A 57,671-nucleotide genomic window follows, 5' to 3' on the forward strand; every position below is an offset into this window, starting at 1 on the left:
GGTGGATGCCCGACGACGTCGCCACGGTCCTCGAGATGTGCCGGCTGACGGCCGCCGGGATTCCACCCGCGGAAGCCGCGAGGGCGGCGCAGGCCGCGGAAGCCGCGAGGGGCGCGAAGTCCGCGAAGAGCGCGAGGAAACGAGCCCACGGGAACGGCACCCGGAACATGCCGTCCCAGCTCCCACGGCCCGCGGACGGTTCCGCCGCCGCTCCGCCAGCCCTACCCGCGCCCCTGCCCGTGCCCGCCCATGTCTCGCGGTCCGGCAGCGGCCTGCCCCTGGGCCATGTGCGCCAGGAGTGCAGAGGCCTCGCACGGGCCGCCGTCCGGCTGGACGCAGTCGCCGTCCAGGAACTTCTCACGGCGGCGGTCCGCACCCATGGGATGGTCGTCACGTGGGAGGAGATCGTGGCTCCGGCCCTCCAGGCCGTCGGGCGCAAGTGGCGGTCGGCGGGTGAGCGCTACGTGGAGGTGGAGCACCTTCTGTCGTGGCACGTCTCGGCGACGATCCGTCATGTCTACGTCTGTGCCGCCTCCGCCCGGACGGCGTCGCCTTCGGCGCCGGTCATCCTGGCGTGTGTGCCGGGCGAGCAGCACACGCTCCCGCTCGAGGCGCTCAACGCGGCGCTCGCGGAGCGCGCTGTGACGACCCTCATGCTGGGCAGCGCCGTCCCGGCCGAAGCCCTGGTGGCAGCGGTGCAGCGGGTGGGTCCGCGTGCCGTGGTCCTGTGGTCGCAGTCGGCCGCCACGGCCAACATCCCGTTGGCGCACCATGTCGCCTCGACCCGCTGGGGCATCCGGGGGGCGCGGACACAGAGCCGCGTTCTTCTCACCGGTCCCGGCTGGCGGCGCACACAGCCCTCCGGACTGCCGCGCCCGCGTGACCTGCGAGAAGCCCTGAGCATGCTCGACGCGCAGGACCTCGGGCATCCTCTGGCCCTGGACGCCTGAGCCGGGGCCTCGTCCGGCTCGGGCCTCGTCCGGCTCGGGTGGCAGGCGTACGTCGTCCCCGCCCCGGCATGGGGGCGGGGACGACGTACCGGCCGAGTCCCCTCGCCCTACTCCACGGGCTGCGCGTTCGCCGTGGTGAGCGGCTGCGGAGGAGCCGAGCCGCCCGCGGGCAGCGGATGTCCCTCGCCCCGCTCCCTGCGCCGGGCCGCGAGGGATTCGCGGGCCGCCTCACGGGCGTGACGGCGACGCCAGTACGGGTTGTCGTGCGGCAGCTTGCCGGACACGCGCCCGTACATGCCGAAGGTCAGAATGATCAGCCCCATGACGAAGCTGAACATGACGTTGGTCATCCCGAAGTCCAGGATGTTGGCCGGCCGGTCGAGGACGAAGATGTGCGCGAATCCGCTCAGCAGGAACAGGGCGCCGACGGTCATGTTGAGCGTCGACGCGAAGTTTCCGCCCACGATGCCGCCGACGACGAGGGACAGGCCCACGACGACGGAGATCAGGCTCAGCACACCGTTGGTCGACATGCCCGCGAGGTGCTCCCCGTCGGTGCTGAACGGGCTGAGCTCGTCGGCGAAACCGAGGGCGCCGAAGACGAGCAGGGTCAGACCGCAGAAGGCGGCGCCGTACCGGTAGACCGTGGCGAGCCTGTGATCCACGGGGAGTTCGTCGCTGAGTTTCATGGCGAATCCTTTCCCGATGCGTGAACGCGTCGCCGCGTTCCGCGGAGCAGCGCCGGGGGTCGGCCACTCAGCAGACCATTCACCACAAAAGCACCGTTCGGTTGCACTCGGTGCTCAGGTCTGACCGGGTGGCGGTCGGCTACGGGCGGGATCTGCCGAGGCTTGATCACTCCTTGCCGCGGACCACGGTGACGGGGCAGTGCGCGTGGTGCAGCACGGCCTGGCTGACCGAGCCGAGCAGCAGACCGGCGAAGCCACCCCGCCCGCGGGCACCGACCACGACCAGCTGTGCCTCCCGGCTGGCGTCGATCAGGGCCGGGCGGATGCGGGAACGCAGCAGTCGCCGTTCCACGGCGACGTCCGGGAAGACCTCCTGCCAGGAGGCCACGGCCTCGTCCAGCAGGTGCTGCTCGGCCGCGCGCAGATGCTCCTCATCGGTCACCACGGCGGTCAGAGGGTCGCCCGGACCTTCGTAGGCCCGCTCGCTCCAGGTGTTCCACACGTGCACGGCCACCAGGGGTGCCTTGCGCATCGCGGCCTCGGCGAACGCGAACTCCACCGCCGCCTCGCCGGCCGGGGAACCGTCCACCGCCAGCACCACCGCACCGGCCGGATCGGGGCGCCCGCGCACCACCATCAACGGGCAGTGGCCGTGGGCGGCCAGCTGCACCGCCGTCGAACCGAGCAGCAGCCCCGCGAAGCTGCCCACTCCCCGGCTGCCGACCACCGCCAGCGCCGCCGAACGCGACTCGATCTCCAGCACCTCGAGCGCCTCCCCGGCCACCACCGACCGGGTGATCTCGATGCCCGGCGCCACCGCCTGCGCCCGTTCCTCGGCGCGGACCAGCGCCCCGTGCACCATCGGCTCCAGACCGTGGTCGGCCGGGCTCCACGGCGGGGCCCCCGCCGGCAGGTGTCCGGGCGCATGCCCGAAAGCGTGCACGATCCGCAGCTCCGTCCCGCGCAGGTGCGCCTCCCGGGCCGCGACCTCGACCGCGGCCAGGCTGGACGCGGAACCGTCCACACCCACGATCACCGGATCACTCACTGCGTTCTCCCATCCCACAGCGCCGCCGGGGCGCGTCCGTTTCCGTTCCCAGCATCAGGGCCGCCGCTCCGCGGGGCCACAGGCCGTCCGGCCGTACGAGGGACCGCTCGGCCCTGCCGCCCCGCACGCCGCGCGTGACCGGGACGCCGGCCGTCGCCCCCGTACGGGCCGGGCGACGCGCTGTCCGACTCGGACACCCCCTGCCGCTCCCGCACACGGGCGGCGCCCGGACCCGGCGGCGGGCTCCGGCGTACGGCCCGGCGGAGGGGGCCGTTCGTCCCCTGGCGTGAGGGCCGAACAGTGCGATGTGCTGGACAGGAGAGAAGCGAAGGTCGTCGCAACCGGACGGACCGAGGTGCGCCATGGACAACCCCACCGGAATCACCGTCACGGCACGGCTGCGCCGTCTGACCGGCGCGATCGTGTCCCCACGGCTGGAACCCGCGCTCCTGGCCGTCACGGCGGCTGCTCTGACGGCCGGCGGCGTCGCCTGGCTCGTCGGGGCAGGCGGCCTCGCGGACCTGTTCTGGGCCCTGGGCACGATATCCGCCGTCGTACCCGCGATGGGGTGGGTGGTGGACGCGCTGCGGCACGGGCGTGCGGGCGTGGACCTGATCGCCGTGCTGGCCCTCGGCGGCACCCTGGCCGTGGGCGAGTACCTGGCCGGGGCCCTGATCGCGCTGATGCTCGCCACCGGCCGCACCCTGGAGGCCGCCGCGCAGCGGCGTGCCTCCCACGATCTGCGCGCCCTGCTGGAACACGCACCGCGCTCCGCCCGCCGCCGCACGGACGCGGGGGTGGACACCGTGCCGCTGGCCGAGGTCGGGGTCGGCGATCTGCTCGTCGTGGGTCCGGGCGAAGTCGTCCCCGTCGACGGCCGGGTGGAGAGCACCGCCGCCGTCCTCGACGAATCGGTGCTGACCGGTGAGCCTCTCCAGGTGGAGCGGCCACGGGGCGAAACGGTCCGCAGCGGTGTGGTCAACGCGGGCAGCGCCTTCGAACTGCGCGCGACCGCGACCGAGCAGGACAGCACCTACGCGGGCATCGTCCGCCTCGCCCGGCAGGCCGGGGCGGAGTCCGCGCCCGTGGTGCGGCTGGCCGACCGTTACGCGGCCTGGTTCCTTCCCCTGTCGCTCGTGGTGGCGGGACTCGCCTGGCTGATCAGTGGATCCGCGGTACGGGCCGTCGCGGTCCTGGTGGTCGCGACGCCGTGCCCCCTGCTGCTGGCCGCGCCGGTCGCGATCGTCTCCGGACTCTCGCGGGCCTCCCGGCTCGGCGTGGTCATCCGCGACGGCGGCGCCCTGGAGAACCTCGGCCGGGCCCGCACCCTGCTGCTGGACAAGACCGGCACCCTCACCGGCGGCCGTCCCCGCGTCCTGGACGTGACCGCCGCGCCCGGCGGCAGGCCCGCGGAGGTGCTCCGCCTGGCGGCGTCCCTCGACCAGTACTCGCCGCACGTCCTCGCCCACGCCATCGTCGACACCGCCCGGGAACGCAAGCTGGAGCTGTCGGTTCCGTCGGACGTCACCGAGGAACCCGGACGGGGCGCCTCGGGCACGGTGGACGGGCACCGGGTCTACGTCGGCCGTCTCGACCCCTCGGACGTCCGGCCTTCCTGGGCCCGCGCCGCCGACAACCGGGCCCTGCTCGACGGCGCCGCCGTCGCCTGGCTGACCGTCGACGGACAGCCGGCCGGCGCCGTCCTGCTGCGCGACCCGGTACGGCCCGACGCGCCCCGCACCCTGCGTCATCTGCGGGCCGCGGGCATCGAACGGCTGATGATGCTCACCGGCGACCGCGCCGAACCCGCCCACGAGGTCGCCGCCGTCCTCGGTCTCGACGACGTGCGCGCCGAGCTCAGCCCGGCCGGCAAGGTCGCCGTCGTGCGCGCCGAGCGTGACCGCGCGGTCACCGTGATGGTCGGCGACGGCGTCAACGACGCACCCGCGCTCGCCGCCGCCGACATCGGCGTGGCCATGGGGGCGCGGGGCTCGACCGCCTCCTCCGAGGCCGCCGACATCGTCCTGACCACCGACCGCGTCGAGCGTCTGGCCGACGCCGTCTCCATCGCCGTACGGGCCCGGCGCATCGCCGTGCAGAGCGCGCTCGGCGGCATGCTGATGTCGCTCGCCGCCATGGCCGTGGCCGCCTTCGGCCTTCTGCCGCCCGCCGCCGGCGCGTTGCTCCAGGAGGGCATCGACGTCGCGGTCATCCTCAACGCCCTGCGCGCCCTGCGCGTCGACCAGGCCGCGCGGCCGGCCCTCACGCCCGGTGCCGAGGCGCTCATCCACCGATTCGCGGCGGAGCACGACGACCTCCAGGACGTCCTGGAAGCCGTACGGGACGCCGCCGACCTGCTGTCCGACGGCCCCGGCCCCAAGGCGCTCTCGGCGGTCGAGGAGACCCACCGGCTGCTCACCGAACGGCTGCTGCCGCACGAGTACGCCGAAGAGCATCAGCTCTACCCCGCCCTGGCCCCCGCCCTCGGCGGCCCCGAGGCCACCGCCACCATGAGCCGCGCCCACGCCGAGATCGAACGCCTCTCGCGGCGCATCGCCACCCACCTGCAACTGGCCCACGCCGACGGCGGTCTCACCCCCGGCCAGCTCGACGATCTGCGCTCCAGCCTCTACGGCCTGAACACCGTGCTGCGCCTGCACTTCACCCAGGAGGAGGAGAACTACTTCTCGCTGGCCCCGTGAGCACGGCCGCGTCCCGGGACGCGGGGCGGGAGTCAACGGGCCGCGCGTTCGGCGCGGGCGCGCCGCCCTGCCGGGGTTCCCGTCGCCCGGCACCACCTCACGGGAGGCGGCGCCGGGCGACGGGGTCAGGGGGTGCGGGAGGAAGTCCCGACGTGGCGTCAGTCGGCCGAGGGGGTGAGCCGTACGGGCAGTTCGAAGAGGTCGTTCTGGGTGACCACGGGCTTGTTGCGCAGAGCCGAAGGCGGCACCGCGAGGTCGAGTCCGGGGAAGCGGGCGTACAGCGCGGGCAGCGCCACACCCGCTTCCAGGCGGGACAGGGCCGCGCCGGGGCAGACGTGCGGGCCGTGGCCGAAGGAGATGTGGCGGGTCCGGGTCTCGCGGGTGATGTCGAAGTCACCGGCGGTGGGGCCGTGCGCCTCTTCGTCGCGGCCTATCGCCCCGTAGGAGACGATGAGCGCGTCGCCCGCCGGGAGAACCCGGTCGCCGACCGGCACGTCCTCGGTGGCGAACCGGATCAGCACGTGCGAGGTCGGGGTCGACCAGCGCAGGGTCTCCTCGATCACCGCCGACCAGTCCGCCTCTCCCGAGAGGACCAGCGCGCGCTGCTCGGGGTGGGTGGAGAGGTTGACCACGGCGTTGACGATCAGGGAGATGGTCGTCTCGTGGCCGGCGGCGACCATGAGCTGGAGGGTGGAGACGATCTCCTCGTCGGTGAGCCGGTCGCCGTCCTCCGAGGCCTGGATGAGCGCGCTGGTCAGGTCGTCACCGGGCGCGGCCTTCTTCGCGGCGACCGTCTCGGCCATGATCCCCGCCAGTTCGACGAGGGTGGCGACGACCTCCTCGGGCGGGGTCTGGGTGGAGAAGAACTTCTCGAACAGTTCCTTCAGCCGCGGCAGCCGGCTCTCCTCGATGCCCATGAGGTCGGCGACGACGTACATGGGCAGCGGGTAGGCGAACTCCGCCTTGAGGTCGACCACGTCGGCGTCGGCGGGCAGCCGGTCCAGCAGCTGCTCGGTGAGCTCGGTGATCCGCTTGCGCAGGGTCTCCACCCGGCGCGGGGTGAGGGCCTGGGCGACGAGGCCGCGGAGTCTGCGGTGGTCGGCGCCGTCCACGGTCAGCATGGAGCGGCCGGGGTTGGCCAGACCGATCAGGGGCCAGTCGGGCGGGATCTCGCCGCGCTGCCAGGCGCCCCACACCTCGATGTCCTTGACCAGGCGGGGGTCCGTCAGCAGCGCCTTGGCCTCGGCGTGCCGGGTGACGGCCCAGACGGGCACTCCCCCGGGCAGCTCGACCGCGGCCAGCGGCCCGGCCGCGCGCAGCCTCGCACTCTCACCGTCCAGGTCGGTGACGAACGGATCCAGGGCGATGCGCAGCTCTTCGGTGCCGGACGTCATGATCAGTTGCCTCCCAGGGCAGGGGTCGGGGTGAACCGCACGGGCAGTTCCGTCAGCCCGCGCAGCCAGGGCGAGGGGCGGCGGGTCAGGGAGTCGGCGGGGACGTCGAGGTCGATGTCGGGCAACCGGTCCAGGACGACCTCGATGGCGGTCCGGGCGGTCACCTCGGCGATCTCCTGGGCCGGGAACGGGCAGCGGTGCTCGCCGTGCCCGAAGGAGAAGTGGGCGTTGTTGCCGCCGGTGAGGTCGCCGCCGACAGGACGCACCTGGGGGTCGGAGTTGGCCGCCTGGAGGCCGAGGAGGAGCAGGTCTCCGGCGCGGATGTGCTGTCCGCCGAGGTGGGTGTCGCGGGAGGCCCAGCGGCCGGCGACGTTCTGGGTGGGCGTGTCCTCCCACAGGACCTCGTTCATCGCCTCCGCGACGCTGTTGCGGCCGCCGAACAGGGAGGCGGCGAACCGGGAGTCGGTGAGCATCAGCCGCAGGGAGTTGCCGATCCAGTCGGCGGTGGGCTGGTGCCCGGCCGCCATCATCACCATCAGGTCCTGGACGATCTCCTCGTCGCTGAAGCCGCTGGGGTCGGCCAGCATGCGGGAGACCACGTCGTCGGCGGGCGCGGCGCGGCGGGCGGCGAGCAACTCGCCCATGGAGGTGGCGAGATGGCTCTGGCCGGCCAGGGCGCGCTCACGGCCGTCGATCATGTCGTTCAGCGCGGTGACCAGGCCAGGCCCCTCCTCGTCGGAGAAGCCGTACAGCCGTGCCAGCACGCGGACGGGCAGCAGCATGGCGTACTGGCCGATGAGGTCGGCCGTTCCCCTTGCGCAGACCGCGTCGATCAGTTCGTCGGCGAACCGCTCGGCGTGGCGGCGCAGTTGGGTGGGGTCGCTCGCCTCCAGCGCGTTGCTGATCATGGCGGCGCGTTGGCGGTGGCGGTCGCCGACCGTGTACAGGATGGACGGCTGCTTGCGGCCGATCATCGGCAGCAGGGGCCAGTCGCCGGGGATGGTGTCCCACTGGTTCCACAGGTCGGAGTCGCGGCTGAACAGGACGGGGTCACCCGTGACCTGGTGCAGTTCGCGGTAGCCGAGGACGAGCCAGGCGGGGACTCCGCCGTCCAGCAGGACGGGGGTGACGGCACCGTGCTCGGCGCGCATCTCCCGGTACAGCCGGGCCGGTTCGGTCTGGAAGCGCGGTCCGCTGAGCGGAACGGCGTCGGTGCTCACGCGAACTCCCGTGGTGATGCGGCGGCGTGGGCCGTCTGTCCGGCGTACCGGCTCTGGATGTGCTGGACGAGCGTGATGAGGACCTGCTTGCTGGACTCCCGGGAGCGGGCGTCGCAGTCGACCAGCGGCACCTGCGGGTCGAGGTCCAGGGCCGCGCGGACGTCGTCGTGGGAGTGGCGGGGGCCGCCGAAGTCGTTGCAGGCCACGATGAACGGCGTACCGTGACGCTCCAGCCGGTCGATCGCGTACCAGGAGTCGTCGATCCGGCGGATGTCGACGAGGACGACCGCGCCGAGGGTGCCGGAGAACAGCCGGTCCCACAGGAACCAGAAGCGTTCCTGTCCGGGCGCGCCGAAGAGGTACAGCACGTTGCGGGCGTCGAGGGTGATCCGGCCGAAGTCGAAGGCCACGGTGGTCGACGTCTTCCCGCGGATCTCGCTGATGTCGTCGACCGTCTCGCCGGCCCTGGTCATCGTCTCCTCGGTGTTGAGGGGACGGATCTCGCTGACCGAACGGACCATGGTCGTCTTTCCGACACCGAAGCCGCCCACGACGACGATCTTCAGACCGTTGTCGGCGGAGGCGCCGAGGGGCGTACGCGCCTCAGAGGTTGCGGAGTCCAACGAGCACCTGCTCCAGGATGTCGGGGTCGGGAAGGACCGAGCTGCGGGGGTGGCGGGCGCTGACCCGGCCCGCGGCGAGCAGGTCGGACAGCAGGATCTTGGTGATGCTCACGGGAAGCCCCAGTTCGGCGGCGACCTCCACCACGGCGGTGGGCGCCTTCACCAGGGTGAGGATCGCCGCGTGCTCGGACTGCATGCCGGGGGCGGCGTCGCTCTCGGCCACCACCAGCGTCACCAGGTCGAAGGGACTGTCGGGCCCGGACCGGCTGCGTCCCCCGGTGAGGGTGTAGAGCCGGTCGGGGGCGTCGTCCCTGCCCGGCCGCTTCATGCCGTGCGGGGCTGGGCCGTCAGATGTTCCCCGAGCTGTTCGACCAGCTCGCTCATGTTGTGCCCGACGAGACCGGGTTCGGCCTCCTCGGTGGTGACCACGGCCAGGTGGGCGCCCTCGCCGGCCTCCACGATGAACAGGGTGCCGCCGTAGAACTCGGTCATCGAGGAGCGCACGCCTCCGCTGCCGTCCCCGAACTCGACCGAGGCGCCGTGCGAGAGCGACTGGATCCCGGCGGCGATGGCGGCGAGCTGGTCGGCCTGGTCGACGGTCAGTTCCGGGGTCCGGCACAGCTTCAGCCCGTCGCGGGAGAGCACGAGGGCGTGCCGGGCGCCGGGGGTGCGCTCCAGGAGCCCTTCGATGAGCCAGGTGAGCTTCTCGTCGACGGTCGTCGTGCCGGTCATGAGGTGGTGTCGCCTTCCGGGTGCGAGGGGGTGGGTCTGTCGGGGGTCGTCTCGGTGCGGGGGGACGGCGTGGTGTGCGGGTCGTCGGTACCGGCCGGCAGCGGGTGGCCGCCGGTGCGCTCCGCCGGGTCGGTGGCGCGGACCGCCTGGCGGAAGGCGCCGAAGCGGCTGGCGCGGGCGCGGATGTCCTCGGGTGTGGTGGTGGGGCGCCGGGTGGCCTGGGCGGCCCGTGCGCTCTCGGCGGCGGCCAGGGTGCGGCCGCGCCGGCGCTTGGGCAGGCCGCCCGCCTCCGGGGTGGTGCCGGTCTCCTCGTGGGGCTGGGCGCGGTCCGGGGACGGGGCGGCTTCGGCGGGTGCCGGGGTGCCGCGGTCCGGGTCCGGGACGCGGGTCGGGGCGCTGTGCGGGCGGGGGTCCGCGGGCAGCTGTACCGGGCTCGGCGCCGGGGTGAGGATGTCCTGGGGAATGAGCATGAGCACCCCGGTGCCGCCCCGGGCGGAGGGCCGGAAGGACACCTTCATGCCGTGCTTGCGCGAGAGCCGTCCGACGACGGCCAGGCCGAGCCGGGTGCCGGTGAGTCCGCCGAGCCCGGTCACGTCGCCGGCCACGGCCTGTTCGGCGCGGCGCAGCTGGACGTCGCTCATGACGAGCCCGCTGTCCTCCACCGAGACGATGGCGCCGGCGGGCACTTCCTCGACGTAGACGTGCACTTCGGCGTTGGGGGGCGAGAAGTTCGCTGCGTTGTCGAGCAGTTCGGCGAGGGCGTGCATCACGCCCTCGGCCGCGTGCCCGGCGACGGCGACGTCGCTGACGGAGTGCAGGCGGATGCGCTGGTAGCCGCTGATCCGGCCCATGGCGCCGCGCAGGATGGACTCCATGGAGATGGGGCGCGCCCAACGGCGTCCCGATCGCGCGCCGGTGAGCACGGCGATGGAGTCGGCGAGACGGCCGGCCTGTGCCGTGCGGTGGTCCAGGTGCAGCAGGTCGGCGAGGACGTCCTCGTCGCTGTGCCGCTCCTCCATGGCGCGCAGGTCGGCCAGGGTGCCGGTGGCCAGGGCCTGCATCCGGGCGGCGGCGTTGGCGGTGGCCGCGACGGCGGTGTCGCGTTCGCCGACGGCGCGGGCGAGTTGCTCGGACAGGCTGCGCACCTCCGCCGCGAGCCGGGCCCGTTCGACCTCCGCCTCCTTGGCGCGCAGGGCCCGCTCGCGGGTGAACTCCTCGGCGAGCCGGGCTCGTTCGTGTGCGGCGGCGTCGGTGTGCCGCTGGTGTTCACGGCGCCACTGCTCGGCCTGGAGGTCGCGCTCGCGGGTGACCCGCTCGGCGTCGGCGGTCATCGTCCGCAGCGCGGCACTCACGGCTCGCACGGACCGCCGGGCCCGTACGGCGACGGTGACGGCCGTGCAGAGCAGGACCCCGGCGATCGCGCCGCCCCCGCCCACGATCGTCCGTGCCGACGCGGGTACGGAGGTGACGGCCCATAGGACGGCGAGGGCGGCGAGGGCCGCGGTCAGCAGCGGGAGGGGAAGCAGCGAGCGAACGGTGGATCGTTCGCCGGAAGGGGCGGGCGCGGTCATCGCTCAGGTCCTTGGGAGGCCGTTCGGGAGCACGGCCCTTGTGTGATCCTAGGGGGCGGATTGTGCACAGAAAGCTGTAGTCATTGATCAACCGGGCGTCACTATACGAGAGTTTTGATCACTCTCAACAGGGTTGAGCCTTTTCACAGGAACCGCTTCGGCGGAGTGGCGCCGGAACGGCGCGGGAGGCGGGGCCGGTCCGGCCCGGCCTCGGGCCGGACCGGACACCGTGTGCTACCCCCCGCTGGACCGCCCGGCCGCCGGACGGAAGTTGATGCGCTCGCCGCTGACGGGGAAGCCGGCCTTGGCGAAGTTCGCGGCCATGGGGAAGTTGCCCTGGTCGGTCGCTCCGCCGACGAACTCCGCGCCCCGCTCGACGAGGAAGTGGGTGCACTCCGCGAGGAGGTCGTAGGCGTAGCCGCGACCGCGCTGTTCCGGGACGACTCCGATGAAGCCGATGGTCGGGCCGGAGGGGTTGTGGGCCGGGATGTGGATGCCGGCCAGGTCGCCCTCCGGCGTGTGCGCGACCTGCCACCACTCCCGTGGGGAGGGGCACCAGTGGAAGAAGTCGAGTTCCTCCTGGGCGGCCCGGTCGAGGCCGCCCTCCTCGATGGCCCTGAGCGCGTGGACGTCCAGGGTGACGGAGTGGATGCGGCGCAACACGTCGAAGAACACGGTGTCGTCGGGTTCGGCGCTGAAGCGCAGGCGTCCGGGCCGCTCGGGCAGACCTCGCTCCGGTGTCCAGCGGTACAGGAAGCGTTCCACCAGGAGTTCGTACCCGGCGGCTCGTGCGGCGCCGAAGCGTGCCTCGGCGGCGGCGCGCAGATCGGGCCTGTCCCGCCGGCCGCCCGGCAGGTTGATCTCGAGTTCGACCTGCCAGGGAGCGGAGCGCAGGAGTTCGGCCCCGGCCTCCTCCTCGCCCTCGGCCACGTCGAACCAGTTGATGTTGACGGGCTCCGAGTCGTCGGGGCCGCCCCACCACGCGCCGCGGGCGACGACCTCGCCGTCGCGCAGGGCGACGCGCTTCCAGTCGGGGCGGAACCGGGTACGCCGATGGCCCTCACGGGCGCCCAGTGGGTCGGGGAGTGCGTCGAAGAGATGAGCATCGCTCGTGGAGAGCGTGCGGATGACCGGATCGGTCATGAATCCTCCGGGATACCGACTGATGGGAGCGCTCCCGGTCACGACTCACGAACCACGCCGGGACAGGGGAGGAGGGAGCGCTGGAAAGGTGTGCACCGCACGGCACTCGCCTCCTTCCGTCCGTCTCAGGGCGTGGAGCCACACAGTAACCGATCCGTGGACGGACTTCCCCATCTCCTTTGCCTGGGCACCTTGGTGACGACACGTCAGAGAAAATGGCGGCCCTCGCCGCGGTAGGTGGGCACGGTCTCGACCACCCGGCCGCCCTGGACCAGGTGCAGTTCGCCCACGCGCTCGCACATCTCACCGGCCTTGGCGTGCCGGAACCACACCCGGTCACCGAGGCGCAGGGTGTGCGCGGCTTTGCCGAGGACCGGCGTCTGCACCTCGCCGGCTCCTTCCGTGGCGGTCACACGCAGCCCCGGAGGCCAGGCCAGGCTGGGCAGACGGTCCTTGCCCACGGGTCCGGACGCCACCCAGCCGCCGCCCAGGACCGTCGCGATCGACGACGACGGCCGGCGTACGACGGGGAGCACGAAGAAGGCCGCCGGCGCGGGACGGAAGGACCGGTAGAAGTCGAACAGCCCTGGGCCGTAGAGGCCGGAGCCCGCGGCGAGTTCGGTGACGGCGGCCTCCCGGGTGGTGGTCTCCAGGCTGCCCGTGCCGCCGGCGTTGACGAATCGGATCGGTGCGAGGGCCCTGACGGCGTCGACCACCGCCGCGCGCCGCCGGAGCAGGTCCGCGGCGGAGGAACCCTGCATGCGGCGGATCGCGGCCCGCCTGAGCCAGGAGCCGGGCTGGTTGTCTCCGACACCGGCGATCTGCCCTTCGTAGGCCATGATCCCGGACAGTTCGAAACCGCGACGGGACGTCACCTCGCGTGCGAACTCGGCCGCCTGGCGAGGCGTGCGGAGAGGGGATCTGCGCGGGCCCAGGTGCACACGGCCGCCGGCCAGGCGCAGGCCGCAGTCCAGTTCCACGCAGACCCGGATGGGTGCGCGGCGGGAGCCGGCCACCTCGTCGATCAGGTCGAGATGGTCGACGGAGTCCACCATCAGGGTGATCCGCGAGGCGAGGCGCTCGTCACCGGCCAGCGTCCGCAGCGCCGGGCGGTCGGTGGTGGGGTAGCCGAGCACGACGTCGTCGAACTCCTCGGCCAGCCACAGCGCCTCCGGCAGGGTGAAACCGAGGACGCCGTCGAATCCTGGGCGGGCCAGCGCGCGCCGGATGAGCGCACGGGAGCGCAGGGACTTGCTGGCCAGCCGGATCGGCTTGCCGTCCGCGCGGCGTTCGAGATCCGCGGCATTGGTGTCGAAGGCGTCCAGGTCGACGACGCCGAACGGGGGTTCCAGCCCGGCGGTCGCGCGCTGCAGGCGGTCGAGCTGCTCCCGGTCCGCGCGCGGGGAGCGGGCGGGGCGGAAGGGCCCCCGTGCGCCCGCGGTCACTTCGGCGCGAGGCCGGTCGGTCTTGAGATGCACTCCGGCTCCCGGGGGGCTCAGGGGGTGGTGCCGTCACGATCGCCCACCGCCCGGAGTAAGTCAACCGTCTTGGACACTTGACTCACTTCTCCCGGAGGTCCGCCCGCCCGCCGGGACCGCCCTCGGCGGTTGACTATCCTGGCGGCGAACTCACAGGCAGAAGGAGGAGACGACGTGCCCCGCATGGCGGCGAGCGACCGCAGGGCCGAGCTCCTGGAGGCGGCGATCCGGGTGATGGCGCGCGACGGGGTGGCCAAGGCCACGACCCGTGCGATCGTCAACGAGGCCGGCATGACCCTCGGGGCGTTCCACTACTGCTTCGCGTCACGGGCGCACATGCTCGAGCTGGTCACCGAAACGCTCACCGAGCGGTACGTCGCGGACGTCCGCAACCTGTTCGCGCCCCAGAGGGACATCCGCGACAGCGTCCTGGACAGTCTGCGCGCCTTCTGGAAGGGGTTCGAAGCGAACCCCGGCGAACACCAGATCAGCTACGAACTCACCCAGTACGCCCTGCGCAACCCCGGCTTCGAGAACGTCGCGAAACGGCAGTACGAGATCTTCCTGCGGGCCTTCGGCTCCCTCCTCGACCTCGCGGCCCGCAACGCCGGCATCGAATGGACGCGGCCCGTACCGGTTCTCGCGCGGTACGTCCTCTCCGTGATCGACGGCCTCAACCTGGTCTGGCTCGTCGATCGCAACACCGATCACAGCCAAGCGGTCCTCGACATGCTCGCCGATCACCTGCTCCAGCACGCCCGGCCGCTGGAGGCATGACCTCCGCGCTCGTCTTCCACCGTCGGCCGGCCCACGGTCGGGCGGTCGACGCGCACCGTCCCGCCCCGGCCCGCCCCGGCGCGCCCCGTCAGGGGCGAAGGAGCGGCGCCCAGCGCCTCTCCGACTCGTCGTACACGGAACCGCTGTCCGCTCTGATGTCCGCCAGCGGCACCCACTCGTCGTCCGGCTCCCACGCGGCGCCGCTCGTAGGCGGCGGCTCTGCTTCGTCATGAGGACGACCACCTCTCAGGGCCCCGCCCTCGGGGGCTCTCGCCCCCCTGCCGCAGAAGTCGCCGGTCCGAGACCCGCTCCCCTGGTTGCCGAAGCAGGGCGACTCGTATGCGCGTCGCGGCCCGGTCCGAAGAACGAGAGCCGCTGACGCATGATCCGGAGCCGCGAAGAACCCGACGACGATGCTCACCCGGGCATCGTGCCGGACCGCTCACGGCCGTGAGCGGGAGCCCGGGGAAGGCCCGTTTCTCGGACGTCGTCGTGGTCGCCGAGGTCAGGAGGCTGTCGCCCTGCCCCCGGCCCCGGTCGGCCGGGAATCACCGGACGCGCCGCAGGGCCCACTCCAGTGACGTACGGAAGACGTCCTCCACCTCGGCCTCGGGCAGCCCGTGCCACACATGGTCCGCTCCGGGGACGGTCCGCAGCCGCGTCGGGGCGCCCACCTCTGTGAGGCGGGCGGCCAGGCGGCGGCTGTGGTCGCAGTCGACCAGCGTGTCGCTCTCGCCGTGCATCAGGAGGAAGGGCGGCGCGCCGGGGTGCACGCGGTGGAGCGGGCTGGCCTGGGCGGCGCGTTCCGCGAGCGTGGCGGGGGCGCCTCCCAGCAGCAGTGCCTCGGGACTGTGCGGGTTGTCGCCGTCCAGGGTGAGATCGCTGGGCGCGTACCAGACGACGGCTCCGCTCACGGCGGGTGTGTCGTCGGCGAGCGCCAGCAGGGCGGCGAGGTGTCCGCCCGCCGACTCGCCCCACACCACGGTGCGGGCGGTGTCGATCCCGAGTTCGCCGGAGCGTCGGGCGATCCAGGCCAGGGCGTCACGCAGATCGTCGAGCGGGGCGGGGAACACCGCTTCGCCGCTGAGCCGGTAGTCGGCCGACGCCACGGCGAAGCCGGACGCCGCGATGCGGGCGAACGGGCCGGGGGTCCAGCCGCGCGTGCGGTAGCCCATGTCCTCCCGGCGGCCCCTGCGCCAGGCGCCGCCGTGCACGAAGAACAGCAGGGGGAGGGGGTCGGCGCCGGCGTTCTCGGGGAGCCACAGGTCGAGTTCGAGGGGGCGCACCCCCGGCAGCTCCGCGTAGGGCACGCCCCGCAGGAGACGGACACCGGGGCCGGCCGGGGCCGCCGGGGGCAGGGGCGCCCGGTCCGGGTGGGGCGCGGCGATGAGCGGGCGCAGGTCAGGCGTGCCGGTCACCTCGTCCGCCACTGGTGGCCGGGCAGGAACCGCACGTCGTGTTCGGTGGGCACGGTCGCGAACTTCTGCGGCTCGGGGACGTAGGGCGTCTCGGGCATGCCGAACGCCTCGACGGGCGTCCCCAGCCGCTCGAAGAACCGCTCGAACGTGCCGCCGGGGCCGGCGGCGACGCCGATGATGCGGCTGCCGTGCCGCTCGATGCGGTAGGCGTGGGGGCAGTTCTTGGGTACGAAGCCGAAGTCGCCGCTGGTGAGCAGCTTCTCGTACTGTTCGCCGGCCGTGTCCTCCACGAAGAGGCGTACGGCCCCGTCCGTCACGAAGAAGACCTCGTAGGTGTCGGCGTGCAGATGCGCCGGGATCGTGTCGCCCTTGGGTCCCTCGCAGGTGAAGAAGTTGAAGGTGTTCTCGGTCTGCTCGCCGCCCGCGTACACGGTGAAGAGGTCGGTGAAGAGATGGGCCCGGTCTCCCATGCCCTTCTCGATGAAGTAGGGCTTGCCCTGCTCGGGAGGGATCCGGGAGGCACGGCGGTAGCGGGTGGCGTACTCGATGGTCACGGGTTCTCCAGCGGTCGGCTCCGGGGGAATGTCAGGTAGCCTGACATAGCGGGTGCGGAGGGAGCAAGGCCTATGCTCGTTCCCGCCTTCGAGAGCTGAGGAGCGCATGGACGCCGGACGACGCAATCTGCCGCAGTTGCTGGGCGATGCCCGCCGGTGGTTCGAGGAGGGGCTGCTCGCCGCCCTGGAGGAGAGGCGGTCCGAGCAGGTCTCGATGACGCAGTTGCAGCTCTTCGCGGTCCTCGACGACCAGGGCACGACCGTCTCCGAGCTGGCCCGGCGCATGGGCGTCACCCGGCAGACGGCACATCAGGCTGCGCACAGCCTGGTCGCGGACGGACTGCTCGAACAGGTCCCCCATCCCGGGTCCGCCCGCCAGAAGCTCATCCGGCGCACGGCGGCCGGCCGTCGCGCGCACGAGGAGGCGACCGCGATGCTCGAGGAACTGGAGCGCGTTCTGGCCTCCCGCATCGGACCGGACGGCGTGCTGGCGCTGCGGGAGATCCTCGAGAAGCCCTGGGGACGACCGCCGGGGCGGACCACGACCGGCGGACAGGCGACGTGAAGCGGGCGGGCTGAGGGCCGAGCGGATTCCCCCGACCGCCGCGACTCCCTGACCCCCGCAACTCCCCGGCCCCGGCGGCTTCCCAGCCGCGGCGGCTTCCCAGCCGCGGCGGCTTCCCAGCCGCGGCGGCTTCCCAATCCCAACAACGCCCCAGCCCCGGCGGCTCCCTGACCCCGGCAACCACTCAGCCCCGGCGGCTCCCCCGCCCCCGCGGCCTCCCCGCCCCCTCCGCCCTACAACCCCCGCCCATCGGGCGTGACGGTGCGCGCGATGCGGTCGGCGTGCAGGTGCACGGCGCCCGCCAGGTCGAGCGCGCCCCGCGAGATGACCCACTGGAGTTGCAGCCCGTCGCTGACGGCGATGCACTCGCGGGCGACGGCCGCGCAGTCGGTGTCCGCCCGCAGGGTTCCGCCGTCCACGCCCAGTTGGAGGTGGTGGGCGAGTTCGTCGACGGCGCGCTGGTAGCGCTCCGCGAAGAGGGCGTGGGCGGCGCTGGTGGGGTCGGCGGCCTCGGCCGAGGTGAGGACGAACAGTTCGATGAGGCCCGGCTCGGCGAGATGGCGCTCCGTCGCGGCGACCATGGCACGCAGCACGTCCGGGCCGCTCGCCTCGCGCGGCAGCCGCGCCCACCACTCCGCCTCGGTGGTGAAGCGGTGTTCCATCACGGCCAGGAGCAGATGCTTCTTGCTGCGGAAGTGATGCAGCAGGCCACCCTCGGTGATGCCCACGTCCTCCGCGACGCGGCTCAGGGCGGTGCGGTGATAGCCCTCCTGCGCGAACCGCCGGGCGGCGGCCTCGACGATCTTCTGGCGCCGGGCGATGCCGACCGAGTAGCTGCCGCGCGGGCCTCGGGTGCTGCTGGTCATGGTCTTCACCGTAGTCATGGGCCGTCGCCCGGAGCCCGGGAGGGCGGCCACCCGGAGCGAATGTGACCTGCGCCACACCCCAAAAACCTAGTGCACTCGGTTTTAGGCCCGCATCATCGTCCGGAAACCTCGGCGTAACGATGCGCCGGCCTTCCCTCGGAGCGATCATGAACCTCTCGCCCGACTCTGCCCCGACGCCCCTCGCCCCCGTCGGGACGGACGACTCCCCCGCCGCCGGCCGCGAACGGCCCGACCCGCACTCCCCCCGCTGGAGCGCCCGCGAGCTGCGGCTGCTGCTCGCACTGATCTGGCCCGGCCAGCTCCTGGTGGTGGCCGGCATCGTCGCGGCCAACGCCCAGCCCCAGATCGCCCAGCACTTCCACACCACGCAGATCGCCTGGTTCGGCCTGGCGTTCACCCTCGCGACGATCCTGGCCACGCCCTTCGCCGTCCGCCTCGGGGACGTGCACGGCAAGCGCCGCGTCATGCTGGCCCTCGCCGCCGCCGGTCTGGTGGGCGACGTGATCACCGTCCTCGCCCCGAACTATCCGGTGATGGTCGCCGGCCGTGTCGTGGGCGGCCTCTACGGCCCGGTCGCCGTGCTCGTACTGGCCGCGGTCCGCGACCTCTTCCCTCCGCGCAGGGTGGCCGTCGCCCTGGGCACCGTGGCCGGATCGGTCGGCGTCCTCAGCCTCGTCACACCACTGCTGTCCGGATGGCTCCTGGACGAGTTCGGCTGGCGCGGCGCGCTGTGGTTCCTCGTCGTCTCGACCGTGGTGGCCCTGCTGACGCTGCTGTGCGTGCCCGAGACCCCGCGCCGGGCGGCGCCGGGCAGGCTCGACTGGCCGGGAGCGGTGCTGCTCGGCGGAGGCCTGGCCCTCGTGGTGTTCGCCGCCGGTCAGGGCCGGGCGTGGGGATGGACCTCCCCGGGCGTCTCCCTCGCGTTCGCCGCCGGAGCCGCCACCCTCGTCGCCTTCACCGTCCGCGAGCTGAGGGTGGACCGGCCGATCCTGGACCTGCGCATGCTCCGGCGCCGTCCGGTGGCCACCGTGCTCGTCGGATCGTCGATCCCGCAGGCCGCCTTCTTCGCCTCCCAGACGATCCTGATCTTCCTCGCCCTGTTCCCCGCGATCCCGCACGTCTCCGACGGGCTGGGCTGGACCACGACCCGCGTCGCGGTCGTCGGCATCCCCGCCGGACTCGTCACCTTCGCCGCCGGTGTCGCCGTCGGCGCGATGGTCCGCAGGGTCAGCCCCCGCGCGGTCTGGTACGCCGGACTCGTCCTGCTCGCCTCGGGCATGGTCCTGGCGGCCTTCTACCACCGCGACACCGCGCAGATCATCTGGACCGGCGTGGTCATGGGGCTCGGCGGCGGCATCCTGATGGCCGGCCAGCAGACCATGATCGTGTCCGTGGTCTCCGCCGAGGAACAGGCCGCCGCGAACGGCATGTCGTCCCTGCTGACCCAGGTCTGCCTCACCCTGACCAGCCAGTTCCTGTACACGGTCCTGGCCGGCGAGTCGACGGTGCTCGACGGCACCGCCTTCTACCGGGACCAGGCCTTCACCCACGCCTACCTCGCCATGGGCGCGGTCGTCGCGCTGGGCCTGCTGGTCTCCCTCGCCATCCCCGCGCTGCGGCATCCCCAGGAAGCGGACTCCGGCGCCGCCGGCCACCCCGCCCCGGACACCCGAGCCGCATCCGACGCCTGAGCGTCCCCGCCGTAGGAAGGACCCTTCATGCCCTCCGCCCGCCCCACCCGTCTGCGCGTGGAACACCTGGACCGTCCGCTCGGCACCGACGTGCGCGCGCCACGCCTGTCGTGGCGTCTGCCCGGCGGCGCCACGCGCCAGCTCGCCCACCGGATCGAGGCCGACACCTGGGACTCGGGGCGGCGGAGTTCGTCCGCCAACACCTTCGTCCGCTACGAAGGGCCCGCGCCGGCCTCGTCGACGCGCATCCACTGGCGGGTGAAGGTGTGGACCGACCTGGGCGAGAGCGACTGGTCCGAACCCTCCTGGTGGGAGACCGGACTCCTGCACCGCTCCGACTGGCAGGCGCGCTGGATCGAGCCCGCCGAGACGGCCCCGGCGGCGCCCGGCCACCGCCCCGCCCATCTGCTGCGCCACGCCTTCACCCTCGGCCGGCCGGTCAGCCGGGCCCGCCTGTACATCACCGCACACGGCCTGTACGAGGTGTTCTGCAACGGTGAGCGCGTCGGCGACCTGGAGCTCACCCCCGGCTTCACCGCGTACCGCTCCCGCCTCCAGACGCAGACCTACGACCTGACCGGGCTGCTCACCGCCCGCGACAACGCGCTGGGCGCCGTCCTGTCCGACGGATGGTTCCGCGGCCGGCACGGCTTCGTCCGCGAGGCCGACGGCTTCGGCACCCGGACCGCGCTGCTCGCCCAGCTCAGCGTCGACCATCCCGACGGCACCACGACCGTCCTGGGCACCGGGCCCGACTGGCGGAGCTCGCCGGGCGCGATCACCGCGGCCGACCTGATGGACGGTCAGCGCAGCGACCTGCGGCTCCACGAGGAGCGCTGGTCCGCGCCCTCCTTCGACGACCGTCGCTGGGACAGGGCGCGCGCGGTCGACGGCGGCCTCTACGACGACTTCGCCCGCCTCACCACGACGCCGGCACCCCCCGTGCGCCGGGTCCAGGAGCTGCGCCCGACGGCGGTGACCCGGCTCGCCCCCGGCCGTCACGTCGTGGACCTGGGACAGAACATCAACGGGTGGATACGCCTGGCCGACCCGGGCCCGGCGGGCACGGAACTCACGCTCGTCCACGGTGAGGTCCTCGACGCGCGCGGCGACGTCACCACCGACAACATCCGCGCCTTCGACTGGGCCACGCACCGTCCCCTCCCCGCGGGCCAGGTCGACACGGTCGTCTCCGCGGGCCGCCCCGGCGAGACCTTCGAACCCCGGCACACCACGCACGGCTTCCGCTACGTCCGGGTCGAGGGCCATCCGGGCCCGCTGACCCCCGACGACGTCACGGGCGTGGTCGTCCACACCGACCTGCCCCGCACCGGCTGGTTCAGCAGCAGCGACCCGCGCGTCGACCGTCTGCACGAGGCCGCCGTGTGGAGTCTGCGGGGGAATGTCTGCGACGTGCCCACCGACTGTCCGCAGCGCGAACGCGCGGCGTGGACCGGCGACTGGCAGGTGTTCGTCCCCACGGCGGCCTTCCTCTTCGACGTCGCCGGCTTCACCGCCAAGTGGCTGAGGGACCTGGCCGCCGACCAGTGGGCCGACGGCACCGTCCCCAACTTCGTACCGGACCCCGCCGACGAGGACACCCGCCGGCGTTCCGCGGAAGGCGGCATGAACGGGTCCGCCGGCTGGGGCGACGCCGCGGTGATCGTCCCCTGGGAGATCTGGCGCGCCTACGGCGACCTGGACCTGCTGCGCGCCCAGTACCCCTCGATGCGCGCCTGGGTCGAGTACGCCGCACGATGCGCCCGCACCCGCCGTCACCCCGACCGGGCCGCCGCCCGCCCGCAGCCGGCCCCCCACGAGAGGTATCTGTGGGACACCGGATTCCACTTCGGCGAATGGCTCGAACCGGGCGTCACCCCCGACCTCGACCCGACGCGGGACCGCGGCGAGGTCGCCACCGCCTATCTGCACCGCTCCGCCGACCTCCTGGCACGCACCGCGGCCCTGCTCGGCCGGCCGGACGACGAGGCCCGCTACCGCGCCCTCGCCGACGGCGCCCGCTCCGCCTGGCGGGCCGAGTACCTCACCAACCGGGGCACGACCGTGCCGGATACCCAGGCCACGCTGGTGCGCGCCCTGGCGTTCGGACTTGTCCCGGAAGAGTCGCGGCCCCTCGCGGCAGAACGGCTGGCCCAGCTCGTACGGCTCGCCGGCACGCATCTCACGACCGGGTTCCTGAGCACCGGGCTGCTGCTCCCCGTCCTCGCCGACCACGGCCACCTCGGCCTCGCCTACGAACTGCTCCTGCGGGACTCCTCACCGTCCTGGCTCTCCATGATCGACCGTGGGGCGACGACCATCTGGGAGGACTGGGACGGCGTCGACGCCCAGGGGCTGCCCAAGATGTCCTACAACCACTACAGCAAGGGCGCCGTCGTCTCCTTCCTCCACCAGTACACGGCGGGCATCCGTCTGCCCCGGACGCCCGGCGCCGGGGCCGCCGGATACCGGCGCTTCGTCATCGCGCCCCGCCCCGGCGGCGGTCTCACCTCCGCGGCGGCTCGTCACGACTGCCTGCACGGAACCATCCGGTCGGAGTGGGAACTCCGGGGCGGCCGTCTCGCGGTGACCGTCGAGGTCCCGCCGGGCACCGAGGCCGAGGTCCGCCTGCCCGGCCGCGCACCGGTCGCGGCAGGGCCCGGCGTCCACACCTACGACACGTCGCTGCCCGCGGACGGCGACGACCGCCCCTGACACGCCACCCACCCGCGCGACGGTCGCGGCGTGCGGGGCCGGTCTGCCGTTCCTGTCCGGCCCCGCCGAGGCGCTGCGCTCAGCCGGCGACTTCGCACCTGATGCCGGCGGTCGACGCGGGGCGTGTGAGCGCCCGGAACCGGACCGCCCCGCATGAGGCAGCGGCCGGCCTCGGACACACCGGCCCGGAGGCGGCAGCCGGGGATACCCCCGTACGGGTGGACCCCATGGGCCGGCCCGCACGGGATCACCGGTAGCGCTCACCGTCCCGCCGATCATGACGGTCGGCGGGACGGGCCCGCCCACGGACGACCCGGGCGGAGCGGCGGATGCACAACAGATTCGGTTTCCTGGCATCGGTGGTGACGGTCTGTCTGGCGACGGGCAGTCTCGTCGCGCCCTGCTCGGCCGCCTCTGAGAAAGCCCGCACCGCCGACGTCACCACGGTCTCCGAGGACACCTACCGCACCGGATGGGACCCCGACGAGCCCGGCCTCGCGCCCGGCCAGGTGTCCAGCTCGGACTTCGGCCAGCGGTTCTCCACCCCTGTCGACGGACAGGTCTACGCCCAGCCGCTGGTCGTCGGGAAGACGGTCGTCGTCGCCACCGAGAACAACAAGGTGTACGGCCTGGACTCCGCCACCGGCGCCAAGACCTGGACGAAGAGCCTGGGCGCCGCCTGGCCCGCCTCGGCCATCGGCTGCGGCGACCTCGTGCCGAACATCGGCGTCACCGCGACCCCCGTCCACGACCCGGCGACGGGCACCGTCTACCTCACCTCCAAGGCCGACGACGGCGCCGACGTCCAGCACCCCAACTGGTACGTCCACGCCCTCAACGTCACCACCGGCGCCGAGCGCAGCGGCTGGCCGGTCAAGGTGGCCGGCGCCCCGGTCAACGACCCGGGCCGCCCCTTCAACGCCTACACCGCGATGCAGCGCCCCGGCCTGCTGCTGATGGGCGGCGCGGTGTACGCGGGCTTCGGCTCCCACTGCGGCCACGCGCCCTACGTCGGCCATGTCCTGCGGGTCGACACCGCCACCCGCAGGACCACCCTGTGGTCCACCGTGACCTCCTCCGCCAACGGCAAGGGGGGCGTCTGGATGAGCGGTGGCGGCCTGGTCTCCGACGGACCCGGCCGCATCCTGCTCTCCACGGGCAACGGCACCTCCCCGGCGGCCGGCCCGGGTGCGAAGCCGCCGGGCCAGCTCGGTGACTCCGTCGTACGCCTCGGTGTCAACAGCGACGGCACGTTGTCCGCGCAGGACTTCTTCAGCCCCTCCAACGCCCCCCTCCTCGACCTGCTCGACGCCGACCTCGGCTCCGGCGGCCCGGCCGCCCTCCCGGACGACGTGTTCGGCACGGCCCAGCACCCCCACCTCCTGGTACAGATCGGCAAGGACGGCCGGCTGTTCCTCCTCGACCGCGACGACCTCGGCGGCCGCAGCCAGGGAGCGAGCGGCGCCGACAAGGTCCTCGGCACCTTCGGCCCCTACGAAGGCGTCTGGGGCCACCCGGGCGTGTACGGCGGAGAGGGCGGCTACGTCTACACGATCGGCGGGCGCGGCCCGCTGCGCGCCTTCAAGTACGGCGTGAACGGCGCCGGCCTGCCCGCGCTCAGCGACGCCGGCCGCTCCACCGAGACCTTCGGCTTCGCATCCGGCTCCCCGGTGATCACCTCCACCGGCACCACCCCCGGCTCGGCCGTCGTCTGGGCGGTGTACGCGGACGGTTCGAGCGGCGCGAACGGCCAGCTGCGCGCGTACGAGGCCACCCCGGCGGACGGCACTCTGAAGAAGCTGTGGTCGGCCCCGATCGGCACGGCGTCCAGCTTCTCGGTCCCCGCCACCGACGGCGGCCGCGTCTACGTCGGCACCCGCGACGGCCGCGTCCTCGCCTTCGGCCGTCCCGCCGGCGCCGCGCTCACCGGCAGGCCCGTCCGCTCCGGCGACACGCCGACCGGTGGCGGCCCCGGCCACGCCCTGGCCACCGCCCCCTGGGCTGCCGACCCCCGTCTCCTGGAGCGCGCCCGCCGGTCCGGACCGCCCCGCTGACCCCACGCCGGTGAGGAGTCCCCGGTGACAGGTCCCCGGCCCTCGGCCGGGGGCCCGGTCGGCGTGGTCGCGCCGGGCGCGGGGTGCCGCGCAGACCTCTGTACGGGGTTCCGTGCATGAGATTCCCGCGCACTCTGTGGGAGGTTCCGTGCACCTTCCCGTGCCGGGGCCACGGCCGGGTCCGGCAGCCGGGTGCGCCGGTCCGCGGCCGACCGGCGCGGGCCTGAGGCGCACCGCCATCGTGGGATGCCGGACGGGATGGGCGGGAAGGGGGGCATCGACCTCCCCAGGCATGCCACACCCTTCCCACCGACCTCACGCAACTACCCGGACTTCACAGACTTACTCTGATCATCCGCCGGGGAACCTTGGCGGCGATGAAAGCGGGCGCCCTGCCGTGCCGCGCCCGGCGGACCTGTCCGGGCGGACGGCCATTCGGGCACCGAACGGGCACGCCGCGGTCCGCAAACGGGCAGCGGTCTCGCGCGCCCCACCGCCCTCCACCGCTTCATCCAGCGGCTCACCGCTCCGGAAAACGGGCACATTCGGTCATGAACCGCGCTACGACGAGCCTGGTCAGCGGGGCGGTCCGCTTGTAGAAATTAGCCACCGGACGCCCCGACGGGCAGGGGCTCCGGAAATCTACTGGCGCGGGCGCACCGCGCGGAGCCGTGGAACGGAGGTGTCGCCGTGGACACCGAGGAGCGAAGGCGCGGGATTCTGGAAACGGCACGCCGTACCGGATCCGTGGACGTCGGGAAGCTCGCCGCCGACCTCGGGGTCTCCAAGGAGACCGTGCGGCGGGATCTGAACGTGCTGGAGGGGCACGGGCTGGTCCGGCGCACCCATGGCGGAGCGCATCCCGTCGAGAGCGCGGGCTTCGAGACGACGCTCGCCTTCCGCACCACCATGCACGTCCCCGAGAAGTCCCGGATCGCGACCGCCGCGGCCGCGCTGCTCGGGGACGCCGAGACCGTCTACATCGACGAGGGCTACACCCCGCAGCTCATCGCCGCCGCTCTCCCCCGCGACCGGCCACTGACCGTGGTCACCTCCTCGCTGGCCACCGCGGCCGACCTGGCCTCCGCCGAGAACATCACCGTGCTGCTCCTCGGCGGCCGGGTGCGGGGCGGGACGCTGGCCACGGTCGACCACTGGGCGACCCACATGGCGTCCGGCTTCGTCATCGACCTGGCGTACGTCGGTGCCAACGGCATCTCCCGCGAGTACGGACTCACCACCCCCGACCCCGCGGTCAGCGCACTGAAGGCCGAGGTCATGAGGGTCGCCAGACGCCGGGTGTTCTCCGGGGTCCATACGAAGTTCGGTGCCGTGAGCTTCTGCCGCTTCGCGGAGGTCACCGAGTTCGAGGCGATCGTCACCGACTCCGGTCTGCCCGCCTCCGAAGTCCACCGGTACTCGCTGCTGGGTCCCGAGGTCGTACGGGCCTGAGCCGCACGCACGTCAGCTCCCCACCCCTCTCCCACACCACCCTCGCACGCCCGGGGGCCTGGTTCCGCACACCCTCGAAACATCCCCTGGAGTCAGTCATGCGCACACGAAGAATGACCCACGCCCTCGTCACGGCCACGGCCGCGGGTTCCCTGCTGGTCGCCTGCAGCGGAGCGGGCGGCTCGTCGGCCTCCGGCGGCGGGGACGGCATCAACGTCCTGATGGTCGGCAATCCGCAGATGGAGGACATCGCCAAGCTCACCAAGGACACCTTCACGAAGGACACCGGCATCGAGGTGAACTTCACCGTCCTTCCCGAGAACGAGCTGCGGGACAAGGTCACCCAGGACATCGCCACCCAGGCCGGCCAGTACGACGTCGCCACCATCGGCGCCTACGAGGTGCCCATCTGGGAGAAGAACGGCTGGCTGCACGAGCTCGGCCCCTACGCCGACAAGGACACCAGCTTCGACAAGGCCGACCTGCTCAAGCCGATGGTCACGTCCCTGTCCGGCTCCGACGGCAAGCTGTACGCGCTGCCGTTCTACGGCGAGTCCTCGATGCTCATGTACAACAAGGACGTCATGCGGGCCAAGGGCATCACGGTGCCCGAGCACCCGACCTGGCAGCAGATCGCCGACATCGCGGCCAAGGTGGACGGCGCGGAGCCCGGAATGAAGGGCATCTGTCTGCGCGGTCTGGCCGGCTGGGGCGAACTCGGCGCGTCGCTCACCACCGTGGTCAACACCTTCGGCGGCACCTGGTTCACCAAGGACTGGAAGGCCCAGGTCGACAGCCCCGCGTTCAAGAAGGCGACGAACTTCTACGTCGACCTGGTCAGGAAGCACGGTGAGGCGGGAGCCGCGCAGGCCGGGTTCACCGAGTGCCTCAACGCCATGAGCCAGAAGAAGGTCGCGATGTGGTACGACGCGACCAGCGCGGCCGGGTCCCTGGAGGACTCCAGCTCCAGCAAGATCGCCGGGCACGTCGGGTACGCCTACGCGCCGACCGTCGAGACCAGGAGCAGCGGCTGGCTGTGGTCCTGGGCGTGGGCCATGCCCAAGACCACCAAGAACGCCGACGCCGCCTCGAAGTTCATGCTGTGGGCGTCCAGCAAGAAGTACGAGAAGCTGGTCGGCGAGAAGCTCGGCTGGTCCCGAGTCCCGGCCGGCAAGCGGGCCAGCACGTACACCATCCCCGAGTACCGGAAGGCCGCCGCGTCCTTCGGTGACATCACCCTGAAGTCCATCGAGTCGGCCGACCCGGCCGACCCGGGCGTCCAGCCCAGGCCGACCGTGGGCATCCAGTACGTGGCCATCCCGGAGTTCCAGGACCTGGGAACGAAGGTCACCCAGGAGATCTCCGCCGCCATCGCCGGCAAGACCAGCGTGGACAAGGCGCTCGACGACGGCCAGAAGCTCGCCGAGGACGTCGCCAAGAACTACCAGTGACCGCCACCGCCCGGCCGGCCCCGGCGCCGGCCGGGCACCGCTTCCCCCCGCCGTCACCGGCAGAGGAACCCTCGATGACCACTCTCACCGTTCCCCCCAAGACAGCGTCACCGCCCGCCCCCCGGCGCCCGTCCGCCGGCGGCGGCACCTGGCGGCGCCGCATCCCGCTGCTCCCGGCGCTGGTCTTCACCATCGTCGTGACACAACTGCCCTTCGTGGCCACGCTCGTGATCTCCACCTTCGAGTGGAACATCCTCAAGCCGGGCGACCGGCACTTCGTGGGTCTGTCCAACTTCACGTTCGTCTTCACCGACGAGCGGCTGCGCACCGCGGTCCTCAACACCATCGTGCTCACCGCGTCCGTGGTGCTCATCAGCGTGGTCCTCGGACTCGGTCTGGCGATGCTCCTGGACCGCCGGTTCGCCGGCCGCGGCCTGGCGCGCACCCTGCTCATCGCGCCGTTCCTGGTCATGCCGGTCGCGGCGGCGCTGCTGTGGAAGCACGCCCTCTACAACCCCGACTACGGCCTGCTCAACGGCACCCTCAACGCCGTCCACCGCCTCTTCGGGGCGGACAACGGCCCCACGGTGGACTGGATCTCGTCGTATCCGATGCCCGCCGTCGTGGTCTCGCTGGTCTGGCAGTGGACCCCGTTCATGATGCTGATCCTCCTGGCGGGTCTGCAGGCGCAGCCGGGTGACGTCCTGGAGGCGGCGAAGGTCGACGGTGCGTCCGCGCTGCAGACCTTCCGCCACATCACGCTGCCGCACCTGCGCCAGTACGTCGAACTCGGCGTCCTGCTCGGCACGATCTACGTCGTGCAGACCTTCGACGCGGTCTACACCATCACCCAGGGCGGCCCCGGCTCGCAGACGACCAACCTGCCCTACGAGATCTACCTGACCATGTTCCGCAAGTACGAGTACGGGGAGGCGGCCGCCGCGGGTGTCGTCGTCGTCCTCGGCTCGATCGTGATCGCGACCTTCGCGCTGCGCACCATCGCGTCGCTGTTCCGCGAGGAGGTGTCCCGATGACCGCCCGCCTCACCCCCCTGTGGACGTTCGTCGCCTGGCTGGCCACGCTGGTGTTCTTCGCTCCGGTGGCGTGGATGGTGCTCACCTCCTTCCACCAGGAGGCGGACGCCGCGACCAACCCGCCGACCCCCTTCGCGCCCCTCACCTTCGACCAGTACAAACTGCTGTTCAGCCGGGACATCACCCCCTTCCTCCTCAACTCGGCCATGGCCGGCGTGTTCTCGACGCTGCTGGTGCTCGCCCTGGCGGTGCCGGCGGCCTACGCGCTGTCCATCAAGCCGGTCCAGAAGTGGACCGACGTGATGTTCTTCTTCCTGTCCACCAAGTTCCTGCCCGCCATCGCGGCCCTGCTGCCGGTGTACCTGATCGTCAAGGACGCCGGGATGCTGGACAACGTGTGGACGCTGGTCGTCCTCTACACGGCCATGAACCTGCCGATCGCGGTGTGGATGATGCGCTCGTTCCTCGCCGAGGTCCCCAGGGAGATCCTGGAGGCGGCCGAGGTCGACGGCGCCGGCCTGCTCACCGTGCTGTGGCGGGTCGTCGCGCCGGTCGCCATGCCGGGACTGGCCGCAACCTCGCTGATCTGCTTCATCTTCAGCTGGAACGAGTTCATGTTCGCGGTCAACCTCACCGCGACCAAGGCGTCCACCGCGCCGGTCTTCCTCGTCGGCTTCATCACCAACGAGGGCCTCTTCCTCGCCCGCCTGTGCGCCGCCGCCACGCTGGTCTCCCTGCCCGTCCTCATCGCCGGTTTCGCCGCCCAGGACAAACTGGTGCGCGGCCTGTCCCTAGGAGCAGTCAAGTGAAAGCCGCCGTCATCGAAGCCCCCGGCAAGGTCACCGTCACCACCGTGCCCGACCCGGCTCCCGGGCCGCGCCAGGTCGTGGTCGATGTGGCGGCCTGCGGGCTGTGCGGGACCGATCTGCACATCCTGCAGGGCGAGTTCGCGCCGACCCTGCCGGTGGTGCCGGGGCACGAGTTCGCCGGCGAGGTCGTGGGCCTGGGCAGCGAGGTCACCGAACTCGCGATCGGCGACCGGGTCGCCGTGGATCCCTCGCTCTACTGCAACGAGTGCCGCTACTGCCGGGCCGGACGCAACAATCTCTGCGACCGGTGGCAGGCGATCGGCGTGACGGTGGCCGGTGGCGCCGCCGAGTACGCCGTGGCGCCCGTCGCCAACTGTGTACGCCTGCCGGACCATGTGGACGTCCAGGACGCGGCGCTGATCGAGCCGCTGTCCTGCGCCGTTCGCGGCTACGACGTGCTCAGCAGCAGGATGGGCTCCCATGTGCTGATCTACGGCAGCGGGACGATGGGCCTGATGATGCTGGAGCTGGCCAAGCGCACCGGTGCCGCGTCGGTGGACGTCGTCGACGTCAACCCGGAGCGGCTGGCGACGGCCGAGAAGCTGGGCTGTTCCCAGGCGGCGCTCTCCGCCGACGAGTTGGGGCGGCCGGCCGGCTGGGACGTGGTGGTCGACGCGACCGGCAACGCGGCCGCGATCCAGGACGGCCTGGACCGGGTCGCCAAGGCGGGGACGTTTCTGCAGTTCGGGGTCTCCGACTACGCGACGACGGCCACCATCTCGCCGTACCGCATCTACAACCAGGAGATCACCATCACCGGTTCCATGGCGGTGCTGCACAGCTATGAACGCGCGGCGGAACTCTTCGCCACCGGGGTGCTGGATCCCCAGGTCTTCATCAGCCACCGGCTGCCGCTGACGGAGTACCCGCGGGCCCTGGAACAGTTCGCGGCGGGCCAGGGACGCAAGATCGTCGTACTGCCCTGACCCGCGCCCGGACCCGGCGACACGCGCCGGGCCGTGCCGCCGTCACCGGCGCTGCGCCGGCCGTGTCAGCGATCGACCGGCTCGTAGGCGAACCAGTCGAAGTGGACGGCGCCGGCGCCGGCGAACATGCCGATCACCCGGCCGGTGAAGCCGCCGGCGACCTCGGTGGAGAGGTACTTCCCGTCCAGTGAGGCAAGCTCGGCGAAGGTGCCGTCCGGCACCTCGACGCCGAGGGTGACGGTGTCCGGACCGGTGCGGGCGTCCTCCACGGTGCGCACGGCGGCCACCTCGATGCGGAGCACCACGGGTCCGGCGGGCACCGGCCGGGAGGCCACCACGGTGTGCAGCGGGCCGATACGGGCGCTCACCCGTGCCTCACCGGCCGAGACCTCGATGGCGTAGTGGTGCCGCTCGTCGAGGCGGACGGCGAGGCCGCCGCGGCCGTCCGCCGCGTCGACCAGGGCTCGTACCCGGCAGGAGGTGTGCTGCTGCCGCCGCCCGGTGAACGTCACGTCGGTGTCGTCCAGCGATCCGCCGCGGGCGTGCAGCGTGAGCCAACCGGCCTTCTCCTTGGTGGTGCACGCCTCCGGCGGCCGGTGCCGCAACGAGACCCAGTGGGGGGCGAGTTCGCTCAGGTCGAAGTCGTCCCGGTCCGGCAGGGCGGCCGGCGGCCGCAGCGGCCAGGAGGGTGCGGGCGGGGAGGAGGACAGCTCACCGACCACCGGCCAGCCGTCGGCCCAGGAGACCGGCACCAGGAACGTCTCCCGGCCGAGCACGTGCCATCCGGGGGTTCCTCCGCCGGGCCGTACTCCGAGCAGCACCATCCACCACGAGTCGTCGGGTGCCTGGACCAGGTCGGCGTGGCCGGTGTTCTGGACGGGGTGGTCGGTGCCCCGGTGGGTCAGGATCGGGTTGGCCGGGCACGGCTCGAACGGGCCCGTGGGCGTAGGGCCGCGGGCGATGGAGACGCTGTGGCAGCGTTCGGTACCGCCTTCGGCGATGAGCAGATACCAGTGGTCGCCGATCCGGTAGAGGTGCGGAGCCTCGGGGGCCTTGGCTCCGGGGCTGCCGGACCAGAGCCTGCGCGGCGGGCCGTACGTCTCCCCCGTGTGGGGATCGATGCGGACCTGCCCGACTCCGGCGGTGGTGCACCAGCAGGTGCCGTCGTCGTCCCAGGCGAGGTCCGGGTCGATGCCGTGGACGCCGGGCAGCCGGACGGGATCGGACCAGGGGCCGGCCGGATCGGTGGCCGTGAAGAGCAGATTGCCGTCACCGCTCACGTTCGTGACGATCAGCCAGAAGCGGCCGTCGTGGTGGCGCAGGGTGGGGGCGTAGATCCCGCCCGAGGACGGGGTGTCGAGGGGCAGGCGCAACTGCCCCGGCCGGTCGAGGGCGTTGCCGATCTGGGTCCAGTGCACCAGGTCCCGGCTGTGGAAGACGGGCACCCCGGGAAAGTACTCGAAGCTGGAGCAGGCCAGGTAGTAGTCCTCCCCCACCCGGCAGACGGACGGGTCGGGGTGGAAGCCCGGGATCACCGGGTTGTCGACGGTGGGGTTCTCGGGCTTGCTCGACAACCTCATCGGGTCCTTTCACTGGGTGACGAGGGTGCGGTGCTGTGCGGCTCGTACTGCCGTCGAGGGGTGTGGCCGGGCGGGTGAACGGGCGACGGCGTTCATGGTCCCCGCCGGGGCGCGCGCTTTCCAGTCCCCCGCGGGAAGCGAAAGTTTCCGTGGTGCGGTTCGGACAGTTTCCGGGCGCTCAGCTCCTGGGCGGAGCCGTACTGCTGCGGACGGTGAGGGTCGTCGCGATCTCCAGCCCCGTCTGCGGTGCCTGTTCGCCGCGTCCGAGCGTGAGCGCCAGTTCGGTCGCGGCCGCGGCCATCTCGGTGAGGGGCTGGTGGACGGTGGTCAGGGGCGGGTCCACCCAGGCGACGACCGGCAGATCGTCGAAACCGACGACGCTCAGGTCGTCCGGGATCCGCAGGCCGGCCTCGCGCGCCGCCTGGTACACGCCCAGCGCCTGCAGGTCGTTCGCGGTGAAGACGGCGGTCGGGCGGTCGGGCAGGGCGAGCAGGGAACGCGCCGCCTGGCAGCCGTCCTCGCGCGTGAGGGGGGCGTGCACGACGAGTTCCGGGTCGGCCGGCAGGCCGGCGGCATGCAGCGCGGAGCGGTATCCGTCCAGCCGGGCGCAGCAGTACAGCTGGTCCTCGGGTCCGCCGATCATGGCGATGCGGCGGTGCCCGAGCGCGGTGAGGTGCCGGGTCGCGGCCCGGCCGCCCGACCAGTTGGTGGCGCCCACGAACGGGACGTCGTCGGGCAGTTCCGTGGCCGGGTCGAAGACGACGAACGGGATGCCCTTGGCCTTGAGTTGCTCGCGCTCCGCCTCGGAGAGCTGGGCCACGGACAGGACGCAGCGCGGACGCCGGGAGACGGTGTCGTCCCAGGTGGGCTCCGCGGAGTCGTGCAGCCCGAACTCGGAGACCATGAGGCCGACCCGGTGCCGGCGGGCCACCCGCTCGACGCCCCGGATGATCTCGACCGCCCACATGTGCTCGAGCTCGCGGAAGACGAGTTCCACGACGTTGCTCCGGTTGGCCCCCGTGGGCTTGCGGTAGCCGTACTCCTCGACCAGCGCCTCGACCCGTGCGCGGGTGTCCGCGGAGACCCCCGACTTCCCGTTGATCACCTTGGACACGGTGGGGACGGAGACGCCCGCCGACTCGGCGATGAAAGCGATGGTGACCGGCCGGGACGTGTCGCCCTGCCCGCCGTCCCGGTCCGCGGGCCCGTCCGCCGTGTGTTCCGCCAAGGTCGCCATCCCGATCGTCGAACCGCCCGTGCGCCCGGGCCATTCTGGCACCTCTCCGCCGACGCGCCTGTGGCCTCTGACACCGCTTCATGTTAATTTCTCCGCCGCGTACAGCGAAAGTTTCCCTCACCAAGAGGCCGTTCACGGCCTGCGCCGCCCGCCCCCCATCCGGAAGGTGCACGTGATGACGAGGAGACTCGTACGATTTCTCCCGCGACGACGCCGTTCTCCGCGCCCCCCGCGAAAACTGACGGCACTGCTCCTGGCCGTCGTCCTGCTCCCGTTGCTGCCCGCCACCGCGCGGGCGGACGACCCGCCCGTCCCGCCGCCGAGCTCCCCCGCCGCCCGCAGCACGGTCGCGGCCATGCAGCCCGGCTGGAACCTCGGCAACACCTACGACGCCATCCCCGACGAGACGTCCTGGGGCAACCCGCCGGTGACCAGGGCACTGCTGAAGAAGGTCAGGTCGCAGGGCTTCAAGAGCATCCGCCTGCCGGTCACCTGGGGCATCCACGAGGGCGCCGCGCCCGGTCACACGATCGACCCGGTCTGGATGGCGAAGGTGCGGCAGGTCGTGGACTGGGCCCTGGACGAAGACCTGTACGTGCTGCTCAACATGCACCACGACTCGTGGATGTGGGCCGACGACCTGCCCACGGATCACGATGCCGTGCTCGCCCGGTACGGCGCCACCTGGACCCAGATCGCGGCGGAGTTCCGTGACGAGCCGTCGAGGCTGGTCTTCGAGAGCATCAACGAGCCCACGTTCAGCGGTACTTCGGGAGACGAGGAGAACTACCGGCTGCTGGCCGAACTCAACCGCGCTTTCCACCGGATCGTGCGGGAGTCCGGCGGCGCCAACGCCACGCGCCTGCTGGTGCTGCCCACGCTGTACACGAACGCCGACCAGGGCCGCCTGGACGCGCTGGCCGCCGAACTGACCTCCCTGCGCGATCCCATGGTCGCCACCACGGTCCACTTCTACGGCTGGTGGCCGTTCAGTGTGAACATCGCCGGCTACACCCGGTTCGACGCCACCTCCGAGCAGGATCTCACCGGCACGTTCGACCGCGTGTACCACGCCTTCGTCGACCGGGGCATCCCCGTCGTCATCGGCGAGTACGCCCTGCTCGCCTACGACCACACCCGTCCCGGCATCATCGAGCGGGGCGAGGTGCGCAAGTACTTCGAGTTCCTGGGCGACTACGCCCGCCGCCGCAAGCTCACCACGATGCTGTGGGACGCCGGCCAGTTCCTGAACCGCGACACGCTGAAGTGGCGGGACCCTGAGCTGTTCGCCCAGATCAGGTCGAGCTGGACCACACGGTCGGGTACGGCCTCCAGCGACATGGTGTTCCTCGCCAAGTCCCGTCCCGTCACCGGCCAGACGCTCACGCTGAACCTCCACGGCACCGACTTCCAGAGTCTGCGGCACGGTTCGCGCACCCTGGTGAAGGACCGGGACTACACGGTCTCCGGCGACCGGCTCACGCTGACGGCCGCCGCGCTCACCGAGCTGGCGGGCGACCGGGCCTACGGGGTCGACGCGACCTTGGAAGCCCGATTCTCGCGCGGCGTCCCGTGGCGGATCGATGTGATCACCTACGACACCCCGGTCCTGTCGAGCGTCTCGGGGAGCACCAGCGGCCTGACCATCCCCACCGCGTTCCGCGGGGACCTGCTCGCGACCATGGAGGCCAGGTACGACGACGGGAGCAACGCGGGCCCGGCGGGCTGGACTTCGTTCCAGCAGTGGGACACGGCGTTCTCGGCGTACACCGGCGACTCGATCAAGCTGACCGCCGAGTTCTTCACCTCACTGAAGGACGACTCCCGGGTGACGCTCACCTTCCACTTCTGGAGCGGCGCCTCGGTGACCTACCACGTCACCAAGACGGGCGGCACCATCACCGGCACAGCGGCCTGACCTCGTCGCCCCCCGCGCTCACGACCGGGCCACCTGCCGGGCTCCACCGGGTCCGGCAGGGCCCACGCCGCCGCGGGCGGTGTCCTGCCGTCCCCCACCGGCCACGCGTGATCGGTACGGTGGTGACCGGGACGGTGAAGGGAACGGCGCGGACTTGAGCGAGCAGGCAGGTATCAGGACGGCCAAGGAGGCCGCCGACCACGGACTCATCCTGGCGTTCGGGCGGCTCCAAGGGGCGGCCAACCGGCTGGAGTACATCCTCGGACGGGCGCTCGAGGAGGAGTGCGGCATCAGCCATCTGACGTTCGAGGTGCTGCTGATCCTCGGGCGGGCGGGCGAGCCGGGGCTGTCGATGCGCGCCATCGCCCAGGAACAGGTGCTCACGACCGGCGGGGCCACCCGGCTGGTGGACCGCATGGAGGCGGCCGGGCTCGTCATCCGCGTGGAGTCCCCTGCCGACCGGCGCGCCAAGCTGGTGCGGCTCACCCCGCTGGGCGAGGAGACGACGGTCCGCGCGTCCGCGATCCATGTGGAGAACATCAGGCGCTTCTTCGTGGACCCGCTCCCGGAGGCGGACCGTGAGCGGTTCGCGGAGGACCTGCGCATCCTCAGCCATACGGCTCGGGACCTCCTCCCCCGGCTGCCCTGACCCGCGCACCGCCGCGCCCGCCGACGCATCGGCCACGCCGCAGCTGTGCGGCGCGCTTCATCAGACGCGCAGGAAAATACCTGACTAGTCAGTTACTGTTTTGTCAGGTGATGGTTCACGCACCCTTCCTCGTCCCGACCCGCACCCCCGCAAGGAGTCCCGCATGAGCACCGCTCTCTCCTTCAAGATCCTCGACCTCGACTTCCCGGCCGGCAGCAGGAACAAGACCGCCACGCTCGTCACCGGTGAGCAGGAGGCGCTGCTGGTCGACGCCGGCTTCACCCGAGCCGACGGCCACCGGCTGGCCGCCGAGATCCTCGACTCCGGCAAGACGCTGACCACGGTCTTCGTGAGCCACGGCGACCCCGACTTCTACTTCGGTGCCGAAGTCCTCGCCGACGCCTTCCCGGACGCCGTCTTCGTGGCCACCCCGCTCGTCGTCGAGCACATCCGGCACTCCTACGAGGGCAAGCTCAAGGCGTGGGCCGCGCTCGGCCCGAACCTCCCCACCCGCCTGGTCGACCTCACCCCGCTGACCGGCGACCTCACCCTCGAAGGCCACCGCTTCGAGCTCAGGGGCGGCCCGGCCGCGCTGCCGGACCGCCACTACCTGTGGCAGGCCGAGCACCGCGCCCTGCTCGGCGGCGTCCTGCTCTTCCAGCAGGAGCACGTCTGGGTCGCCGACACCCCCGCCCCCGGCGACCGCGCCGCCTGGATCGGCCTGCTCGACGAGATGGCCGCCCTCCGGCCCGAGCTGGTCGTCCCCGGCCACCGTCTGCCCGGCACCGCGGCGGACGCCTCCGCCATCCGCGCCACCCGCGCCTACCTGCTCGCCTTCGAGGAGGAGCTGGCCGAGGCCGCCGACGGCGCCGCGCTCACCGGGGCGCTGGTCGGGCGCTACCCGGACCACGGCATGCTGATCGCCGCCCAGATCGGCGCGAAGGTCGCCAAGGGTGAGATGAAGTGGGGCTGACCATGAGCGAGTTCGCCATCTCCACCGCGCCCGCCGACGTCGTGCGCCGCCAGTACCTGGCCTCGGCCGCCGGCGACCTGGAAGCCCTGCGCGCCACCCTCGCCCCCGACGTGGAGTGGACGGAGATGGCCGGCTTCCCCCTCGCCGGCACCTACCGCACCCCTCACGGCGTCACGGCACACGTGATGGAGAGGCTCGGCCAGGACTGGGACGACTGGACCGCCCACGACGACACCTATGTCGTCGACGGCGAGAACGTCGTCGTCCTGGCCCGCTACACCGCCGTCAACAAGGCGACCGGGACACCGCTCGGTGTCCGCGTCGCCCACCACTTCGTCGTACGGGGCGGGCTCATCGTCCGCTTCGAGCAGTTCGTCGACACCGCCCTCGTGCGCCAGGCCGCGGGCGACTGACGTGGCGGGCCGTCGGGACGCAGGCGCCGACCAAAACCTGCTCGTGTACCCCGGTTCCGCGGGGGCATGCACGATCCTCCCCGTCTGATTCCCCTCGGTTCCCGACTTGGCCCGACACTTTGTTCCGCGCTCCGGACCTGGGTTAGCCTGCGGCGTATTTCTTCATCGCGCAGATCCGTGAACTGCGGAAATGCCAGCACAGCAACCGGGCCGCCGAAGCGGTCCGGGGGGGTTCCGAGTCCTCGGTAGGGAGGACTCCTGGGGAGCGGAACGAGGGTGCGCATGACCAGCAACAGCGCCGGCGTCGTGGAAGCGGTGCCGGGCGATCAAGAGTTGCGGCGGCTCCTGGCGGGCCTGACAGCCGTACGGGACGGGGATTTCGGTACCCGCCTGCCCGACGACGCCGACGGCCTCATGGGAGACATCGCCAAGGTCTTCAACGGCATGGTGGACCAGCTGTCCGTGTTCACCTCCGAGGTCACCCGCGTGGCCCGCGAAGTGGGCACCGAGGGCACGCTCGGCGGACAGGCGGAGGTGCCGGGCGTCTCGGGCACCTGGGCCGACCTGACGGACTCGGTCAACGCCATGGCGGGCAACCTCACCACCCAGGTCCGCGACATCGCCCAAGTGGCCACGGCGGTGGCCAAGGGCGATCTCTCCCAGAAGATCGACGTGCCCGCCCGCGGCGAGATCCTGCAGCTGAAGGAGACCGTCAACACGATGGTCGACCAGCTGTCCGCCTTCGCCGACGAGGTCACCCGCGTCGCCCGCGAGGTCGGCAGCGAGGGACGCCTCGGCGGACAGGCCCAGGTGCCCGGTGTGGCCGGTGTCTGGCGCGACCTCACCGACTCCGTGAACCACATGGCGGGCAACCTCACGAGCCAGGTCCGCTCCATCGCCCAGGTGACCACGGCGGTGGCACAGGGCGACCTCTCCCAGAAGATCACCGTCGACGCCCGCGGCGAGATCCTCGAACTCAAGAGCACCATCAACACGATGGTCGACCAGCTCTCCGCCTTCGCCGACGAGGTCACCCGCGTCGCCCGCGAGGTCGGCACCGAAGGACGCCTCGGCGGACAGGCGGACGTGAAGGGCGTCAAGGGAACCTGGCGCGACCTCACCGACTCGGTGAACTTCATGGCGGGCAACCTCACCGGCCAGGTGCGCAACATCGCCCTGGTGGCGACCGCCGTGGCCAAGGGCGACCTCTCCCAGAAGATCACCGTCGACGCCCGCGGCGAGATCCTCGAACTGAAGAACACCATCAACACGATGGTCGACCAGCTCTCCGCCTTCGCCGACGAGGTCACCCGCGTCGCCCGCGAGGTCGGCACCGAAGGACGCCTCGGCGGACAGGCCCAGGTGCGCGGTGTGTCGGGAACCTGGAAGGACCTCACCGACAACGTCAACGTGATGGCGTCCAACCTGACCGGCCAGGTCCGTTCCATCGCCCAGGTCGCCACCGCCGTGGCACGCGGCGACCTGTCGCAGCGCATCACGGTCGAGGCCAAGGGCGAGGTGGCGGCGCTGGCCGAGGTCATCAACACGATGGTCGACACGCTGTCGGCCTTCGCCGACGAGGTCACCCGCGTCGCCCGCGAGGTCGGCACCGAGGGACAGCTCGGCGGACAGGCGCATGTGCCCAACGTCGCCGGCACGTGGAAGGACCTCACCGACAACGTCAACTCGATGGCCAACAACCTCACCGGCCAGGTGCGCAACATCGCGCTGGTGACGACCGCGGTGGCCAGGGGTGACCTGTCGAAGAAGATCGACGTGGACGCGCGCGGCGAGATCCTGGAGCTCAAGACGACCATCAACACGATGGTCGACCAGCTCTCCGCCTTCGCCGACGAGGTCACCCGCGTCGCCCGCGAGGTCGGCACCGAAGGACGCCTCGGCGGACAGGCCGAGGTGGAGGGCGTCTCGGGCACCTGGAAGCGTCTGACGGAGAACGTGAACGAGCTGGCGGGCAACCTGACCCGGCAGGTCCGCGCGATCGCCGAGGTCGCGAGTGCCGTCGCCGAGGGCGACCTGACGCGTTCGATCACCGTGGAGGCGTCCGGCGAGGTCGCCGAGCTCAAGGACAACATCAACTCCATGGTGGAGTCCCTGCGGGAGACCACCCGCGCCAACCAGGAGCAGGACTGGCTCAAGACCAACCTCGCCAGGATCTCGAGCCTGATGCAGGGCCACCGTGACCTGCCCGTGGTCGCCGAGCTGATCATGGACGAGCTGGTTCCCCTGGTGTCGGCGCAGTACGGCGCCTTCTACCTGGCCGAGGACGGCGACGGCGGGCCCGAACTGCGGCTCGTCGGCTCCTACGGCTACCCCGACGAGGCCGGCCGGCCCACCCGCATCGCCTTCGGCCGCACCCTGGTCGGCCAGGCGGCCCGCAGCCGGCGCACCATCATGGTGGACGAACTTCCGCCCGGCTACGTGACCATCTCCTCGGGGCTCGGCCAGGTGGTGCCCAGCGCGCTGGTGCTGCTGCCGATCGTGGTCGAGGGCCAGGTCCTCGGCGTCATCGAGCTGGCCTCGGTGACCCCCTTCACCCAGATCCACCAGGACTTCCTGGCGCAGCTGATGGAGACCATCGGCGTCAACGTCAACACGATCGTGGCCAACGCCCGTACCGACGAGCTGCTGGTCGAGTCGCAGCGTCTGACGGGTGAACTCCAGTCCCGCTCGGCCGAGTTGCAGGTACAGCAGGAGGAACTCCAGCGGTCCAACGCGGAGCTGGAGGAGAAGGCCTCGCTGCTGGTGGCCCAGAACCGGGACATCGAGGCGAAGAACCTCCAGATCGAGCAGGCGCGACAGGAGCTGGAGACGCGCGCCCAGCAGCTGTCGCTGGCCTCGAAGTACAAGTCGGAGTTCCTGGCGAACATGAGCCACGAACTGCGCACCCCGCTCAACAGCCTGCTCATCCTGGCCCAGTTGCTGGCGCAGAACCCCTCCCGCAACCTCACGCCCAAGCAGGTGGAGTACGCGCAGATCATCCACTCCGCCGGCTCGGACCTGCTCCAGCTCATCAACGACATCCTCGACCTGTCGAAGGTCGAGGCCGGGAAGATGGACGTCACGCCCGAGCGGGTGGCACTGCGGCAGCTGATCGAGTACGTCGAGGCCACCTTCCGGCCGATGACGACGCAGAACGGCCTGGACTTCACGGTGACGACCGCTCCCGGGGCGCCCGCGGACCTGCTCACGGACGACTCCCGGCTGCGCCAGGTGCTGCGCAACCTCCTGTCGAACGCCGTGAAGTTCACCGAGCAGGGCGGCGTGGAGCTGAGCATCGAACCGGCGGCGGACGACGAGGTGCCCGAGGGGGTGATCCGGGGCGGGGCCGTGGTGGCCTTCCGGGTGAAGGACACCGGCATCGGCATCCCGGAGCAGCACCTGGAGACGATCTTCGGCGCCTTCCAGCAGGCGGACGGCACGACGAGCCGCAAGTACGGCGGCACCGGTCTCGGTCTGTCCATCACCCGGGAGATCGCCCATCTGCTCGGCGGTGCCGTGACGGTGGACAGCACGCCCGGCCAGGGCAGCACGTTCACGCTCTTCCTGCCCGTGGCCCGTCCCGACTTCGAGGAACTGATCAACCACGGCCGGACCTTGGAACGGGCCTCCGAGGAGCCTCTGCCCGAGGGGTCGTCCCGGCCGGCGCCGGTGCCCCGGATCGGGCCCGGGCCGCGGCCGCGGCGGCTGCTCGTCGTGGAGGAGCGGCCGAGGGGTCTGCTGACGCTGGTCGCGGAGAGCGTCGTCGCCGATCTGACGCACGGCCGCGACGACGGCGGGCAGCGGCCCGCGGTCGACATCATCACGGCCGTCGGCGCGCAGGAGGCGGCGGGCGCCCTCGCGGCCGATCCGTGCCACTGCGTCGTCCTGGAGCGGGGCATGCGGGACGGCGAGACCTCCCGTTTCCTCGAGGCGCTGGAGGGTGACTCGGCGCTGGCCAGTGTTCCGGTGCTGGTGCACAGCGGCCACCGCACGGACGCGCCGCTGGAGGAGACGCTGCGGACCCGCTCGGCGGGCGGGGCGCTGGAGGTCCTGTCCAGTCTCGACGAACTGCGCGAGCGCATCGCCCTGCATCTGTCCGCCGAGGAACCCGGGGACGTGCTGTCCCTGGTCCGGCCCGAGGAGCCGCAGCCTCTGGCGCCGCCTCTCGTGGAGGAGGTGCCGACGGGCCGTACCGTCCTCGTCGTCGACGACGACGCGCGGAACCTCTTCGCGCTCAGCGGGATCCTGGAAATGCACGGCTTCCGGGTCCTGCACGCCGAGAACGGGCGCAAGGGCATCGAGACGCTGGTGAACAACCCGGACGTCGCGCTCGTGCTGATGGACGTGATGATGCCGGAGATGGACGGCTACACGGCGACGGCCGAGATCCGCAGGATGCCGCAGTACGCCGAGCTGCCCATCATCGCCGTCACCGCGAAGGCGATGCCCGGCGACCGGGAGAAGAGCCTCGCCTCGGGCGCCAGCGACTACGTCACCAAGCCCGTCGACACGCACGACCTCATCGCCTGCGTCCGACGCTGGCTGCCCGCATGAGGACACCGGTGCCCGTCCCGCCCACCGGCGGGCCGGGCGCCCCACAGCGCCTTCCGTTCCGCGCCCCAGGGCCCTCCAGCCGAGGAGCATCCACGCCGTGAGCATGTCCGAGCATCAGCGTGAACCGGGTCAGGCGGGTGAGCCGCGGCTCGAGTCCGCCGCCGCCCCGGCGCCGTCCTCCGTCCCGCCGGTCGCTCCGGAGGGGCCGTCGGCGACCGCCGACGACCACTCGCCGGCCCCGGGCGGGCCCTCGGCGACCGCCGGGGAACCGTCGGTCACCCCGGGCGGGCCGTCGGCGGCCACCGGCGAACCGTGGGAGATCCCGGACGGACTGTCGGAGCTTCCGGACGGCGCGTCGATCACCGCCGAAGAGCTGGCGATGACCGCCGACGTGCTGTCGGTGATTCCGGACGGGCCGGCCGCGGATCCACTGGGCGCCTCGCCCGCCTCTCCGGTCGGCAGGCTGGCGGCCGTCGTGGAGCGGCTCAGCCGCGAGGTGCGGGCCGCCCAGGCGGAGGCCGAGGGCCGTGCCCTGATCGAGCTCGCCAAGGGCATCCTGGTCGAACGGCTGCAGTGCGGGCCGCCGCAGGCAGCCCGCCAGCTGGCCGAGTTGGCCGAGCAGGCCCAGGTCACCCTGCTGGAACTCGCGGTCGACGTCATCAACCAGGCCGCCCGGGACCGTATGTCCGAGGTGACGGACGCGTTCATCGCCGCGACGAGGGTCTCCGCCGAAGCGGAGTCCGAGTCCGAGTCCGAGTCCGCCGCCGTACGCCTGCGTGCGGCCGAGAGCGGCGCGCTGGCCGCGAACGACACCCAGGCCGTCGCCGACGCCTTGCTGGAGCAGGCGCTGCGCCCGCTCGGCGCGGTGGCCGTGGCCATCTGGGCCGCGGGTTCCGACGGGTCGCTGTCCCTCGCGGGCAGCGCCGGGTTCTCACCGGCCGAGGCCGCGCGCTGGCGTTACGTCCCACCGGACGTGGTGACGGTGGCGCGGCGCGGCCTCACCGAGCGCGAGGGGCAGTGGATCACCACCCTCGGGCAGACCGGACTGCCCAGCATCGGCCTGCACCAGCATCCGGACGGCGGCAGGGCGGCCCTGCCCGCCGGCACCGGAGGACGGATCCACGGCGTGCTGGAGATCGCCTGGCCCACTCCCCTGGCGCCGCAGCCCCCGCAGATCGTCCGTCAGGTGGAGGCCCTGGCCGAGCTGTGCGCCCACACGCTGGAGACGCGTACGCAGCCGCGGGACGAGGCCCTGGAGCCGCGCATCCTGCCGGACGCCGCCGAGCTGATGGATCTGGCCGACGGGCTGCACGATCCCGCGCTGGTCCTGGTGCCCTACCTGGACGGTGCCGGACACCTGGTGGACTTCCGCATCCAGCACGTGAACAACCGTTTCCTGGACCCGGCCGGCCGGCCGCGGGCGGTCGTCAACGGCGCGCTGCTCCTCGAGGCCTATCCGATGGCCGCCGGGGACAGCGAGCTGTTCCAGCGCATCGAGCGCGTGTACGCCACCGGCGAGCCGTTCAGGGCCCGCCGGATGAACCTCACCGCGCTCGTCGACCAGGTCGCCCTCTCGGCGGTCGCGGACATCAGCATCAGCCGGCACGGCGGCGCCGTACTCCTCATCTGGCGTATCGAGGACGAGACGGCGCGGCTGGCGAGCCTGCTCCAGCACGCCCAGCGGCTCGGCCGTATCGGCGGGTTCGAGGAGAACCTGCTGACCGGTGAGATCACCTGGAACGGGCAGCTGTTCGACCTCTACGGGCGTCCGCGGTCGAGCGTCCCGGTGCCGCTGGAGGAACTGCCGGCCCATGCGCACCCGGACGACAGCGTCTCGATCCGGCGTTTCCTGCGTACGCTGCTGCACCATCGGCGGCCCGCGGCCGCGGCCTTCCGGCTGCAGCGGCCGGACGGGGTGACCCGCCACATCAGGATCGTCGCCGAACCCGTGCTCGACACCGGCGGCCGGCTGCTCCTGCTCCGCGGTGCCTGCCAGGACATCTCGGCCCAGCACTGGACCGAGGTGGCGCTCGCCGCCACCCGTGACCAGCTGGCGCACACGGAGCAGCAGGCCACCGAACGCAACCGGCTGACCCTGCAGTTGCAGCACGCCATCATGCCCCCCACCCAGGCGCCGTTGCAGGTGCCCGACCTCCAGGTGGCCGTCCGCTACCGGCCCGCGGAGACCGAGCAGCTGGTGGGCGGCGACTGGTACGACGCCGTCGTCCTGCCGACCCGCATGGTGCTGCTGTGCGTGGGAGACGTGGCCGGCCACGGCATCGAGGCCGCGACCAGCATGGTCGTCCTGCGCAACGCGCTGCGCGGCCTGGCGGTGACCGGAGCCGGTCCGGGCCAGCTGCTGTCGTGGCTCAACATCGTGGCGCACCATCTGACGGGCGCCGTCACCGCGACGGCGGTGTGCGGCCTGTACGACCCCGAGCGGCGGACGCTGCGCTGGGCCAGGGCGGGCCATCTGCCGCCGGTGCTGGTCCGGGACACCGAGGCGGCCCCCCTGCCCTTGCTGAAGGGCATGCTGCTCGGGGCGGTACCCGAAGCCGGCTACGAGGAGTCCGAGATCCAACTGGCCCCCGAGGACACTCTGTTGATGTACACGGACGGCCTGATCGAACGCCGCGACCGGTCCGTGGAGGAGTCCCTGACGCATCTGCTGACCACCGCCAGTACGGCGCCCAGCACCCTCGACCACCAGCTGGACCGCCTGCTGACCTACAGCAAGTCGGACACCGACGACGACACCTGCATCGTGGGCATAAGGGTGGGGTGAGCGGCGTCTCGTGCCGGCGCCGACGCGGTGACCGGGCCGCCCCGCGGACCAAAGTGACCGGAAACCCTCGCCCTGCCGACAGGCAGAGGGCATCTGCGGTCGTCCTCGCCTGCGGGGCGGGGAGCCGGCGGTGTCCGGCACGGTCAGGCCACGGGCGTCAGCTCTTCCGGGGGCACCGGCACCAGCACCACATTTCGCGGGACACGTGGCTTTCCCTCACAGTGGGTGGTGGGGGAAGGACGCCGGCCGACCCTGCGGGAGGCACGGCAGGACGGGTGGGAGCCGTACGCCCGTTGCGGCTCTTCGTGAGGAGGCCGGCGTGGGTGAACAGAAGCCCCTCGCCCCCGGCGAGGCATGGCGGTCGGTGGCCGCGTGCGTCCTGTCCACCTTCGGGCTGCTCGCGCGGCAATGGGTCCATCTGTCCGGTGAACGGCAGGGGACGCGCCTCCGCTTCGCCGACGGCACGTCGGCCCGGGTGTACCGGGAGACCCGGCTCGGCAGCGGCCTGGCGAAGGATCCCTGCACACTGGTCGTCACCTTCCGGCTGCGCCTGGTCCGCGGACGCGCACACGCCCTGTTCCGTGCGGAGAGCCTGCTGAACACCCCGCTGTTCGTCGGTTTCCCCGGCTTCACCTCGAAGCTCTGGCTGGCCCATGACGAGCGCGCGCGCTACCGCGGGGTGTACGAGTGGGACGGCCCGGAGCGCGCCGAACACTACGCGCGGTCCCTGTGGCGGGTGCTGGCGCTGGTCAGCGTGCCCGGGTCGGTCCGCTACACCGTCCTGCCCGGACTGCGCCGCGCCGACTTCCTCGCCGCGGCGGGGCCGGCCGGCGCCCTGGCCCCGGACGAGTCCGAGGCCTGGTGGCGCACCCGGGGCACGGCCTGATGGCAGCGGTGGACGTCCTCGTGGTCGGGGCCGGTCCGACCGGCCTCGCTCTGGCCCTGCAGGCACATGACCACGGGGCACGGGTCAGGATCGTCGAACGGCGCCCCGAGGCGTTCCGGCCCTCCCGAGCGCTCATCCTGCACCCCCGCACCCTGGAGGTCCTGCGTCCCCTCGGTGTCACGGACGCCCTGCTGGCGAAGGCGGACACCGCCCCGAGCGCCGTCCTCCACCTCGGCCGTCGCGCCGTCCGAGCCGGTCTCGCCGACCTCGCGCTGCCCGACACGGCGTTCCCCCACCTGTCGCTCCTGCGGCAGATGGACGTCGAGACGGTGCTGGCACGGGCGCTCGCCGACCGGGGGGTGCCCGTGGAACGGGGTACGGAGCTGGTCACCGTCCGCGACGACGGGCCCAGTGCGCGGGCCGTACTGCGCACCCCGGAGGGCGTTCAGGAGATCCGCTGCCCCTTCGTCGGCGGCTGCGACGGCCCGGCCAGTGTCGTGCGGACCTGCGCGGGTGTCGGGTGGAACGGCCGGCCCTACCCCGAAGAGGTGGTCCTGGCCGACCTCGAACTCGACGGCGACCCGGTGGGTTCCGGCGCCGAGGTGTTCCCCGGGCGGCGGGGGCTGCTGCTGCTCTTCCCGCTGGGGGAACAGGCCACCTGGCGGCTTCTGGCCACGCGGGCGTCTCCCGGCGGGTCCGGCCCGGAGTTCGGCCAGCCCGGACCCGCCGTTCCCCAGGCCGAGTTGCAGCGGCTGCTGGGCGACGCCGGACTGGACGCACGGATCGAGCGTCTCGCCTGGTCGGCGCGGGTGCCGTTGCAGTACCGCCTGGCCCGGCGCTTCCGCCGGGGGCGGCTCTTCCTCGCCGGAGACGCGGCGCACAACTACTCTCCGGCCACCGGCCAGGGCATGAACGCCGGTATCCAGGACGCGATGAATCTCGGCTGGAAGCTGGCCTTCGCCGCCGGCCGCTCCGCCGGGTCCACGAGCGGGTGGGACACCACGGCGCTCCTCGACTCCTACGACCGGGAGCGCAGGCCGGTCGCGTGCCGACGGCTGGTCCTCACGCACACGGCGTTCTGGGCGGAGGCGTCGACCGGTCGGATCCCCTCCTGGCTGCGGGCGGTGGCCTCGGCGCGCGCCGCCCCGGCTGTGCCGGTCCTCCTGGCGCGGCGGCGGCTGGTCGCCGAAGGCATCCGTCTCATCTCCCAGCTACGGGTGACCTACCGGCACAGTCCCCTGTCGGTGGAGGGGACCCCGCACCTGCGTGGCGCTCCCCGGCCGGGGGACCGCCTCCCGGACGCGACCGTCAGCACCGGCGGGCCTCCGCAGCGGCTGCACGCGCTCCTGGCCCGCCCGGGGGTGCACCTGCTGGTGCAGCGCGACGCCGACCCGGTACCGCCCGAGCTGCTCGGTCCCCGTGTCACCGTCCTGCGCCTGACGAACAGCCCGGGCCGCGGGGTGGTGGCCGTCCGCCCGGACGGCCATGTCGGCTTCCGCTGCGCGAGCGCCGGCACCGCTGCCGGGCTGGGCGACTGGCTGTCGCTGATCTGCGCGACGGCGGAGACCCAGGGCTGAGGCCGGTGCGCAAACGCCGTGCGGCGTCGGAGGAGCGACGGGGTGACAAGGCTTCCGTCGGCCGCCCGCGATGCTGCGACGCGGCTACGCCCCGTGCACGGCTCTGACGTCATTGTCCAGTTCTTTGGCGAGCACCTGGTCGTGGGATTCGTCGGCGATCACCCTGGCCTGTGCGAAACGCCGCAGCGCCGCCGCGGTCGCGCCGTCGGCGGCGCTGACCCTGCCGAGGCCCTGCAGGGCCCTGGCCTCGCCCCGCCGGTCGCGCAGCTGCCGTGTCAGCTCCAGGCTCTTGTCGAACGACCGTGCCGCCGCGCCCAGATCGTCGGTGTCGAGCTGCGCCTGCGCGAGGCCACGCCAGGCGTACGCCTCGGCCCTCCGGTCCCCCAGCCGCCGGAACTCCGCCAGCGCCTCCTGGAACAGGGGGATGGCCTCGCTGACGCGTCCCTGGCCGCAGCGCACGACCGCCAGGCTGCGCCGGGCCTGGGCGGCGAGCCGGTGGTCCCCGGCGGCCCGCAGCCGCTCGGCCCCGTCGCTCAGCCGCTGCGCGGCGACGTCCCACGCGCGCTGGTTGCGGTGGATGATGCCCTGCCCCAGCATGACGGCGGCCCTGCCGTGCTCGTCCCCGGACGCCTCGTACCCGGCCAGCGCCTCCTCGTACGCGGCCAGTGCCTCGTCGGGCCGGCCCAGGTCGCGGTACAGCGCAGCGGTGTCGAACAGCGTGATCGCCTCGGCCCGGCGGTCGTGCGAGCGGCGGGACCCGGCCAGCGCCAGTTCCTCCGCCGCCTCCCAGTCGTCCCACGTGGCCAGCATCTCGAAGAACGGCGCGGCGATGTGGGTGAGTTCCCATACCGCGTCCCAGAGCTCGCGTTCGTAAGCGAACCGCACGCACGCCACGATGTTGTGCCGCTCGGCGATGAACCAGGCGACCGGGTCGCGCAGCAGTTCGTCACGGTGCCCCGCCTCGACCGCGTGGCGCGGGTGGGCACCGGTCTTGCGCAGCTCGCCGGGCTGGAACCGGTCCTCCGCCTCGGCCGCGAGCGTGAGGTACGCGCCCAGGAGCCGGCCGGCCGCGGCGGCGGCCTCGGGTTCGGGCTGCTCGCGGGCCAGCGCGCGAAGCAGGTCGTGGAAGCGGTAGCGGGCGGCGCCGGTCTCGTCGGGGCCTGTCGCGTCGAGCAGTTGCGCGGACACCAGCGCGTCGAGGTGGCGCTCCGCCTCGCGCGGCCCGACGCCCATGAGAGCGGCGAGCGGCCAGGCCGCGAAGTCGGCTCCGGGAAAGAGCCCGAGCAGTCGGAACGCCCGCTGCTGCGCGTCGGACAGACCCTGATAGCTGATCATGAAGGTGGAGCGGACATCGAGATCTCCGATCTCGAGATGGTCGAGCCGGTCGCGCTCGTCGGCGAGGCGGCCGGCGAGATCGGTCACACGCAGGTCCGGCCGTTCGGCCAGCCGCGCCCCGGCGATGCGGACGGCGAGCGGCATGTGCCCGCACAGCGTGACAAGGCGCCGCGCGGCCTCGGGGTCGTCCGCCACCCGCGCTGGTCCCGCGACCCGGCCGAGCAGTTCGACGGCCTCGTCGGTCTCCAGCAGGTCGAGCACGATCGTGTGGGCTCCCTCGATGCTGCTCAGCGGGACACGGCTGGTGACGATCACCGCGGTGTCCGGGCCGCCGGGCAGGAGGGGCCGCACCTGCCGGGGCCCGTTGGCGTTGTCGAGGACGATGAGCAGGCGGCGTCCGGCCGTCAGGGTACGGAGCAACTGCTCGCGGTCGTGCGGCGCGTCAGGGATGGCGCGCGGGTCCGTGCCCAGCGCCCGCAGGAAGTTTCCGAGCACGTCGGGCGGTTCGGCGGGCAGAGGATCGTAGCCGCGTAAGTTGACGAACAGCTGCCCGTCGGGGAAGTCGGCCGCGACCCGCTGGGCCGCCCGCACCGCGAGGGTCGTCTTGCCCAGACCTCCCTTGCCGGTGATGGCGACGAGCGGCCCCGAGGGCCGGCCCCGTCCGCGCAGCAACCGGCCGATCTCGGCGAGTTCGTCGGAGCGGCCGGTGAAGTCGGATATGTCACGGGGCAGTTCGCGCGGCACCGGATGCCGCGGCGCCGCTCCTCTGTCGGCGCCGTCGGCCTGGAACCACGCGAGCGCTCCGCCGAACAGCGCGGTCACCCCGGCGAACGCGTACTGCATCAGCCCGACATCGCCCAGCACCTGCCATCCGGCGGCGACCGCGGCGAACGCCCCGGCCGCGCCCGCCAATGCCCAAAGCCGCCGTGCTCCCCCTGAGTTCACACCGCGCATGGTAGCCAAGCCCGCCCCGGGGAGGCACGGCACCGTCGGGCGCGCGGACCCCACGTGCTGCGGGCCGTCGGCCCGGCGTCCGGGTCGGGCCTACGGCGATCTCGTCCCGGCCTCCTCGCGCGGCTCGGGCCGGTACGCCGTCGCCCGGTGACGGGCGGTCAGGACACGGGCCGCGCCGCGTCATCGTGAGGGAGCCGATCCGCCCCGGTCCGATCGCCGGCGCCGAGAGCGGCCATCACGTCACGGCCGGCCGAGGAGGCCGCGCCACCGGCCCGGCCGACGGACCGTCCCGGGCCGGTGATCTGATCCACGGCAACGGCTCAGGCGTGCGGGCCGGTGCGCAGGGCGACGAACAGCCCCCGCGCACGGCCGCCGTCCGGTGTCTGCCAGGCGCCGGCCACGTGGCCCGTCGCGTCCGGCGGCAGGAGTGGCGCGCCGTCCGGGGCGGGACGCAGGACGCGGTGCAGACGGAGGGTCGTGCCGCGCGGTCCGGGCAGCTCGGTGCCCTCCCGGTCGTCGGTGGCCGGGGCGGTGAAGTCCGCGGGGGCGAGGCCGCCGCCGGTGCAGGAGCGGGTGATTTCCCGGTCCGGGGCGTCGCTGGTGTTCTGGTCCTGGGCCGCCGCCCGGCCCTCGATCAGGGCCAGCAACTGGGCGACCAGCACAGGGTCGTGGCAGCCGTCGTAGGCCCAGCGCCGTCCCAGCACCCGTGCTCCATGGTGCCGACGAGGATAGGTGAGCGGCACCAGGTAGGAGGTCGGGTGGGTGCCGGAGGTGTCGGTGACCACCATGAACTCGATCCCGACCTCGCCCTGCGGGTCGTCCAGCCGGAAGCCGCCGGCCTTGGCCAGTTCCGGTTCACCCGCGCCGCCGGCGTACCAAGGCCGGGAGGGCAGCCACGTGGTGAGCAGTTCCAGCTTGGTCGGCCTGAGGGAAGTGTGGTGGATGACAGCCATGCCGAGGATCCTCTTTTCCCTTGCGCGGATGTGCACTTCGCAGCGCCGCCACGACGTCGTCCGTCTGTTCCTCGCTGCTGTCCGGCGTTCCCGGTCTTGATGGTCAGCCTATTGGCGATCTCGGGGACGGATGCACCCATGTCCTTGAGGGCGCGGGTGAACAGCAGCATGTCGTCGTAGATGACCTTCGGCCGTCCGCCGTGGGTTGCCCTTGGTTGCGGCGGCGACCTGGCCTTCCAGGTCTTGTCCCGGATGTGGTTGCGGTCCGTCGACGGGCGGACCGGGCTGGTACGGGCGCCCGGGCGGCGGTCCTCGGGGACGAGGGCGTCGAGTTCCTCGCGGAGCGCGGGCACACGGAAGCAGAGCGCGGGACCTTGCCGGCGGAGAGCCCGCCGGCGGCGGGGGACCCCGAGACGTGCGATCCCTCTTACGCGAAAAAAATTTCGCGTAAATGTTGACGCGCTTTCCCTGAGGAGGGGACGCTGGAAGTGCCCCTTCTCCCCGCCGCTGGAAGGAGCGACGGTCATGAAGACTCTCCGCCCGCCCCTCGCTCGCACCCCGGGCGGCACTGCCGCGCCCCGCCGTCCGCGTCCGCGGTTCCCGGTCGCCGCAGCCCTGGCCGACCGCCTCGATGACACCGCCGTGGTGGATGTCGCAGTCCGGCTCGCCGCCGCCCGCGGTGCGCCGCTGCTGCTGATCGCCATCATGCCCCCGCTGCCACCAAGGACGGTGCCCCGCCCGGACGGGGTGGCGGCCCGTGCGGTGTGGGGGCGGGCGCTGCCGCGCCTGGCCCGTGCCGGGATCGCCTACCAGCCGGCCGTCTACCACCGCCCCGGCGAGCGCCACGGGCGCCTGTGTGAGGCGAAGGGCCTGCTGGACGTGACCGTCACCCATGGCTGCTCGCTGCTGGTGGTCTCGCGCAGCGGGCCGGAGGGACTGGATGCGCGCACGGTGATGCAGGCGGCCGCGATCCGCGGCGGCCCGCTCGTCCACGCGGCCTCGCCGGCACCCTGGGCGCCCCTGGCCGCGCCCTGCCCTCCCGCCTGACGGAAGCACCCGGGGAAGAGACCGGCCCCGGAACCGCCCTGCGGGGAGAGGGCGGCCGGGGCCTGATGTCGCGCACCGCGGCACCGCGGCGGTCTGCCGGGCAGGTGGCCCTACGAGGTGGCGCGCTCTGTGTCGGTATCGGCGGCGGGGGTGTCCTCGCGGTGCAGAAAGGTGGCCAGCAGGTCGCCGACGGGGTGGTCGGACTCGGTCGGATGGCGCAGGGCGACGGTGGGGTCGATGGTGTAGCGGTTGCGGCGGCCCACCCGGGTGCGGGTGAGATATCCGGACGCTTCGAGGTCGGCGACGATCAGCTGCACGGCACGTTCGGTGATGCCGATGAGGTCGGCGACGTCACGTCCGCGCGCTTCCGGGTCGCGGGCGAGGGCGATCAGGACGCGGGCGTGATTGGTCAGGAACGTCCACTGGTCGCCGCGCGCGGCAGAAGGCTGGGCCATGACCCTCATCATACGAAGCCGCCTTCGCATGACCAAGACCCTTTCGCGAAAATATATTGCCGAAAAAGTTTTCGCGTAACTCTCGACGGGAATCAGGAGGGCGGGTGACGCTGAACACACCCCCACTCCCCCTCGACCCCGCTGAAAGGGGGCCACGATGTCCACCCAGACCGCGCCCCGCACCGCCGCCACCGGCGCACCGGTGCTGCCGCTGTCCCTGCCGCACCCGGTCACCGTGCTGGTGGCGGGCCGGCCCGACGACTTCGCCGTGGTGGACGCCGCCGTCCGCCTGGCCGCCCCTCGCAAGGCACCGGTGCTGCTGGTCGCCGTCCTGCCCCACCAGCAGCAGACTCCGCACCGCTCCCGCGTGGACGCGCAGGCGGCCCGGGTGTTCCTGGCCCGCGTGCTGCCCCGGCTGCGGAGCGCGGGGGTCGGCTACATCCCGGTCGCCCACCGCGTCCCGGCCGAGGGCGGCGGGCAGCCGCGACTGCCGGTCGCGGGCGGGGTGCTGGCCCTGGCCGTCCGGCACCACTCACCGCTGGTGGTCGCCTCCAGCCGGGGTCCGGCCGGTCTGGACGCGCACAGCCTCATCGAAGCCTCCGCCGTACGCGGCGGACCCTTCGTCTACGCCGTCGCCCCCACCCGGTCCACGGTGCCCGTCGCCGGCGCCGGCCTGAGAACGGCCTTTCTGTCCCCGGCCGGGGTGCGCAACGTGTGGACGCTCGCCCAGCGCCGCCTTCCCACTGCCGCCCGACCGGTGGCTGAGGGGGCGTGATGGACGGGCTGACCGCGCCCGCGCCGGGGTGGCTGCCGGCGCTGGTGGACCCGACCGCCGGCGGAGTGTGCGTCGTGCTCGCGATGCGCCCGCGCCGCCGCACCACCGGCCCCTCCTCTTCCCTTCCGTGTGCCCTCCGTCCCAGGAAGCCGATCAACCATGAATGAACTGTCGTTCGCCGTCCCTCTGTGGGTGTGGGCCGCGGTCACCGTCGGCATCGGCGCGATGCTCGCCGTCGACCTGATCGCCCACCGCGACAACCACGTGATCGGCTTTCGCGAGGCCGCGCTGTGGAGCGGGCTGTGGATCGCCGTCGGCCTGGGCTTCGGCCTCGTCCTCTGGGCCTGGCAAGGCGGCGAGGCGTCATCGACCTACTACGCGGGCTATCTGATCGAAAAGGCCCTGTCGATCGACAACGTCTTCGTGTTCGCGCTGGTCTTCTCGTTCTTCGCCGTTCCGGACGCCTACCAGCACAAGGTGCTGTTCTGGGGGGTGATCGGGGCGCTGGCGGCCCGGCTGGTGTTCATCTTCATCGGCGCCGGGCTGCTGCAGGTGTTCTTCTGGACCGCCTACCTCTTCGGCGCGTTCTTGATCTGGACCGGCTGGAAGATGGCCGTCTCCAAGGACGAGGAAGTCCACCCCGACCGCAACCCGGTCGTCCGTCTGGTCAGGAAAGTCATCCCGACCGATCCACGGTTCCACGACGACAAGTTCTTCATCCGCGTCAGCGGCAAGCGCATCGCGACGCTGCTGTTCGTGGTCCTGGTCGCGATCGAGGCCACCGATCTCATCTTCGCCGTCGACTCCGTCGCCGCCGTCCTGGCCATCACGACCAACACGTTCATCGTATGGACCGCCAACGCCTTCGCCGTCCTGGGCCTGCGCAGCCTGTACTTCTGCCTGGCCGGACTCCTGCGCCGCTTCCAGTACCTGCACTACGGGCTCGCGGTCCTGCTCGCCTTCGCCGGCGTCAAGCTCATCCTGTCCGAAACCCCCGTGGGCAAGCTGCCCATCCCCCTCACCCTCGGCGTGATCGCCGTCACCATCACCGTGTCCATCGTCTGGTCCCTCGTCGCCACCCGCGACCAGGACGGCGACGGCACCCCTGACCGCGCCGAGCCCGCCCCGGCCGGCCACCCCCGCTCCGCGTCCTCCACTCCTACGCACCACACGGACTCGTGATCACCCTCGGCCCCGGCGGGCCCCCTGACGTCCAGCTCAGCCGGACCGGTGGCTGCGCGCAGTTCTGCGCGGCTCGCGCACCCCACTGTCACGCCGGCTGCCGGACACGGTGCGGCACGAAGGGCTCGTCGTCCCCGGCACCCGCGCTCGACATCGGGCCCCGTCGCCGGCCCGCGCCACATCGTCCCGGGGGAGATCCCGGTGGGCTCCGCGGGCCGTCCCGGGGATCAGCGGGTGCGGCGGATTCCCGGGCGCCACTCGGGCGACTTTCCGGCGGGGCGGTGGCGTGACTGCCGCGTTTCCCGGCCGGACGGGTACGACCATGCTGACGTACCGCGGCGCCGGCCACTGGGAGGAAATGTGAAGCGAGCGGACGGCACCCCGGTGGCCACCGGTGTCACCGCCGAGCGCCTCGCCGGGCTCCGCAGGTGGAACCTGGGGCTCACGCTGCTGCACCTGCTCCAAGCCATCGCCATCGTCCTGCTCGCCGGAAGCTTCTCGATCACCGTCACCTCCTCCGTTCCCGAGGGGCCACCGGGAACGGCAGCGCCGGCCCCGGAAGCGTTGTTCGACGTGCCGATCGGCTGGGCCGTCGCCGTCTTCCTCACCCTCGCGGCCGTGGACCACCTGCTGACGGCGACGGTGTGCCGCGGCACCTACGAACGCGACCTCAGACGTGGCATCAACCGTTTCCGGTGGCTGGAGTACGCGCTGAGCGCGACCCTGATGGTGCTCCTCATCGGCTTCTACGCCGGCATCACCAGCCTCAATGCCGTCATCGCCGTCGTCGGCGCCAATGTCGGGATGATTCTCTTCGGCTGGCTCGAGGAGGTGATGAACCCGCCGGGGCGGGCGAGGACCACGATGCTGCCGTTCTGGTTCGGGACGCTGGTCGGCATCACGCCGTGGGTCTCGATCGCGTACAACACCGTCGCGGCCGAGACCGTCCCCGGCTTCGTGTACGGAATCGTTCTCGTCCAGGCCGCCCTCTTCTTCAGCTTCGGTCTCAACCAGTGGCTCCAGTACCGCGGAGTCGGCCGGTGGTCCGACTACGCGTACGGTGAAAAGGCCTACCTGGTCCTCAGCCTCGTGGCGAAGTCACTCCTGGCGTGGCAGATCTTCGCCGGCTCGCTGGCTGACTGAACCTCTTTCAACCTGCGCTCGGACGGTGCGGCTGACGCATCGGCAGAGTGTGCGCCTGGGAGCCGAGTCCGCGAGTCAGGGCTCGGATCACCACCCGCCTGCTCAACGAGACCGGCGGAACGTGGAGCCGATACGCCGCTGGAAGTCACACACCGGCACCAGCAGGCTGGGCTCCACGGGGATCTGACAACAGTACGAGAGCCCACCAGTGGCACGGCACGGTCCGCGCTGGTCGGTCCCTCAACGCGATCGCCCCCGAGTACCGCCGGTAGCAGGGGGCCGGCCCCACCCTCGATCAACCGGACAGCCGGATGGCCGCGAGGACGCCGTGTCGGCGACCGTGGGGCTGTCCCGAGCAAGTCGCCTACAGAGAAGGCAAGATCGTGCGTATTGTCATGGCCACCGTCGTCGCACTGGCCCTCGCCGGCCACGCCGCGCCGGCCGCCACCGCCCACCAGCCGACCACCGACGGAATCTGGCGCATGGATGGCTACGGCACAGTGCTGTTGATCCGGAACGGAACTTTCCAGGAGTACCAGACCACCGCCGTCAGCTGTCTCAAGGGCGACTCCGCGCGGCGGACCGGCCCCGGCACCTACACCACGTCCGACGGCACTGTCCTCACGGTGCGCACCCCAGGAGGCCGCGACCGCGGGTCCATGCGGGTGGACGGCTCCGTCGGCGACCGGAACCTGCGCCGGATCCCGGAGTTGCCCGACGCCTGCATCCGTCCGGGCGCCAAGGGTCCGCTCGCTGCCTTTGACGTCTTCTGGCAGTCCTTCGAGGAGAACTACCCCTTCTTTGCCGCCAAGGGCATCGACTGGCACGCCGTACGCGACCAATACCGGCCCGAGGCGCACGCGAAGACGACCAGGGACGAGCTCTTCGCCATGTTCAGCGAGATGGTCAAGCCGCTCCACGACGCCCACGTCGCCGTTCAGGACGGCGACCGCGTCTTCGCGCAGGTTCGCCCCGGCACCGTCCTGCCCACCCAGGAGCTGGACACCAAGGTCAAGAAGTTCATTGTGGCGCACGACCTCAAGGACGCCCGGAACCTCCAGGACTTCGCCAACGGGCGGATCACCTACGCCGACCTCCCCGGCGGGCAGGGCTATGTGCGGATCTCCGGCTTCGGCGGATACGCGGGCGACGGCGCCCCCTACGCCGCCCAGTCGGCCGAGCTCGACAGGGCACTGGACACGGTCCTCAGCCAGGAGCGCACCCAGCGCCTGCGGGGCCTCGTCATCGACCTGCGGATCAACGGCGGCGGCTCCGACGCCCTGGGAATCCACATCGCCGAGCGCCTCACCGACACCCCCTACCTCGCCTACTCCAAGCGGGCCCGCAACGACCCCGCAGACCCCACCCGGCACACTCGCCCCCAGCCCGCGTACGTCACGCCCGCCCAAGGTCCCCGTTACACCGGACCAGTCGCCGTGCTGACCGGCGGCTCGACCGTCAGCGCGGGAGAGACCTTCACCCAAGCCCTCATGGACCGGCCCGGCAAGACGGTCCGGATCGGGCAGCCCACACAGGGCGTCTTCTCGGACGTCATGCTGCGCAAGCTCCCCAACGGCATGTCGGCCTGGCTGCCGAACGAGGAGTTCCTGACCCGGTCGGGCAGGACCTTCGACGGCACGGGCATTCCGCCGCACCTCACCGAGCCGGTCTTCACCGAGGAGGAGTTCGACGAGAAGAGGGACTCGGCCTTCAACAGGGCTCTGAACGTCCTGCGGAACCACAGGCACCACGAGCTGACGCAAGGCACCACGAGCTGACGCAATTGGCAGCGGACTGGGGGACAGCCGGGCCCCCACCGGAGCCAGAGCGCGTCCATGCGGGTGGCAAACGCGGCCGGGGCAAGCCGACTCCGCCATGAGCGCGTTGTACAGGGCACCCCTCCACCCCCTAGGGAAAGGTCGTCCCATGCGCCGTACCGCGCTGCTCGCCGTCTGCGCTCTCATCACCGCCGCCGCGACCGGCTTCCTCGCCACCACCGCCATCCGCAACCGCTGACGCGCCGGCGTCCCTTCGACCGGCATCGGCCCCGGCACCAGGGCCGATGCCGGCCCGCCGAAAACGGATCCGGAATTGGCATAGACCTGACACTCTCGCCGGGCTAGGCTCTGCCGCGCACACCTGAGAGCGCTCTCACCCCGACCGCTGTTCCACCCCCACTCACTGGAACGACGAAGGGCAACTCCCATGAGACGCACGAGGCTCAAGCACGTCGGCCTGGCCGTACTCCTGACGCTCGCCGGACTCGGCGGCGCGGGTGCCGTCCCCGCGGCGGCGAGCGGCGCCGGGAGCACGGCATCCTCGGCGCCCGTCGCCGGCGACGCCCCCGCCTCCACCGGTCTGCTCCGCGCCATGCAGCGGGAGTTCGGACTCACCGAGGACGAGGCGACGGCCCGGCTCGCGGCCGAACAGAACGCCACCGCACTCGAACCCGCCGTGCGCCGCGCGGCGGGTGCCACCTACGCGGGGTCGTGGTTCGACGCCGCCGACGGCCGCCTCACGGTGGCCGTCACCGCGAAGTCCTCACCGGCCACCCGCGCGGCGATCCGCGCCAAGGGGGCCGGTGTCCGCGTCGTCGAGCACAGCGCACGGCGGCTGGACGCGGCGAAGTCCCGCATCGACAAGCTCTCCGCACCGTCGGCGGTGGGCGGCTGGCACGTGGACCCGAGGGCGAACACCGTCGTGGTCACGGTCGTCCGCGACCGACGCTCCGACAACGATGTCCATCGGTTCCTGACGCGGGCCCGTGCCGCCGGCCCGGTCACCGTGGAGACGGTCGCCTCGGCCCCGCGCACCTTCGCGGCGGGCACGGTCGGCGGCGACCCGTACTACACCGGCAACGTCCGCTGCTCCATCGGCTTCTCGGTGTACGGCGGGTTCGTCACCGCCGGCCACTGCGGTCAGGCCGGGGCGGGCGTCCGGGGCTGGGACGGCACCTACGTCGGCGCCTTCCAGGGCTCCTCGTTCCCGGGCGACGACTACGCCTGGGTGAACGTGGGCAGCGGCTGGTGGACCGTACCGGTCGTGCTGGGCTGGGGCACGGTGTCCGACCAACTCGTCCGCGGTTCGGCCGAGGCTCCCGTGGGCGCCTCCGTCTGCCGCTCCGGCTCCACCACGCACTGGCACTGCGGCACGGTCCTGGCCCGGAACGAGACCGTCAACTACAGCCAGGGCGCGGTGTACCAGATGACCAAGACCAGCGTCTGCGCCGAACCCGGCGACTCCGGCGGGTCGTTCATCAGCGGCGACCAGGCGCAGGGTGTCACCTCCGGCGGCTGGGGCAACTGCTCGGGC

Annotated in this window: 44 protein-coding genes (2 of these 44 only partly in view); 26 read left to right on the forward strand and 18 right to left on the reverse strand. The window is 72.3% G+C overall.

The features are described from left to right. On the forward strand, nucleotides 1–950 hold the 3' portion of the coding sequence (locus tag ACFY2L_RS27060) for a MerR family transcriptional regulator (protein ID WP_390823752.1). Its footprint begins 151 nt before the window's first position; 950 of the gene's 1,101 nt are visible here — the last part of the coding sequence; the start codon falls outside the window, past its left edge; the stop codon is at nucleotides 948–950. Nucleotides 951–1,057: 107 nt separating this feature from the next. Here the strand turns inward: ACFY2L_RS27060 and ACFY2L_RS27065 are convergent, their stop codons facing one another. After that, nucleotides 1,058–1,639: a DUF4383 domain-containing protein gene (locus ACFY2L_RS27065; RefSeq protein ID WP_390661594.1), complete on the reverse strand. Its 582-nt coding sequence runs from the start codon at nucleotides 1,637–1,639 to the stop codon at nucleotides 1,058–1,060. Between the two features lie 166 nt (nucleotides 1,640–1,805). Continuing rightward, nucleotides 1,806–2,687 (reverse strand): universal stress protein, encoded by an 882-nt coding sequence (locus ACFY2L_RS27070; protein WP_390823670.1) that lies wholly within the window; start codon nucleotides 2,685–2,687, stop codon nucleotides 1,806–1,808. A 362-nt stretch (nucleotides 2,688–3,049) separates the two neighbouring features. On the opposite strand from ACFY2L_RS27070, the gene ACFY2L_RS27075 reads away from it, so the two are divergent. Beyond that, complete coding sequence (locus ACFY2L_RS27075) at nucleotides 3,050–5,389, forward strand: heavy metal translocating P-type ATPase (RefSeq protein WP_390661592.1); 2,340 nt, start codon at nucleotides 3,050–3,052, stop codon at nucleotides 5,387–5,389. A gap of 158 nt (nucleotides 5,390–5,547) precedes the next feature. Here the strand turns inward: ACFY2L_RS27075 and ACFY2L_RS27080 are convergent, their stop codons facing one another. The 8 genes from ACFY2L_RS27080 to ACFY2L_RS27115 all read right to left on the reverse strand — a co-directional run bounded on the left by ACFY2L_RS27080 (nucleotide 5,548) and on the right by ACFY2L_RS27115 (nucleotide 13,445). After that, nucleotides 5,548–6,783, reverse strand: a complete 1,236-nt coding sequence (locus ACFY2L_RS27080) for a cytochrome P450 (protein WP_390661591.1) — start codon at nucleotides 6,781–6,783, stop codon at nucleotides 5,548–5,550. 2 nt (nucleotides 6,784–6,785) lie between these two features. Further along, on the reverse strand, nucleotides 6,786–8,003 hold the full coding sequence (locus ACFY2L_RS27085; protein WP_390661590.1) for a cytochrome P450: 1,218 nt from the start codon (nucleotides 8,001–8,003) through the stop codon (nucleotides 6,786–6,788). Beyond that, nucleotides 8,000–8,626, reverse strand: a complete 627-nt coding sequence (locus tag ACFY2L_RS27090; RefSeq protein WP_390823671.1) for an ATP/GTP-binding protein — start codon at nucleotides 8,624–8,626, stop codon at nucleotides 8,000–8,002. The genes ACFY2L_RS27085 and ACFY2L_RS27090 overlap by 4 nt, the downstream gene beginning before the upstream one ends. Next, entirely contained in the window at nucleotides 8,607–8,954 is a 348-nt protein-coding gene (locus ACFY2L_RS27095) for a DUF742 domain-containing protein (protein WP_390661588.1), read from the reverse strand. The genes ACFY2L_RS27090 and ACFY2L_RS27095 overlap by 20 nt, the downstream gene beginning before the upstream one ends. Continuing rightward, nucleotides 8,951–9,358 (reverse strand): roadblock/LC7 domain-containing protein, encoded by a 408-nt coding sequence (locus ACFY2L_RS27100; protein ID WP_390661587.1) that lies wholly within the window; start codon nucleotides 9,356–9,358, stop codon nucleotides 8,951–8,953. The genes ACFY2L_RS27095 and ACFY2L_RS27100 overlap by 4 nt, the downstream gene beginning before the upstream one ends. Beyond that, the gene (locus ACFY2L_RS27105) at nucleotides 9,355–10,929 is read right to left on the reverse strand and encodes a sensor histidine kinase (protein WP_390661586.1); all 1,575 of its coding nucleotides are present in this window, start codon (nucleotides 10,927–10,929) and stop codon (nucleotides 9,355–9,357) included. The genes ACFY2L_RS27100 and ACFY2L_RS27105 overlap by 4 nt, the downstream gene beginning before the upstream one ends. 234 nt (nucleotides 10,930–11,163) lie before the next feature. Next, on the reverse strand, nucleotides 11,164–12,072 hold the full coding sequence (locus ACFY2L_RS27110) for a GNAT family N-acetyltransferase (RefSeq protein WP_390661585.1): 909 nt from the start codon (nucleotides 12,070–12,072) through the stop codon (nucleotides 11,164–11,166). Between the two features lie 206 nt (nucleotides 12,073–12,278). Further along, nucleotides 12,279–13,445, reverse strand: coding sequence for an amino acid deaminase/aldolase (locus ACFY2L_RS27115; RefSeq protein WP_390823753.1), 1,167 nt, complete (start codon nucleotides 13,443–13,445; stop codon nucleotides 12,279–12,281). Between the two features lie 288 nt (nucleotides 13,446–13,733). Here ACFY2L_RS27115 and ACFY2L_RS27120 point away from each other — a divergent pair, with 288 nt between their 5' ends. Continuing rightward, nucleotides 13,734–14,327, forward strand: coding sequence for a TetR/AcrR family transcriptional regulator (locus tag ACFY2L_RS27120; protein WP_390823754.1), 594 nt, complete (start codon nucleotides 13,734–13,736; stop codon nucleotides 14,325–14,327). Nucleotides 14,328–14,875: 548 nt separating this feature from the next. Here ACFY2L_RS27120 and ACFY2L_RS27125 read toward each other — a convergent pair. Next, nucleotides 14,876–15,745, reverse strand: a complete 870-nt coding sequence (locus ACFY2L_RS27125; protein ID WP_390823672.1) for an alpha/beta hydrolase fold domain-containing protein — start codon at nucleotides 15,743–15,745, stop codon at nucleotides 14,876–14,878. Further along, nucleotides 15,742–16,299 carry a quercetin 2,3-dioxygenase gene (locus ACFY2L_RS27130; protein WP_390661583.1) on the reverse strand — a complete coding sequence of 186 codons (558 nt, stop codon included), beginning with the start codon at nucleotides 16,297–16,299 and terminating at the stop codon, nucleotides 15,742–15,744. The genes ACFY2L_RS27125 and ACFY2L_RS27130 overlap by 4 nt, the downstream gene beginning before the upstream one ends. Before the next feature lie 106 nt (nucleotides 16,300–16,405). On the opposite strand from ACFY2L_RS27130, the gene ACFY2L_RS27135 reads away from it, so the two are divergent. After that, a complete protein-coding gene (locus tag ACFY2L_RS27135) occupies nucleotides 16,406–16,864 on the forward strand; it encodes a MarR family winged helix-turn-helix transcriptional regulator (RefSeq protein WP_390661582.1) in 459 nt (152 codons plus the stop codon). A gap of 233 nt (nucleotides 16,865–17,097) precedes the next feature. Here ACFY2L_RS27135 and ACFY2L_RS27140 read toward each other — a convergent pair whose 3' ends face one another. Then, nucleotides 17,098–17,730, reverse strand: a complete 633-nt coding sequence (locus tag ACFY2L_RS27140) for a TetR/AcrR family transcriptional regulator (RefSeq protein WP_390823673.1) — start codon at nucleotides 17,728–17,730, stop codon at nucleotides 17,098–17,100. Between the two features lie 167 nt (nucleotides 17,731–17,897). Here ACFY2L_RS27140 and ACFY2L_RS27145 point away from each other — a divergent pair, with 167 nt between their 5' ends. The 8 genes from ACFY2L_RS27145 to ACFY2L_RS27180 all read left to right on the forward strand — a co-directional run bounded on the left by ACFY2L_RS27145 (nucleotide 17,898) and on the right by ACFY2L_RS27180 (nucleotide 29,943). Next, complete coding sequence (locus ACFY2L_RS27145; protein ID WP_390823674.1) at nucleotides 17,898–19,442, forward strand: MFS transporter; 1,545 nt, start codon at nucleotides 17,898–17,900, stop codon at nucleotides 19,440–19,442. Nucleotides 19,443–19,469: 27 nt separating this feature from the next. After that, entirely contained in the window at nucleotides 19,470–22,157 is a 2,688-nt protein-coding gene (locus ACFY2L_RS27150) for a family 78 glycoside hydrolase catalytic domain (RefSeq protein WP_390823675.1), read from the forward strand. A gap of 329 nt (nucleotides 22,158–22,486) precedes the next feature. Beyond that, a complete protein-coding gene (locus ACFY2L_RS27155) occupies nucleotides 22,487–24,211 on the forward strand; it encodes a PQQ-binding-like beta-propeller repeat protein (RefSeq protein WP_390823676.1) in 1,725 nt (574 codons plus the stop codon). Nucleotides 24,212–24,901: 690 nt separating this feature from the next. After that, entirely contained in the window at nucleotides 24,902–25,663 is a 762-nt protein-coding gene (locus ACFY2L_RS27160) for a DeoR/GlpR family DNA-binding transcription regulator (RefSeq protein ID WP_390661579.1), read from the forward strand. Between the two features lie 98 nt (nucleotides 25,664–25,761). Next, nucleotides 25,762–27,114 (forward strand): ABC transporter substrate-binding protein, encoded by a 1,353-nt coding sequence (locus ACFY2L_RS27165; protein WP_390823677.1) that lies wholly within the window; start codon nucleotides 25,762–25,764, stop codon nucleotides 27,112–27,114. 74 nt (nucleotides 27,115–27,188) lie between these two features. Next, nucleotides 27,189–28,148 (forward strand): carbohydrate ABC transporter permease, encoded by a 960-nt coding sequence (locus ACFY2L_RS27170; RefSeq protein ID WP_390661577.1) that lies wholly within the window; start codon nucleotides 27,189–27,191, stop codon nucleotides 28,146–28,148. Beyond that, nucleotides 28,145–28,957 carry a carbohydrate ABC transporter permease gene (locus tag ACFY2L_RS27175; RefSeq protein ID WP_390661576.1) on the forward strand — a complete coding sequence of 271 codons (813 nt, stop codon included), beginning with the start codon at nucleotides 28,145–28,147 and terminating at the stop codon, nucleotides 28,955–28,957. Before ACFY2L_RS27170 ends, ACFY2L_RS27175 begins: the two co-directional genes overlap by 4 nt. Then, complete coding sequence (locus ACFY2L_RS27180) at nucleotides 28,954–29,943, forward strand: zinc-dependent alcohol dehydrogenase family protein (protein ID WP_390661575.1); 990 nt, start codon at nucleotides 28,954–28,956, stop codon at nucleotides 29,941–29,943. The genes ACFY2L_RS27175 and ACFY2L_RS27180 overlap by 4 nt, the downstream gene beginning before the upstream one ends. A 65-nt stretch (nucleotides 29,944–30,008) precedes the next feature. On the opposite strand, the gene ACFY2L_RS27185 is transcribed toward ACFY2L_RS27180, so the two are convergent. Together ACFY2L_RS27185 and ACFY2L_RS27190 are read right to left on the reverse strand one after the other, a co-directional pair. Next, nucleotides 30,009–31,523 carry a glycoside hydrolase family 43 protein gene (locus tag ACFY2L_RS27185; protein WP_390823678.1) on the reverse strand — a complete coding sequence of 505 codons (1,515 nt, stop codon included), beginning with the start codon at nucleotides 31,521–31,523 and terminating at the stop codon, nucleotides 30,009–30,011. A gap of 178 nt (nucleotides 31,524–31,701) precedes the next feature. Then, nucleotides 31,702–32,760, reverse strand: a complete 1,059-nt coding sequence (locus tag ACFY2L_RS27190) for a LacI family DNA-binding transcriptional regulator (RefSeq protein ID WP_390823679.1) — start codon at nucleotides 32,758–32,760, stop codon at nucleotides 31,702–31,704. A 175-nt stretch (nucleotides 32,761–32,935) separates the two neighbouring features. Between ACFY2L_RS27190 and ACFY2L_RS27195 the strand changes: the two genes are divergently transcribed. From ACFY2L_RS27195 to ACFY2L_RS27230, 8 genes are all read left to right on the forward strand, one after another. Beyond that, complete coding sequence (locus tag ACFY2L_RS27195; RefSeq protein WP_390823680.1) at nucleotides 32,936–34,678, forward strand: cellulase family glycosylhydrolase; 1,743 nt, start codon at nucleotides 32,936–32,938, stop codon at nucleotides 34,676–34,678. Between the two features lie 154 nt (nucleotides 34,679–34,832). Next, a complete protein-coding gene (locus ACFY2L_RS27200; RefSeq protein WP_390823681.1) occupies nucleotides 34,833–35,327 on the forward strand; it encodes a MarR family winged helix-turn-helix transcriptional regulator in 495 nt (164 codons plus the stop codon). 163 nt (nucleotides 35,328–35,490) lie between these two features. After that, nucleotides 35,491–36,300, forward strand: coding sequence for an MBL fold metallo-hydrolase (locus ACFY2L_RS27205; protein WP_390823682.1), 810 nt, complete (start codon nucleotides 35,491–35,493; stop codon nucleotides 36,298–36,300). Nucleotides 36,301–36,302: 2 nt separating this feature from the next. Beyond that, nucleotides 36,303–36,713: a nuclear transport factor 2 family protein gene (locus ACFY2L_RS27210; RefSeq protein ID WP_390823683.1), complete on the forward strand. Its 411-nt coding sequence runs from the start codon at nucleotides 36,303–36,305 to the stop codon at nucleotides 36,711–36,713. 282 nt (nucleotides 36,714–36,995) lie between these two features. Beyond that, complete coding sequence (locus ACFY2L_RS27215; RefSeq protein WP_390823684.1) at nucleotides 36,996–41,267, forward strand: HAMP domain-containing protein; 4,272 nt, start codon at nucleotides 36,996–36,998, stop codon at nucleotides 41,265–41,267. 379 nt (nucleotides 41,268–41,646) lie between these two features. Beyond that, nucleotides 41,647–44,052 (forward strand): SpoIIE family protein phosphatase, encoded by a 2,406-nt coding sequence (locus tag ACFY2L_RS27220; RefSeq protein ID WP_390661638.1) that lies wholly within the window; start codon nucleotides 41,647–41,649, stop codon nucleotides 44,050–44,052. 319 nt (nucleotides 44,053–44,371) lie between these two features. Next, a complete protein-coding gene (locus ACFY2L_RS27225) occupies nucleotides 44,372–44,938 on the forward strand; it encodes a hypothetical protein (RefSeq protein WP_390661569.1) in 567 nt (188 codons plus the stop codon). Next, complete coding sequence (locus ACFY2L_RS27230) at nucleotides 44,938–46,515, forward strand: FAD-dependent monooxygenase (protein ID WP_390823685.1); 1,578 nt, start codon at nucleotides 44,938–44,940, stop codon at nucleotides 46,513–46,515. The genes ACFY2L_RS27225 and ACFY2L_RS27230 overlap by 1 nt, the downstream gene beginning before the upstream one ends. A gap of 84 nt (nucleotides 46,516–46,599) precedes the next feature. Here the strand turns inward: ACFY2L_RS27230 and ACFY2L_RS27235 are convergent, their stop codons facing one another. Both ACFY2L_RS27235 and ACFY2L_RS27240 read right to left on the reverse strand, forming a co-directional pair. Next, complete coding sequence (locus tag ACFY2L_RS27235; protein ID WP_390823686.1) at nucleotides 46,600–48,795, reverse strand: ATP-binding protein; 2,196 nt, start codon at nucleotides 48,793–48,795, stop codon at nucleotides 46,600–46,602. Between the two features lie 329 nt (nucleotides 48,796–49,124). Continuing rightward, nucleotides 49,125–49,757: a 1,4-alpha-glucan branching protein gene (locus tag ACFY2L_RS27240; protein ID WP_390823687.1), complete on the reverse strand. Its 633-nt coding sequence runs from the start codon at nucleotides 49,755–49,757 to the stop codon at nucleotides 49,125–49,127. 525 nt (nucleotides 49,758–50,282) lie between these two features. Between ACFY2L_RS27240 and ACFY2L_RS27245 the strand changes: the two genes are divergently transcribed. After that, nucleotides 50,283–50,804 (forward strand): universal stress protein, encoded by a 522-nt coding sequence (locus ACFY2L_RS27245; protein ID WP_390823688.1) that lies wholly within the window; start codon nucleotides 50,283–50,285, stop codon nucleotides 50,802–50,804. Nucleotides 50,805–50,914: 110 nt separating this feature from the next. Here ACFY2L_RS27245 and ACFY2L_RS27250 read toward each other — a convergent pair whose 3' ends face one another. Further along, nucleotides 50,915–51,259, reverse strand: a complete 345-nt coding sequence (locus tag ACFY2L_RS27250; RefSeq protein ID WP_390661564.1) for a helix-turn-helix transcriptional regulator — start codon at nucleotides 51,257–51,259, stop codon at nucleotides 50,915–50,917. Between the two features lie 157 nt (nucleotides 51,260–51,416). On the opposite strand from ACFY2L_RS27250, the gene ACFY2L_RS27255 reads away from it, so the two are divergent. The 5 genes from ACFY2L_RS27255 to ACFY2L_RS27275 form a co-directional block, all read left to right on the forward strand. Next, nucleotides 51,417–52,034, forward strand: a complete 618-nt coding sequence (locus ACFY2L_RS27255; protein ID WP_390823689.1) for a universal stress protein — start codon at nucleotides 51,417–51,419, stop codon at nucleotides 52,032–52,034. A 159-nt stretch (nucleotides 52,035–52,193) separates the two neighbouring features. Continuing rightward, nucleotides 52,194–53,216, forward strand: a complete 1,023-nt coding sequence (locus ACFY2L_RS27260) for a TerC family protein (protein ID WP_390823690.1) — start codon at nucleotides 52,194–52,196, stop codon at nucleotides 53,214–53,216. Nucleotides 53,217–53,576: 360 nt separating this feature from the next. Further along, nucleotides 53,577–54,359, forward strand: a complete 783-nt coding sequence (gene heR, locus ACFY2L_RS27265; RefSeq protein WP_390823691.1) for a heliorhodopsin HeR — start codon at nucleotides 53,577–53,579, stop codon at nucleotides 54,357–54,359. 383 nt (nucleotides 54,360–54,742) lie between these two features. Next, on the forward strand, nucleotides 54,743–56,137 hold the full coding sequence (locus ACFY2L_RS27270) for a S41 family peptidase (RefSeq protein WP_390823692.1): 1,395 nt from the start codon (nucleotides 54,743–54,745) through the stop codon (nucleotides 56,135–56,137). 427 nt (nucleotides 56,138–56,564) lie between these two features. Beyond that, nucleotides 56,565–57,671: the 5' portion of a S1 family peptidase gene (locus ACFY2L_RS27275; RefSeq protein ID WP_390661559.1), read on the forward strand. 72 nt of this gene lie beyond the right edge of the window; 1,107 of the gene's 1,179 nt are visible here — the first part of the coding sequence; the start codon lies at nucleotides 56,565–56,567; its stop codon lies off the right edge, out of view.

The sequence above is a fragment of the Streptomyces sp. NPDC001381 genome, assembly GCF_042895685.1.
Taxonomy (GTDB): domain Bacteria; phylum Actinomycetota; class Actinomycetes; order Streptomycetales; family Streptomycetaceae; genus Streptomyces.

Coding starts and splice junctions, on each gene's coding strand:
- ACFY2L_RS27065 (WP_390661594.1), bottom strand. CDS start 1,639: ATGAAACTCAGCGACGAACTCCCCGTGGATCACAGGCTCGCCACGGTC.
- ACFY2L_RS27075 (WP_390661592.1), top strand. CDS start 3,050: ATGGACAACCCCACCGGAATCACCGTCACGGCACGGCTGCGCCGTCTG.
- ACFY2L_RS27080 (WP_390661591.1), bottom strand. CDS start 6,783: ATGACGTCCGGCACCGAAGAGCTGCGCATCGCCCTGGATCCGTTCGTC.
- ACFY2L_RS27095 (WP_390661588.1), bottom strand. CDS start 8,954: ATGAAGCGGCCGGGCAGGGACGACGCCCCCGACCGGCTCTACACCCTC.
- ACFY2L_RS27100 (WP_390661587.1), bottom strand. CDS start 9,358: ATGACCGGCACGACGACCGTCGACGAGAAGCTCACCTGGCTCATCGAA.
- ACFY2L_RS27105 (WP_390661586.1), bottom strand. CDS start 10,929: ATGACCGCGCCCGCCCCTTCCGGCGAACGATCCACCGTTCGCTCGCTG.
- ACFY2L_RS27110 (WP_390661585.1), bottom strand. CDS start 12,072: ATGACCGATCCGGTCATCCGCACGCTCTCCACGAGCGATGCTCATCTC.
- ACFY2L_RS27120 (WP_390823754.1), top strand. CDS start 13,734: ATGGCGGCGAGCGACCGCAGGGCCGAGCTCCTGGAGGCGGCGATCCGG.
- ACFY2L_RS27135 (WP_390661582.1), top strand. CDS start 16,406: ATGGACGCCGGACGACGCAATCTGCCGCAGTTGCTGGGCGATGCCCGC.
- ACFY2L_RS27140 (WP_390823673.1), bottom strand. CDS start 17,730: ATGACCAGCAGCACCCGAGGCCCGCGCGGCAGCTACTCGGTCGGCATC.
- ACFY2L_RS27145 (WP_390823674.1), top strand. CDS start 17,898: ATGAACCTCTCGCCCGACTCTGCCCCGACGCCCCTCGCCCCCGTCGGG.
- ACFY2L_RS27150 (WP_390823675.1), top strand. CDS start 19,470: ATGCCCTCCGCCCGCCCCACCCGTCTGCGCGTGGAACACCTGGACCGT.
- ACFY2L_RS27155 (WP_390823676.1), top strand. CDS start 22,487: ATGCACAACAGATTCGGTTTCCTGGCATCGGTGGTGACGGTCTGTCTG.
- ACFY2L_RS27165 (WP_390823677.1), top strand. CDS start 25,762: ATGCGCACACGAAGAATGACCCACGCCCTCGTCACGGCCACGGCCGCG.
- ACFY2L_RS27170 (WP_390661577.1), top strand. CDS start 27,189: ATGACCACTCTCACCGTTCCCCCCAAGACAGCGTCACCGCCCGCCCCC.
- ACFY2L_RS27175 (WP_390661576.1), top strand. CDS start 28,145: ATGACCGCCCGCCTCACCCCCCTGTGGACGTTCGTCGCCTGGCTGGCC.
- ACFY2L_RS27185 (WP_390823678.1), bottom strand. CDS start 31,523: ATGAGGTTGTCGAGCAAGCCCGAGAACCCCACCGTCGACAACCCGGTG.
- ACFY2L_RS27190 (WP_390823679.1), bottom strand. CDS start 32,760: ATGGCGACCTTGGCGGAACACACGGCGGACGGGCCCGCGGACCGGGAC.
- ACFY2L_RS27195 (WP_390823680.1), top strand. CDS start 32,936: ATGACGAGGAGACTCGTACGATTTCTCCCGCGACGACGCCGTTCTCCG.
- ACFY2L_RS27205 (WP_390823682.1), top strand. CDS start 35,491: ATGAGCACCGCTCTCTCCTTCAAGATCCTCGACCTCGACTTCCCGGCC.
- ACFY2L_RS27210 (WP_390823683.1), top strand. CDS start 36,303: ATGAGCGAGTTCGCCATCTCCACCGCGCCCGCCGACGTCGTGCGCCGC.
- ACFY2L_RS27215 (WP_390823684.1), top strand. CDS start 36,996: ATGACCAGCAACAGCGCCGGCGTCGTGGAAGCGGTGCCGGGCGATCAA.
- ACFY2L_RS27220 (WP_390661638.1), top strand. CDS start 41,647: ATGACCGCCGACGTGCTGTCGGTGATTCCGGACGGGCCGGCCGCGGAT.
- ACFY2L_RS27230 (WP_390823685.1), top strand. CDS start 44,938: ATGGCAGCGGTGGACGTCCTCGTGGTCGGGGCCGGTCCGACCGGCCTC.
- ACFY2L_RS27240 (WP_390823687.1), bottom strand. CDS start 49,757: ATGGCTGTCATCCACCACACTTCCCTCAGGCCGACCAAGCTGGAACTG.
- ACFY2L_RS27245 (WP_390823688.1), top strand. CDS start 50,283: ATGAAGACTCTCCGCCCGCCCCTCGCTCGCACCCCGGGCGGCACTGCC.
- ACFY2L_RS27250 (WP_390661564.1), bottom strand. CDS start 51,259: ATGGCCCAGCCTTCTGCCGCGCGCGGCGACCAGTGGACGTTCCTGACC.
- ACFY2L_RS27255 (WP_390823689.1), top strand. CDS start 51,417: ATGTCCACCCAGACCGCGCCCCGCACCGCCGCCACCGGCGCACCGGTG.
- ACFY2L_RS27260 (WP_390823690.1), top strand. CDS start 52,194: ATGAATGAACTGTCGTTCGCCGTCCCTCTGTGGGTGTGGGCCGCGGTC.